This is a genomic window from Flavobacterium sp. ST-158, from assembly GCF_058309975.1.
In genome coordinates this window covers 634,388-692,058 of record NZ_JBZEEN010000001.1, presented here as the reverse complement: position 1 = coordinate 692,058, position 57,671 = coordinate 634,388, and the positions used below count along the sequence as shown (strand labels likewise).

Below are 57,671 nucleotides of genomic sequence, written 5' to 3'. Positions count from 1 at the left end.
TTCGAGTTCGATTTTTAAATCGTCTTCTGTATATTTACTCATTTTTTTTATTTAAAGATTACTTCGTCCTTTGCTTTTTAAGCTTAGGTAAAAATTTAAAGATGCAATTGTTCTTTAAATAGTTTTTTAATCGTTTACTTTCTTTCTAATTTTAGAATTTAATTTCTAAATTGATTTTGTTTAATCAAAGATTTATAGTGAGAAACTTTCTCCACAACCACAAGTTCTAGTTGCATTTGGGTTATTGAAAACAAATCCTTTTCCGTTTAACCCACCTGAAAACTCTAAAATTGTTCCGGCTAGATATAGGAATGATTTTTTTTCTACGGCAATAGTTATGTCGTTGTCTACGAAAATCTTATCGTCTTCCCCTTTGTTTTTGTCGAACTTTAAATCATAAGATAAGCCCGAGCATCCGCCGCTTTTAACACCTACTCTTACATAATCTGTGGCGGCATCAAAACCATCTTCTTTCATCAAGTCGATGATTTTCTTTTTGGCAGTATCAGAAACCTTTATCATTGTATATAGATTTTGTCTAAATTAACTGCAAAGATAAGGCATAAAAACGGTATTGCACAATAGATAACATTTTTATAACTAATAAGCGAATAGATATTACTTATTTAGTGTTGTTATTTAGAATAAATCTTATTTATTTTGTTTTTTGGCTTGAAAATCAGCTTTTAGTTGTTTATTGTTGTTTTCAATTTTTTATCCAATAAAGAGCATTTTTTTAAGAGAAATGCAGCTATTTTCCATAAATTGGCAGTCTAATTGTTTTTAGAAAATTTTAAATAAAAAAGATGAAGTTGTATCCTATAGAAACAGGAAATTTCAAATTAGATGGAGGTGCTATGTTTGGAGTAGTGCCAAAAACAATTTGGAACAAAACCAATCCCGCTGACGCCAATAATTTAATTGATATTGCTGCACGTTGTTTGCTCATTGAAGATGGTAATCGCTTAATTTTGATTGATACCGGAATGGGAAACAAACAATCGGAAAAGTTTTTTGGGTATTATTCGCTTTGGGGTACACACTCTATGGATGCATCTCTAGCTAAATATGGTTTTCATCGGGACGATATTACCGATGTATTTTTGACTCATTTGCATTTTGATCATTGTGGTGGAGCTATTCAGTGGAATAAAGATCATACAGGCTACGAACCAGCTTTTAAAAATGCTAAATTTTGGTCGAATGCTAATCATTGGCAATGGGCTACTGAACCGAATTCTCGTGAAAAAGCTTCTTTTTTGTCTGAAAATATTTTGCCGATGCAGGAAAGTGGTCAGCTGCATTTTATTGCCAGAAATGAAACCGATTTTTTAGATAAATCAGAGTTAGATTTCGGAATTTTCTTTGTCGATGGACATACTGAGAAGCAGATGATTCCGCATATTCAGTACCAAGGGAAAACCATCGTTTTTTGTGCTGATTTGTTACCAACAGCGGGACATATTCCCATTCCGTATGTAATGGGCTATGATACCAGACCACTATTGACAATGGACGAAAAAACAAAGTTCATGAACGCAGCAGCTGATAATAATTACTATTTATTTATGGAACATGATGCACATAACGAGATTATAACGGTGCAGCATACTGAAAAAGGAGTAAGACTTAAGGAAATCTTCAGTTGTTCCGAAATTTTATAAAAAAGTACATTAATACAAAAAACAGCCCATTTTGGATTTTCCAAAATGGGTTTTTAAGTTTTAAGTTTAAGAGATTGTTTAGTTGGTTTTAAATTTCCAGATTTGACCTGTTGTTTCTCCTCCTTTATTGTCTTTAACAACTACTTTCCAATAATATTCTTTTCCGGTATTTAAGTTTACATCAATGGTAGTTGTAGTGAGATTTTCACTTATTTTTTGTGTTGGAGTAGTCGTAGTACCAAAATAGACATCATAAACAAGAACATCAGTTGCATCAACATCAGTAGCTGTCCAACTCAATTTTGCAGTAGCAGTATTTAAAACTGAATTGGAAGCCGGAAACACTAATTCAGGTAAAAATGGTAAGTGATTCGTAACCGCTTCGCCAGCAGTATAGAATTTATATGTAGTTGAAAAACTGCTTAAAGAATTTTGACTGTCAGTAGCTTTAATTCTCCAGTAGTAAGCTGTGTTTTTTTCGAGTTGAATGGTTTGTAAATCGGAAACTGTAGTAACGGTTTTTACAATTTGAGTAAATAGATTGTCTTTGGCAATTTGAATTTGGTAGCTGGTTGTAATGTTTGCTTCAGCTACAATGTCCCATTCAAAATCAACAGCATTATCAAGACATAATTTATTATTTGCCGGAGCTACTAAAGTAGGAGCTATTGGTGCGGTGTCGTTAGTTTCCTCTCCACCACTGCTGCATGAAATGGATAAAAAACCAATGATGATAAAGTATATAAAATTCTTCATTTTTATTTTTTAATGATTTTTAAGTATTTAGGTGTGTTCAAATAGATTTTTACATAATAAACACCGGCAGGCTGGTTTTCAATGTTGAATTTGATTTGACCATTAGTTACACTTTTTGTTTCCGAAGAAATAATTTTAGAATCGGCAGTATATAAATCAATATTGATATTTTTAAGAGAAACAGGAACTTCAATTGTAAATTCTCCTTTGGTTGGGTTTGGGTGCGCTACAATTGAGGCTTGGGCATCTGCAATTTCTTTCAGATAAATTCCCTCACAGGCTTTAGCCGTCTTTACTTCTAAGAAATCACCATCGTTTACGGCAACAGAAAAAGTATCCGAAGTCGTTTCAAATTGTTCTTTACCATTAACAAAAACAGTGTAAGGTGCTGTACCTTCCGTTATTTCTACCGATGCCAAACGCGAAGAAATAGTTGATTTTCCAGTAATTGTTGCCGCTTTAGGAATCGTTACGGAGAAATTTTGTTCAAAATATTGTCCCGGAATCGTAATTCGGATTGCGTAAGTTGCCGGAGCCAAATTAGCGACCGTCAAAGTATTATTGGTCAAAGTATAATTGGTGCTGTTAATACTAGCAACATAATTATAATTGGCTTTAGCGGTAATAAATATAGCTCCGTTATTTTCATTCAAACAAGTTTCTCCTTTAGATTCGATGGTGAAGTTGTTTGAAGCTAAAGTAAGTGGAGCATTGCAGTCTTCAGCATATTGAGTTTTTGAATCTTTAGCAGTTGACCAATTGGTGTCAGCATATAAAACATTGTCTATTTGGATGCAATATAAGGAAGCATTGTTTTTAAAATTGACTGTAACTAAATTGGTGTTGAAACCATTTTTTAGATTTAAACTTTGTAAATCATTGTTCGAACAATTGATAAAAGTTAGAAGCTTATTTTTAGACAAATCAAGACTTACAATCTGATTGTTGGAACAACTTAGTTTTTTTAATTGCAAATTATTGGATAAATCCAATTCGGTAAGTTTGGTTGTTGTAGTATTTTTAGCAGTTATTGTTTTATTTGTAACAACAGTAGTGCCGTCAATATAAAGTTCTTCGAGTAGACTGTTTTTTGAAACATCTAGTGCACTTAATGGATTGTTTGAGCAGTCTAAATATTTCAAAAGTGTATTGTCGGATAAGTTTAGAGAAGTTAAGGAGTTTCCGCTACAGGTTAACTTTTCTAAATTTACAAAGTATTCAATACCTGATAAATCACGGATCCCTGAATTGGAAAGATCAAGAGTAGTTGTGTTTAAAATTGCAGCGGATAAAACGGAGCCGTTTTTTCCATCTTTATCAATACCCAAAGCAATTAATTTATCCTCAAATTCACTACTTATTTGAATGTTTTTAGGTGCACAATTTTCAGAATAAGAAGTTGTTGTGTCTTTTATATTCGACCAGTTTTGTTCAGAATAGGCTTTATTGTCGACTTGAATACAACTTAAATTTGGGTTATTTTTAAATGATGAAGCTAAGTTAGCGAGATCAAATTTTTGATTGTTTTCATTTTTTAAATTAAGACTTTCTAATTGATTATTTGAACAATCAACACGTATTAAATTAGTGTTTTTGGAAACATCTAAAATAGTGAGTTGATTTGAATCACATTTCAAATTGCTTAATGAAAGATTTTTAGAAACATCTAAATTGGTTAGTTGGTTTGAATTACAAAGTAAACTGCTTAAAGTAACATTTTCTGAAAGATTTAGATTAGTTAAGGTATTTGAATAGCAGGATAAACTACTCAGATTTATATTTTTCGAAAGATCTAAATTATTTAGTTTATTGTGAGCACAATTTAAAGATCTTAAAGCAATATTCTTGGAAAGATCTAAGCTACTTAAGTTGTTAAACATACAGACTAAATTTTTTAAAGCTGAGAAGTTTTCAATTCCGGTTAAATTAGAAATAGCAGCACTGGAAACATCCAAATTTACTACAGAAGAGATACTATCAGTTAGAACTTTGCCATCAGGTGTTCCTGAATCAATGCCTAGAGCAATTAATTTTTTTTCAAAATTGACGTCAGGAATTAATGTAGTTGGATTTCCACCTAATACTGTTACAATTTGTGTCGCAGTTGCAATATTATTGCTTCCATCTTTTACAGTCCAGATTACTGCGGTATTTCCGGAGAGAAAAGTAGTAGGGGCATTATTGGTTACTGAAGCTACGGAACAATTGTCGCTTGTTATTGGAGTGTCTAAATTAATTCCTGTCGCAACTCCGTTAGAATCTGCATTTACGGTTTTATTAGCGGGAGCTGCAATAATAGGTAAAATAGTATCGTTAACAGTTACCGATTGTGTAATTGTTGCAATATTATTACTGGCATCTTTTACAGTCCAGGTTACTTTTGTGTTTCCTAAAGGGAAAGCAGATGGAGCGTTATTAGTTACCGATACTACAGAGCAGTTATCTGAAGTTACCGGAGTGCCTAATGAAACATTAGTAGCTGTACAGTTTAAATTAGTATTTACCGATATGTTTGGCATATATGAAATGGTAGGGTTTTCAGTGTCAGCTTCTGTAGTTAAAGTAAAGTTTTTAGTTACTGATAATGAATCTGCATCTTTTATAGTACAGGAATAGTCTCCGGCTTTAATGTTGATAATGGTGCTTGTCGTTGCTCCGTTTGACCAAAGGTAAGAATAAGGTGTAGTTCCACCAGTAACAGAGGTTATTGATGCTGTACCTAGTCCTGAACAAGCTTCGTTAGTTTGGCTTGTAGTTACAGTAAGTGACTCTGGGCAATTAATAAGAGTTGGAGTGTTTTTATCAGTAGATGTGCCATCACCTAATTGGCCATAAGAATTACGACCCCATGTTAATAGAGTAAAATCTTTTTTTAAAGCGGCTGTATGTAAAGAGTGTGCAGATACTGTTTGCCAATTATTTGTTGTCCCAATTTGTTTTGGAGTATAGCTGTCACTATTTTTTCCATCTCCAAGTGTTCCTGTAATGTTACTCCCCCATGCCCATAAAGTTCCATCTGTTTTTACACCAAGTGTATAGCCTGATCCTGCGGTTATGGATTCCCAATTTGTAGATGTTCCTATCATTATAGGGGTATAATTGTTTGTAACTGTGCCGTTTCCTAATTGTCCAGAAATATTACTTCCCCATGTCCATAAAGTTCCATCTGTTTTTGTAGCAACTGTGTGGCTAGATCCAGCAGCTATTGTTTTCCAATCAGTTGCTGTTCCAATTTTTTTTGGAATACTACTGTTTATTTGTGTGCCATCTCCAAGTCGTCCATAAAAATTATTTCCCCATGCCCATAAACTACCATCGGTTTTCAAGGCAACAGTGTAATCATAACCAGCTGTTATCGTTTGCCAATCTTTGGCTGTTCCTATCTGTGTAGGTATATTTTTATTTACAGTGGTTTCATCACCGAGTTGACCATATTTATTATATCCCCATGCCCATAAACTACCATCTTTTTTTATGGCTATAATATGATATCCTCCAGCAGTTACCGTTTTCCAGTCAGTTGTTGTTCCTATTTGTGTAGGTGTATTTTTATTTATATTGGTTCCATCTCCTAATTCCCCAAAATAATTATTTCCCCATGCCCATAAAGTGCCATCTGTTTTTATAGCGATAGTGTTAGTCTCACCTGTCGCCACAGCTTGCCAATCTTTAGTAGTTCCTATTAGTGTTGGAATGTTTTTATTTATATTACTACTATCGCCGAGTTGACCAACTCCATTGTATCCCCAAGCCCATAAAGAACCATCATTTTTTATTGCAACAGTATGTGATCCTCCAACAGCTATAGTTTTCCAGCATTGTGCTTTTATATGTAAGTTTGAAAAAATGATAAGTAAAAGTAAAATTCTTCTCATATTTAAAAATTTGGATTTCGTTCTAACTAATTCAGGGTGTAATTTTTTTATTACACAAAACTACAATAAATATTATTTCTAAGTGATTATTTTGTAAGAATTCATTCTTTTTTAAGTTAATTAGGATGTTGTAATATACTTGTGTTATAGCTTTTACATAAAGTTTTTTTCCTGTACTGATATCTTAATCTAGTGTTAATCCTGAAAATTTTCGAATAGAAAAATTATTTTTAATCTATATTTGACTTTGATTTAATAAATAATGTACATGAATACAGTAAAATCCATTAGCCTTTCGCTGTTGTCTGCTTTAGTTTTAGCAGGATGTGGGGCTCAAAAATTGCCCAATTATAAATCAGTAACCGCCATTACAGCACCAGAAAATGTTACTAAAAAGAGGGCTTTAACGGATGACCAATTGAAGTTTTGGAATCAATACGATATTGTAAAAGATACCGTTCCTGGGATGAGTGTGGATAGAGCTTATGCTGAATTGCTGAAAAATAGAAAATCTCAAAAAGTAATCGTTGGAATTGTAGATTCGGGTGTGGATATCGAGCATGAGGATTTGAAATCAGTAATTTGGACTAACCCAAAAGAAATTCCAGACAACGGAATTGATGATGATAAAAACGGTTATGTAGATGATATTCATGGTTGGAATTTTCTGGGAGACATTACTAAAGAACATTTAGAATACGAAAGAATTGTAAAAGACAAGAGTTTAGTTGATGAAGCTACTTATCAAGAAGCTAAAAAACTATACGATAAAAAAATCTCTGACGCACAGAACGAGAAAAACTATCTAGGTACTTTATTAGCCCAAGCAACTAAAGCGGACGATATTATTAAAAAACAATTAAAAAAAGAAATCTATACCTTAGACGAGGTAAAAACTATTGATTCTAAAGATACTTTGGTTCAAAAAAGCACTATGATTATACAAAAGATGTTTTCTTTTGGGATGCCAATTGCCGATTTGAAGACAGAAATTCAAAAAGAATTAGATACTAAAGAGGAACTTTTAAATCCAGATAATCTCAATATTGATTACAGAAAAGTACTTGGTGATAATCCAAATGATATTACAGATACTAATTATGGTAACAATAATGTGATGGGACCAGATAAAGAAGAAATTCTTCATGGAACCCATGTAGCTGGAATTGTTGCTCAAGTAAGAAACAACAATATTGGAGGAAACGGAATTGCTAATAATGTAGAAATTCTTACTGTTCGTGCTGTTCCTGATGGCGATGAGTATGACAAAGATATTGCATTAGCGATTCGTTATGCAGTAGACAATGGTGCTAAAGTAATCAATGGAAGTTTCGGAAAATCATTTTCGCCACATAAAAATTGGGTTTTTGATGCCATTAAATATGCCGCTGAGAAAGATGTTTTAATTGTTCATGCCGCTGGAAATGATGCTAAAAACATTGATTTTTATGATAATTTTCCAAATGATTCAGAAGATAAAAAAACGGAGATTTCAGATAATTTAATCACAGTTGGCGCATTGAATTTTGAATATGGAGAGAATTTACCCGCACGTTTTTCTAACATTGGAAAAATCAATGTAGATGTATTTGCACCTGGTGTAAAAATATATGCTACAACTCCGGATAATACCTATAAGTTTTTACAAGGAACATCAATGGCTGCGCCAAATGTGGCTGGAGTAGCGGCCTTAATTCGTTCGTATTATCCAAAATTAACAGCTTCTCAAGTGAAACATATTTTGATGGATTCAGGGGTAACAATTGATAAGAAGGTTGTTGTAGGTGGAAATCCAAAAGACATTCGCCCTTTTAGTGAGTTGTCCAAAACTGGGAAAATAGTAAACGCCTACAATGCCATTTTGATGGCAAATAAAATGGCTAAAAAATAGATTCATACAATATTAATGTAATGGAAGGATGATATGTCCTTCCATTTTTTATTTAAATACCATGAAGAGAATTCTTTTACTTGCATTTATTTTGACAAATGTATTTTCTTTGGTTGCCCAAAATCCTCCTTATTGGCAGCAAGCCGTAGATTATAAAATGGAGGTGGTAATGGACGCTGAGCATTATCAGTACAAAGGCAAACAGGAATTAGTTTACAACAATAATTCCTCAGATACTTTAAAGAAAGTGTATTATCATTTGTATCCCAATGCTTTTCAGCCGGGAAGTGAAATGGCTGAAAGAGCCGATTACATTCCGGATCCCGATGCCCGAATGGTCAGAAAAACCAAAGTAGATGGAGTTGAAATTAAAGAAAACCGCATTCAGCAATTAAAACCTAATGAAATTGGATATTTGAAAATTTCTAATTTCAAACAAGACGGTGTTACTGCAACTACCAAAACCATTGGAACAATTTTAGAAGTAATTTTGGCAAAGCCCATTTTGCCTCATTCTAAAACTACGTTTACTTTGGATTTTGATGGGCAGGTTCCGGTGCAAATTCGTCGTTCCGGTAGAAATAATGCCGAAGGTATCGCTTTTTCGATGTCGCAATGGTATCCTAAAATCGCCGAATTTGATTTTGAAGGTTGGCATGCAGATCCCTACATCGCCAGAGAATTTCATGGCGTTTGGGGGAATTTTGATGTCAAAATTACCATTGATAAAGACTATGTTTTAGGAGGTTCTGGTTATTTGCAAAATCCAAACGAAATAGGGCATGGTTATCAGGACGAAGGTGTGGAAGTAAAATATTCGAAAAGAACTAAAAACCTAACTTGGCATTTTGTAGCGCCTATGGTACACGATTTTACTTGGGCAGCCGATAAAGAATACATTCATGATGTGGTAAAAGGGCCTAATAATGTAGATTTACATTTCTTATACAAAAACAATCCTAAAATCATAGACAACTGGAAAAATTTGCAGCCTTTAATGGTTAAGGTGATGGATTTTTACAATAAAAACATTGGTGATTATCCGTATAAACAATACTCTTTTATTCAGGGTGGCGATGGTGGAATGGAGTATGCTATGTGTACTTTGATTTTAGGAAATGGAACTTTGGAAGGTGTTTTTGGTACAGCAACGCATGAATTAGGACATAACTGGTTCCAACATGTTTTGGCCTCCAATGAGTCCAAACATCCTTGGATGGACGAAGGTTTTACCACCTACATAGAAGATATGGCGGTAAATGAAATCACTGGAAAAAAAGCAGCAAACCCATTTGAAGGAAATTATAAGGCTTATTATTCTTTGGTGAATTCGGGTAAAGAACAGCCACAAACCACTCATGGTGACCGTTATGATTGGAATCGTGCCTATAGTATTTCTTCTTATGTGAAAGGAAGTATTTTTCTTTCTCAATTGGGTTATTTAATTGGTCAGGATAATTTAGCCAAAACTATTAAAAGATATTATCAGGATTTTAAATTCAAGCATCCTACACCAAATGATATTAAACGAACTGCCGAACGTGTTTCGGGAGCGGAACTGGATTGGTATTTAACCGATTGGACGCAAACTACCAATACTATTGATTACGGAATTACCGCTGTTACTGAAAATGGAGCAAATACGCTAGTGAGTTTGGAACGAATGGGGCGCATGCCAATGCCTATAGATTTGCAGCTAGAATATACTGACGGAACAAAGGAAAGTTTTTACATTCCGTTGCGAATGATGTATTTTGAAAAAGAAAATCCGAATCCATCAATTAAAAGAACAGTGTTGAATGACTGGCCTTGGGCAAACCCAAAATATGAGTTGACCATTTCAAAGCCTAAAAGCAGCATCAAAAAAATTACCATTGACCCAAGCGGTTTAATGGCGGATGTAAAAGCACAAAATAATACTTATGAAGTGAAGTAATTTTTGCTTCTAATTTCTTAATATTAAAACCCGACAGTTTTCAAAAAGCTGTCGGGTTTGTTGTTTTGAAAACTATTTTTTTACATCCTTGAAAACTCTACAATTATCTCCATTAGTAAAAATAGAATAAGAAAAACGATGAAATAATAAAGTTCTACTTTTAATAGAATAAGAAATAAAGCAAAAGATAAAAGAGTGTATATATAGCCAATAACAATTAATTTTTTGTTGTTCTCTTTTTGGTTGAAAACATATTTTTTTCTCTTTATAATGATGAAATAATTTAATATTAAAATAATAGTAAATAATATATAGTTATATGCTTTGGTTTTTAAAAGAATAAACGAATCAGATAAATAATAAATAAAACAATTAATATTGAAAATTAATAGTATTGAGAAAAATATAGATGTTGTAATTACGGGTATGTCTTTGTTTATTTGAGAAATTCTTGCGTATAAAGACTTAAATAAAAAGATATAAATGTTCATCTTTGACTGGTTGTTGATTAATCCTAAATAATGCGGATTTACAATCCGTGCTTTCAAACAAATCTAATCAAAAAGTTCTTACAATCAATAGCTGTTATTCTTTACTTAAAGAAGTGTACGAAATAGCATTTACTTTGTAACTTTGCGGTTCAATGAAAAATTCGATGAAAAACAAACTAGTATATATTTTTGGTCTGCTGATTTTGCTGGCTTCCTGTAACCAGGAAAACAATCAAAAACGATTAGCTGAAAATGCCAAAGATGCCCAAAAGAAAAAAGTCATTTTTGAAAATATCAAGAAAGGCTGGGATTTTTATGACGAACCCATCAATGAGGCCACGGAAGAAACCGTAAAAAGCTGGAACGATTTGCGTTTGTTCATGCAGGAATTAGCTCAAAAACCAAAGAAAACCATTAGTGCTTACCAACAAAAATCGGCTGCCATTGCTAAAAAAGCAATGGCTTTGAATAATGCAATTCCAGAGTTGCTCAATAAACCACAAATTAAAAGCCGAATTTCGGTTTTGATTACTAAGGTTAGGCTTTTGGATATGTACATTCATTTGGATAATATTCCCGATAAAAAAGTGGTGCAATTAGTGGGCGAAGTCAATAAAGAATTGGCCACATTGCAACGTCAAATCGATATTTTGACCGAGAAAAGCAAGATTCCGGTTGAGGAAGGTGAGGACGAAATGAGACGAATGTTGTTGGATTCGGCAAGAGCGATTCCTAATAATCCAATGATGTCCAATCCATCTGTTCTTCCAGCTAGTACAAGAGCTATAATTAATCCAAACGACGCTAGAGTTGAGTAAATCTGCCTTATATACCATCTACGAAACCTCGCCTAAAATGCTGCAAATTGTTGCTGCACTACAGGAAAAAAAATCAGTAAAATTACATTTGAGCGGTTTATTGGGTTCGGCAATTTCGTTTGTCATTCGTTCGGCGTTTAAGAAAGTGGAATTGCCGTTTTTGGTCATTTTGAACAACAAAGAAGAAGCTGCTTATTATTTGAATGATTTGGAACAAATGATTGGCGAGGAAGATGTGTTGTTTTATCCCAGTTCTTACCGCCGTCCGTACCAAATAGAAGAAACTGATAATGCCAATGTTTTGCTTCGTGCCGAAGTATTAAACCGCATTAATTCCCGTAAAAAACCAGCGGTAATTGTGAGTTATCCTGAAGCACTTTTTGAAAAAGTGGTTACTCGTCGGGATTTGGATAAAAACACCTTGAAAGTAAGTGTGGGTGATAAAATTTCGATTGATTTTATCAACGAAGTGTTATTCGAATACGAATTTAAAAGAGTCGATTTTATCACCGAACCTGGTGAGTTTTCTGTTCGAGGTGGAATTGTGGATGTATTTTCTTTTTCAAATGATAATCCGTACCGAATTGAGTTTTTTGGGAATGAAGTGGATAGTATCCGAACTTTTGATGTCGCCACGCAATTGTCATTGGAACAACAAAAGAAAATTACGATTATTCCCAATGTGGAGAACAAACTTTTTCAGGAAAACAGAGAATCTTTCTTAGATTATATTTCGGAGCAAACGGTGCTGTTAATTCAGAATACCGAAGATTTATTATCACAATTAGATAAGCAATTTACCCGCGCCGAAGAAGCTTTTGAGAAATTGTCTAAGGATATCAAACACGCCACTCCAGAACAATTATTTTTGGATCAAAAGGCATTTATAAAGCGGGCGCTGGATTTTTCTATTGTAGAATTGAGTTCAAAAACCATTTTTAAAACCACTAAAAAAATTGAATTTCACATTCAGCCGCAGCCTTCGTTCAACAAGCAATTTGATTTGTTGTTGAATAATCTGAGTGAGAATCATTTTAACGGATACAAAAATTATTTGTTCTGCTCGAATGAGGCACAGGCCAAACGTTTTCATGATATTTTTGAAACCTTGGACGAAGCCAATTCAGAGAATATTCGCAAACAATACAACACCATTGTTTTGCCAATGTACCAGGGATTTATAGATGAGGAAAACCAAATTTCTTGCTATACCGATCATCAGATTTTTGAGCGTTATCATAAATTTAGTATCAAAAACGGTTATTCGAAAAAACAGAATATCACTTTAAAAGAATTGACTACTTTGTCTGTTGGCGATTATGTAACGCATATTGACCACGGAATTGGGAAATTTGGAGGATTGCAAAAAATTCAGGTCGAAGGCAAAACGCAGGAAGCGATTAAACTGGTTTATGCCGATAATGATATTGTGTACGTGAGTATACATTCGCTGCACAAAATTTCGAAATACAACGGCAAAGACGGAACACCTCCTAAAATATATAAATTAGGTTCGAATGCCTGGAAGGCTCTGAAACAAAAAACCAAAGCCAGAGTCAAACATATTGCGTTCAATTTGATTCAATTGTATGCTAAAAGGCGATTGGAAAAAGGTTTTCAATATGCGCCTGATAGTTATTTACAAAACGAATTGGAAAGTTCGTTTATTTACGAAGATACACCAGATCAAACAAAATCGACTCAGGAAGTAAAAGCCGATATGGAAAGCGATCGCCCGATGGATCGATTGGTTTGCGGAGATGTAGGTTTTGGAAAAACCGAAGTGGCTATTCGTGCAGCATTTAAAGCGGTGGACAATAGCAAACAGGTAGCGGTTTTGGTGCCAACCACTATTTTGGCGTACCAGCATTTTAGAACTTTTTCGGAGCGATTAAAAGACATGCCGGTTTCTATTGGGTATTTGAACCGTTTTAGAACAGCTAAACAAAAAGCAGAAACTTTAAAACAACTAGCTGAAGGAAAATTGGATATTGTTATTGGAACGCATCAGTTGGTGAACAAAAATGTAGTTTTTAAAGATTTAGGTTTGCTGATTGTGGATGAGGAACAAAAGTTTGGTGTGAACGTAAAAGACAAGTTGAAAACTATTGCTGCTAATGTGGATACGCTGACTTTGACTGCAACACCAATTCCTAGGACTTTACAGTTTTCGTTGATGGCTGCAAGAGATTTATCAGTTATTACAACGCCTCCACCTAATAGATATCCTATTGAAACTAATGTGGTAGGTTTTAGCGAAGAAGTAATCCGGGATGCGATTTCGTATGAAATTCAGCGTAACGGACAGGTTTATTTTATCAATAATCGCATTGAAAACATCAAAGAAGTGGCCGGAATGATTCAGCGTTTGGTACCAAATGCCAAAGTGGGAATCGGTCACGGACAAATGGACGGTAAGAAACTCGAAGAACTGATGCTGGCTTTCATGAATGGAGAATTTGATGTTTTAGTTGCTACAACTATTATCGAAAGTGGATTGGATGTACCCAATGCTAATACGATTTTTATCAATAATGCCAATAATTTTGGTTTGTCTGATTTGCACCAAATGCGGGGTCGTGTGGGTCGAAGTAATAAGAAAGCATTCTGTTATTTTATCTGCCCGCCTTATTCGTCCATGACCGAAGAAGCCAGAAAACGTATTCAGGCTTTGGAACAATTTAGCGAACTCGGCAGCGGATTTAATATCGCGATGAAAGATTTAGAGATTCGTGGTGCAGGAGATTTATTGGGTGGAGAACAATCCGGTTTCATTAACGAAATAGGTTTTGATACTTACCAAAAAATCATGAATGAGGCGATTGAAGAGTTGAAAGAAAACGAATTCAAAGATTTGTATCCGGCTGAAAATGATATTGAAACCAAGGAATATGTAAAAGACCTGCAAATTGACACCGATTTTGAATTACTGTTTTCGGATGAATACATCAATAATATTTCGGAGCGTATGAATTTGTATAACGAATTGGCAGCTATTAAAAACGAAGAAGAGTTGGTTGTTTTCCAAAATAAACTGATTGACCGTTTTGGTCCTTTACCTCCGCGTGCCAATGCCTTAATGAACAGTATTCGCATCAAATGGGTGGCAACCCGTGTCGGAATTGAGAAATTAGTGATGAAACAAGGCAAAATGATTGGCTATTTTGTGTCCGATCAACAATCCGATTTTTACCAATCGAATCGTTTTCATAAGGTGTTGCAGTTTGTGCAAAAGCATGCTTCACTTTGCAAAATGAAAGAAAAACAAACGCCGAATGGCTTACGTTTATTACTGACTTTTGACAACGTAAAATCGACTAGGAGAGCTTTGGAATTAATGGAGATGTTGGGTCAGGGATAGTTTTTTAACTTATTTGATTAGATAATCAAATTCTTTTAACGCCCCTGTTTTTCTGATTTCAAATAGATCTTCGACATAAAAGCCGTAATTCACCTGAATTTTTCCGTTAGCTATTGTGTTATAGGTTTCAGAGAAGTTTTCTTTGATTTGTTTTTCAAATCTTTCATCATAGACAAACTCAATAGGTGTAACAAAATCTATTTTTTTTAATCTAAAAGAATCAGGAGGAATTGAATTTCTTAATCCTTTAGGTTTTAAGGGAGTTGCCCATTTTCCTTCTGTTGTCATGTAAACATCATCAAATACATATCTGGTTTGAAGTAATTCTCCATTATATTCCAAAACATATAACAAGCAATATTCAAAATCAGCAAAAAAAGTTTTAAATGGTTTGTAATTTTGTTGAAATGCAGGAGAATGTGGCGGGTAAGTTGTAAATTGGATAGTATCTTTTTTGAAATCACCATAGATATTTTTAACTACCAAATATTTGGATAAAATTCTAGAATTTAAACGACCTATGTTACAATAACTTGACGAAGCCTTCCATACTTTGATTTTTTTACCAATGAATACATAAAGTTTTGTTGGTTTTTCAGGATGAGAAGGCCATACTTCACAAGGTTCTAATTCTAATCTAACATTTACTTTTTTCTTTTTTATTAAATCAGCAACTAAGAATTTTGTAGTTATATGCCAATAGCTTTCAAAAAATAAAGAATCCGTTAATTTAGCTTTTATTTCAAAATTACCTAAGCTGTCTGTGTGGGTTCTGTAATTTTTGTCTTGAAGTAGTCGAGTCAATATTTGATTGTTTTTAGTAACTTCTTGATAAGATGCCTCTTTTATGTCTTCAAACTTTGATTTCTTTTTCCATTCTTCAACTAAAAAATCACTGTGTTTTCTTAGTTTATTAATAGTGTCATTTTTAATAATATAAACATCTCTGTTATGAAATTTTCCTGAATTATATGCTTGTCCTTTTATGATTATTTCTTGAGATATAACCATTTGAAAAGTCAATAAAAACAATAAAGTATATCTTTTCATTTTACATAATTTACAATCGTAAATATAAGTTTTTTCTTTTAAATTTTAATATGGAGTAATCTATAGTTTACATTTGACAATGTAAAATCAACCCGAAGAGCTTTGGAACTGATGGAACTATTGGGTGGAAGAGAGAGTTAATGGTTGTTTTTGTAGTAATTTGGATAATTTTAGTGCAGATAAACGAATAATTTGTAAATGAATTTTGGAAGATTGTTTTTTTTATTAATTTAATGTTTTTTATTTAAAAACAATCAGGAACCAATTTATGACATTAAAAAAAACCTCCCCAAAAATTCTTTTTTTAATCGTTTCCTCCAGTGTGGTTTTTCTGATGCTTTATGCGGTTTTGTTTTATTATATCAATAAGACAGAGAAAGATGCCTATCAAAATTCGGTTGAATTATTTGAAAGTAAAATTAACGAGTTGTTATTATTAGAATCTAAACCAATTTTAACAGCTTTAAAGAATGATACCAATTGGGATGAATTTGTTGATTTTATTGCTACCAGAGATCAAAAATGGTATGATGAAACCATTGGGAATGAGTTAGGAATCTATGGCGCTGACTATTTAGGAGTCTATGATAAAAATAAAAAGTTTATTACTCGAACACCAACTCAGTTAATTAAAACACTTGATTTTATTCCGAAACAAACAATGGAAGTTTTGGACAAAGTAGGTGTAGGGAAATTTTATATTCATATTCCCGAAGGAATTGCCGAAGTAACAGGTGCAACCATACATCCATCAGACGATCCTTTTAAAAACAAAACAAAACCATCGGGTTATTTTTTTGCAGTACGTTTAGTTAACGTTAAATTTCTTCAAAATTTAGAGAGAATCACTTCTTCTAAAATTAGCTTTTTAAGTAAGAATGATACAGTTACTGAACAAAGACATGTGGTAAGCACCGTTTATTCTTTGAAAAATTCTAAGGGGACACTTATTGGTAAATTACTTTTTGAACGAAAATTTGAAGTCTATTTTGAGAACACTATTCGAATTTTATATATAATTATTGTTGTTTTTATTGTTTATTTAATTTTTAGTGTTTATTACACGCAAAAAATTGTATACAGACCTCTTTATTTAGTTCGAAAGGCATTAGAAAGAGGTAGTAATTCGGCAATAGCTGAGTTAAAAGAAACCACGGGTGAGTTTAGTTATATTGGGAATTTGTTTGAAGAGAACAACAATCAAAAGTTGGCATTAATCAAGGCAAAAATAAAAGCCGAAGAAGGTGATTTGCTAAAAGCGTCTTTTTTGGCCAATTTATCCCATGAAATAAGAACGCCAATGAACGCCATAAATGGGTTTACGGAGCTTATTTTGAATACAGAACTCAATGAAAAAGAACGGATTGAATATTTGAATGTAATTCAAAAAAATGGTAAAAATCTGGTTTCTATTATTGATGATTTAATAGAAATGTCTAAGATTGATGCAAATCAGATTTCGCCTAATTTTAGCGAAATTAATTTAGATTCCTGTATTGAAGAGTTGTACAAAACTGTCAAGGTAACTCTACCTCAAAGCAAGCCTTTGAAATTTAAATTGATAAAAAGTACATCTTTGGCTCAATATAACATCATCACCGACGAAATTAAATTAAAGCAGGTAATCATTAATTTATTGACCAATGCTATTAAATATACTGATGAGGGGCTTGTTGTTTTTAAATATGATATTGATGAAGACCAGCAAATGATTCATTTTACCATTCAAGATACGGGCTCCGGAATTGAGGAGGATCATCATCAGCATGTTTTTGATCGATTTAAGCGTGTTGAGAATGATAGATCTATAGTGGTGGGAGGTTTAGGTTTAGGGCTTTCTATTTCAAAGGCTTATATAGAAATTCTGGGAGGTACTATTAGATTAGAATCAACGGTAGGAGTAGGTTCTACTTTTTATTTTTCTATTCCTTTAAAATATGCAAAGTCAGAGCATATTGTAGTGAAATCTATTAAGGAAAATGATGTGGTAAAATCTGGAAACAAAATTATCTTGATTGCTGAAGATGATAATATTAATTTTTTATTGTTCCAAAAAATGATGAAAGACAAAGATTTTACAATTATTAGAGCTGTAAATGGTCAGGAAGCGGTTGATTATTGCATTAATAATTCCAATATTGATTTGGTTCTTATGGATATTAAAATGCCTATTATGAATGGTTTTGAAGCTATTGAACAAATAAGACCGATTCGTCCACATTTACCAATTATAGCACAAACTGCCTATTCTTCTTCGGAAGATAAGGCTAAGATTGAAAAAGCTGGCTTTGATGATTATATTACCAAACCTTTGAATAGAGAGCGTTTGTTTGAGTTGATAGATAAGTATTAAAATAAAATCATTTTGATGAAAAGTAGCAAAACATTTTCGGTTTTGATTTTAGTACTAGTTTCACTTGTTGGTTTTTCTCAAGAAAAACAACAATCAGAAGATACGTTAGCTGAGGAGAAAAAACTAACTTTTAATGTGGATGTTGTAAGCAGGTATCTCTGGCGTGGACAATGCTGGGGAGGTAATTATCTTGCTGTGCAGCCTTCTGTGGAGTATGCGGTAATTCCTAAATTAACTTTAGGTGTTTGGGCTACGACCAACTTTAAAAGGCAATATTTTTATTCGGATGGGGAGACTTCTTATAAAGGATATCAAGAAATTGATTTTTATGCGAGCTATCAAATTAATGATTTTTTACAATTCCAACTTTGGGATTATTATTGGCCTTCGGTTTCAAAAGTAGCAGGAGTAAGTAATCGATTTTCTGATTTTGGACCAACGAGTTCTCAAACTATTGATGCGATGCTTTATTTTGATTTTTCTGAAGGATACCGGTTTCCTTTTAACGCAACGATAAGTACGTTTATTGGAGGAAATGATTATCGTTATGATAAGAATGATAATCCAAAACACAATTATACCACGTATTTAGAATTGGGCTATACTTTTAATTTATTCGAAAATTCATCACGTGAAATACTTCAAAATATAACATTGGATGCTTCTTCTGGAGTGGTACTAAATAATCAGGCTGAATATTACACCTATGCTGATTATGACAAAGCTTCCTTGGTAAACCTAGCCTTAAAAGCCACGAAAGAGTTTGATTTAGGTAAAGGAATTAACATGCCGATTTCATTGAATTTTGTTCATAATGCGGCAACAAAAAATACTGAATTTTTTGGTAAAGATTTCTTGGTTGCTGGAATTAGTTTTGGGTATTAATTAGTTATTTGATTAGAATAACTATCTTGTTTTTTATTTATATATTTGATTTTTGCAAATATATATTTTATGAAATTAAAGTCAATAGACGAGTTTTATAACGAAATCACCGATTTTTCAAGTGCAGAACAAATTTCTTTATTACCAGATGGTATTCAAAAAGAGATTGGTCATTTCAATGTTTTTAATATCAAAGAACTATATGAAACGTTTAAAGAGAAACCTGTTATGCCTTATGATAGGAGGGCTTATTATAAAATAAGTTTGATAAAGGGTAAGAACAGAGCAGAATATGCAGATAAGGTAATTAATATTGAAAAACATGCCTTGTTATTTGCTACTCCAAAGATTCCATATCATTATGTCCCTCAGGATTTACAACAACAATCTGGACATTTTTGTGTTTTTACAACAGAGTTTTTTACAAAAGATAAAAGTGGAATTGATTTAGAGGGACTTCCGATTTTTCAACCAGATGGGTTTCCAGTTTTTGAAATATCAGATGAGGAAGCTGAAGTAATTGAGTTGATTTTTAAAAAGATACACGCTGAAATTAATTCAGATTATGTGTATAAATACGATTTGATTCGCAACTATGTTTCAGAGTTAATTCATTTTGGACAAAAATTACAACCTGCCACAGCATTGTATTCTAAGCATAATTCGGCAGCAAGAGTTGCTTCTCTTTTTGCAGAATTATTAGAAAGACAATTCCCTATTGAATCTCCACGTCAAAGGTTAGAACTACGAACGGCTAAAGATTATGCCAGTCGTTTGTCTATTCATGTCAATCATTTGAATAAGGTGTTGAAAGAAAATACAGGAAAAACAACAACAGAATTAATTAGTAAACGTTTAATTAATGAGGCAAAAATTTTATTGAAAGAAACCGATTGGAATGTTTCTGAAATTGCCTATTCACTAGGATTCGAGGAGTTGGCTCATTTTTCTAATTTTTTCAAAAAACAAACTACTTTGACGCCAATGTCTTTTAGAGTTTGAATTGTGTGATTTGAATTTTGCAAATTATCGATTGATATTTACAATTATTGCGCTTTCATTCATTCTTAATTTTGTCTTATTAATTTAAAACAAATTTTAAGATGGAATTTAAAGAAAATAAAATAGCTCTTGTTACTGGTGGAAGTCGCGGATTAGGAAAAGAAATGGCTTTGAGTCTTGCTAAAAAAGGACTTGATGTGTTATTAACCTATCACAGTAAAATTGATGAAGCACAATTAGTTGTAGCTGAAATTGAAAAAATAGGACAAAAAGCGGTGGCTATTCCCTTGAATGTAGCTGAATCAAGTAGTTTTGACTCGTTTTTCCAAAAAACAACAATCGCTTTGAAAGGAACTTTTGGTAAGGATAAATTTGATTTTTTAGTGAATAATGCAGGTGTTGGAGCTCATGAAAGTTTTATGACTACTACAGAGGCACAACTTGATAATATGTTTAATATTCATTTTAAGGGGGTCTTTATTTTAACTCAAAAAGCATTGATGTTAATGAATGATGGTGGTGGAATAGTGAACATTTCGTCCGGGCTTACTCGTTTTTCATTTCCTGGTTATGCAGCTTATGCGAGTATGAAAACAGCAATGGAAACTTTGACAAAATACCAAGCGAAGGAATTAGGAGAGAGAAAAATTAGAGTTAATATTGTTGCTCCAGGAGCTATAGAAACTGATTTTGGTGGAGGTGTTGTTCGTGATAATGAGCAGTTGAATCAGTATATTGCTTCTGTAACAGCTCTAGGAAGAGTTGGTTTGCCAGATGATATTGGCAGTGTAGTAGCATTTTTGTGTACTGATGATGCAAAGTGGGTCAATGCACAACGTATTGAAGTTTCAGGCGGAATGAATTTGTAATTATAGCTTGACAGATAAAATGAAAAGCTTCCAATCTTAATAGGTTGGAAGCTTTTTTTATTTTGTTGAAATTGGCTTAATTTTTCAAATCTTTAATTACTTTGAATGCCACATCTACTTGTTCTTCACTCACTAAAATGGTAAATTCGTTAGATGTTGAAATAACCTCGTTAATGATAATTCCTTCCCAAGCCAAACGTTGGAAAATAAAATAGTAAATTCCAGGAATCACGATGTTTTCTTTTGGCAATTTAACTGTAATAGAAGCAAGGTTATCTAATTTCTGAATTAGTTTTTCGTTAGAAAAATGTTTGTCAACTAGTTTGTTTACGGTATTGCTTACTACAATATTAATTTCATTTACTCCTCTTGAAGAAGTATAAAAAACATCTGGAAAACCGTTGATGTCCGAAATTAATTCAGCTTGTTTGTTTAAAACGGTTTCAGAAACAGCAAAAGTATAGTCTGTCAAAGCCGAACGAACCGTAATTTCGCCTATGTTTTTGATGACTTTGTTGATTTTATGATTCAATCTAAAATCCAATTCTTCGGTTAATCTTTTTAAAGACATTACAACCGCGCCCTGTTTTACTTCTTTACCAAATTCACTCTCTAATTCCGACATGATGTTTCTGGATAAAGAGGTTAAATTGATGATTCCAAGTGACAATGCATTCAATAAAAATGGTTTTGTTTTGATGTAATTCTCGACAATTGAAGAAACAGTTTTCATAATTATATAGGTGTTTTTACTTAGTTTTTAAATCGATTTACTTAGTTAAATCGTTAAAAATATGGGCAAATATAATAAAAAAAACAATTTGTTACAAAAATAACACTAGAAATTATAGTTAAAAGTGATAAAAAGAGTCTGTAAGGTGTTCAATTACAAAAGATTTATTCTCTTTGTGGATGGCAATTATGTCAAATCTGACGTTGATATCGAGATCTTTTTCAACTACGTAGTTGTCTACAGCTTTCGTAAGTAGTTTTATTTTTTTTGAATTTACAAAGTCTTGTGGTAGACCAAATTCAAGAGAAGATCGTGTTTTTACTTCTATAATTGCCAGTGTATCATCTATTTGAGCAATAATGTCTATTTCTGCTTTTTGGAATGTCCAGTTGGTTTCTAAAATGGTATAGCCGTTGTTTTTTAAAAAATCAACAGCTAATTCTTCGCCTAGTTTTCCTAATTCGTTATGCTCCGCCATTGCTGTCTTTGTTTAACATATAAGTCATATAAGTTTTTTTTCTCTTATATGTTCTTATATGATCTAATTAAAAAATACAAGTTATATAAGTTTATTAAGTTCCGTGATCATTTATTCTTGTATTGGCTTGTATGACTTATATGGTAAAAATTAATTAATCTTGAAATTTTAGCGTACTTTTTACAGGAGTAACTTCCATATAAACTGTACTGCCCAGAATCAATGCTCTATTGTCTTGAATGTGTCCAGCAGGAAAATTATAAATTACAGGAATGTGGTATTTTTTAGTAACATCTTCAATAATTTCAACGGCATTTTTCCCCCAAGGAATATCATTGTCTTTCATTTTAGTCATAGAACCCACTACGATTCCTTTGATGCTTTCCAGGCAGCCATTGCGTTTTAGGTTCATCATCATACGATCAATATGGTATAAATACTCATCTAAATCTTCAATGAATAAAATTTTACCCTGACAATCAATTGCTGATGGAGAACCAAACAGGCTGTATAAAATAGATAAGTTTCCGCCCACTAATTCGCCTTTGGCTGTTCCTATTCTATTCATTGGGTCAGAAGGAATTTCATAACTTAAAGCTTCTTTAAATAAAGCACGTCTTAAAGTTTCTTTGGCTTCAGCTGTTGCTCTTGGAGCGGTAACAGGCATGATGCCATGAATGGTTTTGTACCCTAAAGTGTTCAGATGATTGTGTAAAACAGTAATGTCACTAAAACCTACAATCCATTTTGGATTTAGTTTGAATTGTGTAAAATCTAAGGCATCAATAATTCGTACCGTTCCATAACCTCCTTTTACACACCAAATAGCTTTGATGTTTGGATTGTCCAGTTGGGCTTGAAAATCAGCAGTTCTTTGTTCATCGGTACCGGCCAGTTGGTTGTTGTCTAAGCCAATGCTATTACCAATAACCACTTCAAGTCCCCAGCTGTGCAATAAATCGATGGCGGGTTTTAAATTATTGTCTGTATATTTTCGGGCGGTAGCTACAATGGCAACGGTGTCTCCTTTTTGTAAAGCGGCTGGTGTAATCATTTGTTGTTGGGCTTGACTATTGAAAGTTTGAAAAATAAAAATCAGGAATACACAAAATGTTCGGTTTGTTTTTAAAAATCGAGGAGTAAGCATATTGTTGTTTTTCCTGAGTAAATATAAATTTAAAATGCCTTTGCGAAGCATCCAAACAAAGATAACTAAATTCAAAAAATAATATATTGCAAATTGTATGAAATAGATTAATTTTACTAAAGCACTTTAAATTGAGGTTGTTATGCGAATTTTAAGAGTGATTGTAATTGTTGCTTTTTTGTTTTTAGTTCAAATGGGATTTTCGCAGCAAAAAAGCTATCGAATCCATACCGTTGCATTTTATAATTTCGAGAATCTTTTTGACACTATCAATGATTTGCATACAAATGATGATGAATGGACGCCGCAGGGAAAACAGCGCTGGACATCTCAAAAATACCATCAAAAATTACAAAATCTAGCACGTGTTTTAGTTGAAATTGGAAAACCGGAAAACTTTAATTCGCCCACATTGATAGCTTGTTCCGAAATTGAAAACCGTGGCGTGCTGGAAGATTTAGTACTGCAGTCTAAAATGGCAATGCAGGATTATGGAATGATTCATTTTGATTCGCCAGACAAAAGGGGAATTGATGTAGCATTGTTGTTTCAAAAGAAATATTTCTTGCCCACTTCTTTTACCAATATCCCACTTTATATTTATAAAAAAAGAATCGAACATCTAGAAACAGTTGCGGTTACTGAAGATGACGACGATATTGTTGAAAATAATTATGAGAATCGCGTTTTTACCAGAGACCAACTTTTAGTGACAGGCTTTTTGGATGGTGAAGAAATTCATATCATTGTCAATCACTGGCCGTCGCGTTCGGGTGGAGAGAAAAAATCTAGTCCATTTCGAGAAGCTGCTGGAATGCTAAATCGAAAAATTATTGATTCACTGCAAAAGATAAATCCAAATGCCAAAGTAATTACCCTCGGCGATTTAAACGATGGTCCTTTTAATAACAGCATCAAAAAAGCTTTGGGAGCTAAAGCCTATAAAAAAGATGTTCCTGAATTGGGGATTTATAATCCTTTTGAAGAAATGGCTAAAAAAGGTTTGGGGACAATTGCTTACCGAGATTCCTGGGATATTTTTGACCAAATTATGGTTACGCAATCACTTATAAAAAACGATTTTTCAACTTATCAATATTGGAAAGCAGGCATTTTTAACAAAAGTTATTTGATTCAAAATTCAGGACAATACAAAGGCTATCCCAAACGGCATTCGGCAACAGAAGTCGGTTTTAGTGACCATTTTCCCGTGTATATTTATTTGATTAAAGAAGCAAAATGATGTTTTTTGCTTTTCAGCTAGTTACACAGAGATTCGCAAAGTAAACGCTAAGTTTCGCTAAGAATTTATTTCAACCTGTTTCTTTGCGTATCTCTGCGGTTTTCTTTGAGAATCTTCGTGAAACCAAAATTGAAACCAAAATTCTTTTTTTCGTACCTTAGCATTTCTCAAAAATAATATAAAATGGCAATTTCAAGACCTTTTAACCTGACTAAATGGATTGACGAAAACCGTCAATTGTTAAAACCTCCTGTTGGAAATAAAAACTTATACATGGATTCAGGCGATTATATCGTAATGATTGTTGCGGGTCCAAACGCCCGAAAAGATTTTCATTACAATGAAACCGAAGAATTGTTTTATCAGTTGGAAGGTTCTATAGAAGTTCACATTCAGGAAGATGGCGAGCGTCATGTTTTAGAACTCAATCCAGGCGATATGTATTTGCATCCCGCAACAATTCCGCATTCTCCCGTTCGTTCCGAAGGTTCTATCGGTTTGGTTATTGAGCGCAAAAGAGCCAAACAAGGTTTTGTAGATGGATTGTTGTGGTATTGTGATAATTGCAATCATAAATTGCACGAAGTCTATTTTGAACTCAATAATATCGAAAAAGATTTCTTGCCTCATTTTGAAAAGTATTATAATTCAGAAGAACTCCGTACTTGCGAAAAATGCGGAACAGTTATGGAAACCGATTCAAGATTTACAGCCAAAAAATAATTTTTTTCAGGAGCTATTTCCCGTTATCCGCTCTATCTTTTCCTGCTTAAAGAAAGCAGGAAAAGGATGCCGCTGCTACCGGGGCTAATAAAACGAAACGTATTAATATCATGTCAACAATCGCAACACAATTTGGAATAAAAGAAGCATTAACCCAATTAGGAATCCAAGAATTGAATGATGGAACATCAACTGGTGTCAACTGTTTTTCAAATGGGGAAATTCTGGAAAGTTATTCACCGGTAGATGGCCAATTGATTGCAAAAGTAAGAACGACTTCCGCAGCCGATTACGAAAAAGTAATGCAAACTGCTACTGAAGCTTTTAAAACTTTCCGATTGATGCCAGCACCGCAACGTGGTGAAATTGTACGTCAGTTTGGTGAAAAATTACGCCAGAATAAAGGAGCTTTAGGTAAATTGGTTTCTTACGAAATGGGGAAGTCACTCCAAGAAGGCTATGGAGAAGTTCAGGAAATGATTGATATTTGTGATTTTGCCGTTGGACTTTCCCGACAATTACACGGATTAACCATGCATTCAGAAAGACCCAATCATAGAATGTATGAACAATACCATTCTTTAGGTGTGGTGGGAATTATATCGGCATTCAATTTTCCAGTAGCCGTTTGGGCTTGGAACACTGCTTTGGCTTTAGTTTGTGGTGATGTTTGTGTTTGGAAACCCTCAGAGAAAACGCCGTTGTGTGGAATTGCTTGTCAAAATATTTTAACTCAGGTTTTACAAGAAAATAATTTGCCTGAAGGGATTTCATGCTTAATTAATGGTGATTTCAAGATAGGAGAATTATTGACTAACGATTCCAGGATTCCATTAATTTCTGCTACAGGATCTACACGTATGGGCAAAATTGTAGCGCAAACAGTAGCTGCTCGTTTAGGGAAAACTTTATTGGAATTAGGCGGAAACAATGCCATTATTGTTACTCCCGATGCCGATATTAAAATGACCATAATTGGGGCTGTTTTTGGGGCTGTCGGAACAGCAGGTCAGCGTTGTACTTCAACACGTCGTTTAATTGTTCACGAAAGTATTTATGATAAAGTGGCAGCTGCTTTGGTTGCGGCTTACCAACAATTGCGAATTGGGAATCCATTGGACGAAAACAATCATGTAGGACCATTAATTGACACTGATGCTGTAGAAAAATACAACAAAGCTTTAGAAAAAGCAGTGGCTGAAGGAGCCAAAATTCTTGTGAATGGTGCTGTGCTTTCTGGCGAAGGTTACGAAAGTGAGTGTTACGTAAAGCCTGCTATTGTAGAAGCCGAAAACACTTTTGAAATTGTACAATGCGAAACTTTTGCTCCTATTTTGTATTTGCTAAAATATTCTGGAGCAGTAGAAAATGCTATCGCTATTCAAAATAATGTTGCTCAAGGATTGTCATCAGCAATTATGACGAACAACTTGCGTGAAGCGGAACTTTTCTTGTCTACAGCAGGTTCTGATTGCGGAATTGCTAATGTAAATATTGGAACTTCTGGTGCCGAAATTGGTGGTGCTTTTGGTGGTGAAAAAGAAACAGGCGGTGGTCGGGAATCAGGTTCAGATGCCTGGAAAGTCTATATGCGAAGACAAACTAATACCATTAATTATGGAACTACTTTGCCTTTAGCTCAGGGAATAAGGTTTGATTTGTAATGTAATTTATTCCACTTCCTTTTTGTTCTAAATTTAGTTTATTAGTTAAATAACTAATTATTCTGTATTAATTTGTGTTTTCAATAGTGGTGTTTTTTTGTCTAGCTGTGTTATCCTCTATAGAAGCATCTTGAATTTTAATTTTAATATATTCAATCCCATTTTCACGAGCAGTTTTGTCTTTAAAAAGCTTACTTATTCCTAAAATTTGACCATTGGAGGATTTTAAGTTAAAATAACATTCGTCTTCGGGAGTTCTTTTTCTAAAAAACTTAGAATCATCTTGTGAGTTTCGTTTTATAGATTCTATTGCTTTCATACACAAAGTTTTATTTTTGTACCCTGATTTGCTCAAAATTGATTGTCTGTTTTTATCTATAAAATCATAATTGAATTCTCCTTTCTGATTTTTGCTTACTACAAATTTTTCCATTTTTATTTAATTTTCTTCTCTTATTTAGTCATTAAAAATAATTTTAAAAGTAGTTCCTTCTCCTAGTTTACTTTCTACACTAATTTGTCCATTCATAGATTCAATTTGATTTTTTGTTATATATAAACCAATACCATTTGCATTTTCGTGTTTATGGAATGTTTTATACATTCCAAATAACATATCACCATATTTATCTAAATCAATACCTAAACCATTATCATTAATAGTTAAAACCTTTTTTTGGTTTTCTTCAATAAGAAACTCAAAAGTTATTATTGGAAATCGTTCAGGATGAGCGTATTTAATAGCATTAGTGCTAAGGTTTAATAGCACACTTTCTAAGTAAGCTGGGTTAAAATTAACCATAGAATCTTTAGGAACTTTGTTTATAATTGTAGCTTTTTTTTCAAGGCTGTAACTGTTAATTATTTTATAGTTTTTTTCAAGATAAAAGTTTAGATCTAGAGGTTCTTTGATAATATCTATATTATTCTGAATGTTGATAATTTGCGAAATATGGGTAATAGTATCATTCAAGTCGTTAGAAACAGTTCGTAGATGACTTCTATACTCTTCTTTAATAAGGTTGCTTTCTTCTGAATCAATCAAGTCTAAAAGCATTTTGATATTTCCTGTATGTGTTTTTAAATTGTGTGAAACAATATGAGAAAAATTCATTAAGCGTCTATTTTGTTCACTGTATTGTTTAACTTTTTGTGTTAGCTCTAATTGTTTTTCATTTTGGCTACGAATATTAGTATTTACTCTTAAATTTTTCTTGTTGTTTTTTATAGATTTAGCTTTCAATAAAATCCATTTGTGTTTTTTACTTAACCTTAAAACACGATGTGAGTAACCATAAAAAGTCTTTTTTTTAAGATTTTGCTGAGTTTTTATATTGTTTTTGTCTGATGGACTAAAAAGGCTTTCATTCGTTTTATGTTCTTCAAGTGAATTTGAATTGAAAATAGTTACATAAAATACAACGTAACCTTTTGATTTCGTTTTTGTTTTTACAAAGACTTTAAAAGTACACAAACCTTTTTCAGGGAGTTCAAGTCTAAATTCAATTTCTCCTTTATTTTGATTTTTTTTGAGTTGTGTAAATAAGCGAAGCACTTTTATTTTATCTTCTCTACAAATTCTACTATAGATTAATGGTAAAATGGTTTCTGAGATAAAGTTATTTGGTATTTCAAAGAGTTTATAAGCTGATTCACTTATTAATATTTTTTGAAAATGATTATCAGAAGAAATTTTAAAAATGAACATTTCTTCTGATAAATCTTCAAATAATTTTTTATGAAAATCATTTAAATTTTTAGTTTCATAGACATTGTCAAAATGAGGTTTCATATATTATTTGTTTTAGAATAAGATTAGTGTAACAATCAAGAGATTGGTCTTTTTCTATTTGAATTTCCCTTTGAATTATCAGTTTTTAAGGGATAGTTATCTAAAATGAAATAAATTAGCCAACGGATTTCTTGAAAACAATTTGTTTTTTTAAGCTGCATTTTAATTGCTCTTTATGAATGTAATTGAGTTGAGTATCTTTTTGGGTTTAATTTTTTTTTGTTAAGATGATTGGCTTAGGTTTTATAAATTAAAATTTATAAGTAATTCCAATTTTACCACCGCTAGTTGCGTTTCCTCCTCCTAATTCTAGATTGATGCCTAGCTTATCATTAAAAAAGTACCTTCCACCAATTTGAGCACCCAAACCAATATCCGAATCGTTATTTGCTTTATAAGCATCATTTTCATAGTTCCAGATATAATAATTGAGACCAAGTCCTGCGTAAAAATCCCATTGGTTAGGAATTTCTAAAACGCGATTAAAATGGTAATTGCTATTAATGCCAACCCCTGTTACAGATGATTTGTATTTTGAGTTTCCATAATTTTGAGTTTTTGAACGATAGGATAGTTCTCCACCTATAGTAATGTCTTCATGAATACCATAATCTAGACCAATGTATACAGGAGTCCCCCAACTTGAGAATCCTACTCCTGCATTCAACTGCGTATGTCCTTTTTTTAATCTTCCTTGTGCAAATGTTCCAATAGTGATGAAGCTAAAAGCTAATAATAGAATGTTTTTTTTCATGTTTTACAAATTTTTGACTTTAGAGTACAATTAAAATTCACGTAATTTTTATTCATGAATCAATTGTTTTAGCATAATTACTTGTTAGGTTAGTACATTTAAATTCAAACTGTATTAGTTTGATTGTACAAATGTAATTGCTCTAAAACCTATAATTTGTAGTGGATTCAGTAAACATTGGTAGAATTATTTCTACAAGAAATGCAACAGAATTGTGTTGATGAAATAAATAATTAAGAGTAGTCAAATGGGCAAATGAATAGTAATCGAAAAATTATACTTTTTCATCATTATATAGGCGGAAAAGTTCAATCAATTCAGCTAGATTGTCGATCTCAAGTTTTTCTAATATTCTATTTTTAAATGTACTAACTGTTGTTTTTTTAATATTTAAAAGATCGGATATTTCTAGATTTCCATAACCTTTAATTAGCATTTTTGCTACTTCTAATTCTCTGTTTGATAATTGTTCTATCGGATTAATTGGTGATTTTGAGATATAAGAATCTAAAATTTTATCTTTTACATTTTGGGTTAGGTATTTTCCCGATATGGTCATACTGGTGATGGCTTGTTTCAATTCTTCTTCGGAACATCCTTTGTTTAAATATCCAGAAGCTCCCGAATTTAGATATCGTAAAGCATAAATATCTTCGTTATAGGCGGTGAAAATTAAAATTTTAATTTGTGGTCGTATATTTTTTATATCCTTAATGATATTAATGCTATTTCCTTCAGGGAAATTAATATCAAGGATTAATAAATCAACATTAGTTTCATTTAATATTTTTAAAGTGTCTTTAAAATTACCTGATACGTAAATTTTAGGATTTAAAAACAACTCATTTATCAATAGAGAAACACCTTGTCGAACGATACTATGATCGTCGGAAATTAAAAAGATATGATTATTTGGTAATTTCATATTTTGCTAAATAAATTATAAATAATGGCTTTAAATTTTGCTTAGTATTAGATTAAATTCTATTGTTGTGCCTTTGCCTTCTTCACTTTTAACTTTGATTTCTCCATCAAACAATTCAACTATTTCTTTACATAAATTTAGACCTAATCCAACACCTAAATTTTCTACTTTATTAGAGACTGTTCCTTGATAGTAGGATTCAAAAATGTTTTTCAAATCATTTGGGTTTATACCTACTCCATCATCAGTTACTTCAATATTAAGGTTCATTTCATAATCTGAAATATTTTGATTATTGATTTTTACTAATATATTTCCGTTTTCGGTAAACTTATTAGCATTTCCAATTATATTATAAAATAGTTGATGGATTTTTGTAACATCTGTGCATACTTCACAATCCGAATCTAGATTAGAAAGAATACTTATTTTATTTCCTTTAACTTCAGCTAAAGAAGTCAGAGAATTGATTATTTGATAGATTTCGGTTTTTAAATAAAGGTTTTTGTTTTTTAGTTTTAGTTTTTTGTTTTCGTCCTTAGAATATTCTAAAATTTGATTTGATAACAGAAGTAGCGAATTTGTAGTGAATTCAATCGATTTGAAAGTGTCTTTTAATTCTTTTTCTTTAATTATTGAACTAACTTTTCTACTATACATTGATATTATACTCAAAGGAGATCGAATTTCATGACTAATCATCCCCATAATTCGGTTTTTAAAAATTAAATTTTGGTGTATTTGATTTTGGGCATTTATCAGTCTTTTTTCATATTCAAAAGCTACGTGAGTAAAACTTAAGAGAATAATAGATACAATAAACATTACTATAATCAAGAATATTATAGAATAATTTCTAATTGCTTTGTTTGACTTGTATTGCTTAACGATGTTTGTTTCATTCGCATTTTGTAGTAAATTGGCTGAATTTCTATAATTAGAAATAATATTTTGACTGATATTTAATAGTTCATTGTTAAGTTTTATTAATTGAGAATCTTTGTTTCTTAAGTCTAAAAGTGTTTTTTTTAGATTAATAAATTCATTTTGATAATAGTTGTTTGTTTTATTAAAAACATTTTTTAGTTGATCTTCAATGCCGCCAGTTATCACTCCATCTTTATATTTCATAGTAACAACGGTATTGAGTTGTTCTTTCTGAATATTAAGCCTTCCTGCAAAAGCATCTCCAAGTCGGGCTAATAATCCCTTTCTAGAAACACTATCTACTTTGATATAGGAGTTTGTTTTTACGCTATCTAAAATTTTTTTTGATTCAAAACGGGTAAATTTAAATAGCTTAGATGTGTCATCACGACTTTTGTAAATTTGACCATTGATAATCGAATCAATGGAAGCTTTTAAAATTAAAATTTCAGCTTCAGTTTGATTTTTTTTTACAATTATATTTTTATAGGCTCGATTTCCATTGGTAAAAATACGTATGCTGTCTAATAGATGACTAATTTCATTTATGGATGCAGAATACTTTTTGTACGAAATATCATCTTTATTGCCAAGGTAATCGTTAAAGTACACTTGCGATTGAATTAAAGAAGCATTTACAAAATGTGTATAATTAATTACTTTATTTGAAGATGAAATGTCATCAAGAGCCTTTGTTAATTTTGTTTCATTTTTGTTTTCGTTATACCAAATTATTACAGCTATAATTTGTAGTAAAATAACACTAGTTAATAATGTGTAATGTATTACTTTTCGATGCTCAAATTTTAATTTTTTTAAATAAAAAGCATTAGATAGTTTGAGTTTTTTTGTCAAAATTTTTTTAATTTAAGATATAGCTTTATGAAATGAATTGATATTTAAAATCATATCGAAAATTCTCTACTCGATAATTATATTGCTTACAAAAAATGATAGCAAAGTCTACATAATCTTATATAGAATGAGTTAAAGTAGATCTGGGCAAATCTCTTAAATGGTTAAAAAGGCTTATTATATGTGATAAATGAGCCTATATAACTATAATGCAAATTTAGATATATTAACGTTTTTAGTTGTAAAATATCCCATGATTTCATGTAGAATTTGTTCTACACGATTGTTTTAAGTGGTAAAAAAGTTGTGTCTTATTACTGTTGATTTTTTGTTTTTTATAGATTAAACGAAGCGCCAATATTAAGCACAAACTGATTGTTTAAACGTTCAAAACCAACTGCTTCTGGTTTGTATTTTGCAATAGGGAATCCTATTTCGCTCATGATTCCAAAACCATCTGTGAAGAAATAACGAATTCCTAAATGAGCACCAAAGTTTCTCAGTCCTAAATCGAGTCCAGGATAGATGTCTACTTTTTCGTCCACATTAAAAACGTTTCCTAAATTAGCATTAAAACGAACTTTAATATCGGCTCTGTCACCAAAATCAGGTTTATTTCCTTGTGCGTCTTTGTCGATAGACAATAAATAGGAAGTAAGAACTCCAACAGAAATGTTTTCTCCTAATCCAAAATCAGTAGATAGACGAATTCCGGAGCCGTGTTCCTGGATATTGGCGGCAATATCAAATTTAGTATCTCCTTTTCCTTTAAAAGCTTGTGCATTAATAAAACATACAGAAAGCAATACAATGAGTGTGACTATTCTTTTCATAATAATTTTTATTGCAAATGTACTTAATTTCTTCCTTTTTCGTCAAAATATAACTGATGTAGCGGTTCACTTTGCCAAAATTCTTTGGTATCAATATCCATAATCGTTAATGGACCTTTGAAAGCTGCTCCCGTGTCGATGTTCCAAATACAGGCTTTATTTGTGGGAATGGTTTTCCCGATTCGGGTTACGGGTGTATGTCCAATGTAAATTTCGTTATATAAAGTTAGTCTTTTAGGATATAATAAATCGCTTGTTTTTAAATTTTGGTCTAATGCCAAAGCTGTTTCCCATAAAGTTCGGTCCCAATAGAATAATTTAGGAAAATATTCATAGTTTACTCCGTTCATGTTGGTAAAACCCGCATGGATAAAGAGTCGTTGATTATCGTCCAAATAATAATCCTGTAAAGATTGAAGAAATTCAATATGTCTTTGTTTGTGGCCGTTGTTTACTTTTTCATAGGCAATTACCGTTGCTTCGCCACCGTGGTTGTACCATAAAAGATTATCCTTGCTGTCTTTTAGCCAATGCAATAGCAGTTCATCATGATTTCCTCTTATAAAAACACAGTTGTTAGTGGTGTTCAATTCAATTAAATAATCCAGTACCTGTGGTGATTGGCTCCAGCCATCGACATAATCTCCCAAAAAAATGAGTTTATCTTTTTCGGTAACCTGAGCTCTTTCCATAATTTGATGTAAGGCGCGTAAACCACCGTGAATATCTCCTATAACTAATGTCCTCATTTTTGTAAAATCTGCTTTTGTATTCTAATATACTAAAAATAGCTAAAAATGTTATAGCAAAAGAATCGATTTTTTTAATTTTTGCTAAAAATTAAAAAACGTTTAATTTGGTTATTGCACATCGTATTTCATTTTTCGTAAAATACGCATGGCTTCTTTAAATGATAAGTAAACAGAAGGAAAGGCTTTTAGGTAGGTTTTAGCGTCAATTAATTTTCTTTTGGCATCTTCAAAACCATTCAGGTAGCAAATCATAAAAGTAGAAGGTAGGTTTTCAAGATCTTTTTGTTCTCTTGGATTCAGTTGCAATCCTTTTTTTAGTTTGTTTACTAATGTTTCGTTATTGTTATAAATGTGAAAAAGCATTTTTTTATTGAAAGCTGGCGGTTCAAACAGCATTTTACTTTCAATTTTATAATAGCCATTTTCGTAGAAGTAAATTGTTTGTTGTTCTAATGGATAGTAACTGGTTTTGTCATTTAATCCCAATGGAACATATTCTATAATGGTAAAAGTGTCTTCGTTGAATGAAATTGTAACGACGTCCTGATCAGAGTAAAATAATTTAATGTGTTCGTTAATTAATTCAATATCTACGCGGGATAAGAAGGTTTTTTCTCGAACATTTTTTGGAATTCCTGCCCAGCAAATCACAAATAGTTCTTTAAAAACCTTGTATTTTGGAGCCATGTCTTTGTGTCGGAAATTCATAAAATCAAATACGCCGTCCAATGTGTATTTGATGTTGTTTCTTGAATTGTTTTCAAGGTCAATTACTGTTTCGGTATTTGGGTAGTTTTTGTCTATTTTGTCTTCAACTGGTGTGGTGTTGCTTCCCCGCCTTATAAAAACACTATGAGCAGGAATGGTGTAGATTCCTTTTTTAAAAGATGAAATTTTATTCTTTGGTTTTATGGTTACTAAACCAATTACTTTGTCTTTGGGAAGGTTGGGAAAAGGGACGTTTTCATATTGAATTTTAGGAGGATTTTCTAAATAAGCGTTGACTAAATTCTGAATATGACTGTCGTCAAAAAAATCGGCTCCTATAATTTCATTGTCTTGATCTTCAACTCCAACAACTATATAAGAATTATTGGCTGGGTTAGAATTAGATAAAGCGCAAATATGTTTTAAGAATTTTGCTTTCCCTTCCTTAGTATGTAGGTTTAGTTGGCGTTTTTTGTCGTAAAAACTATTTTCGTCGTTGTGAGCAAGTAAATTCTTTATTAATAGACGCTTGTTTATCATATTTTAAAGCTCTCTTATTTTTTAAAAAACAACAATATTTCGTAAATTTAATCGTTAATATAGTTAACCTGATTTAAATAACGGAAAGATATGAAAAAGATTAAATTTTATGTGTTAACTTTTTGTTTAATAGCATTTGTGTGTTTTTCATTAGTAGGATGTAATTCTAATGATGGTGGGGCACAAACATCTAAAGTTGCTATTCGAATGACAGATGCGCCTGGAGATTATGATGCAGTATATATTGATGTACAAGACGTGATGATTAAAGCAGGTACAGGTGATGATGATAGTAAGGGGTGGATAAGTTTAGGAGGTGTAACTCCTAAAGTTTATAATTTATTAGATTTAACAGGTGGAGTAGATGTGCTGTTAGCAGATGATATTGTTCCTGCTGGATTTTTAGGACAAGTTCGATTGGTTTTAGGTGATAATAATACTGTTGTTAAAGACGGAGAAACTTATGATTTAAAAACGCCTAGTGCACAACAATCAGGATTAAAAATTAAGGTTAACCAAACTTTAGTGGGAGGTGTAATCTATGAATTCTTGTTAGATTTTGATGTAGAGCATTCTATTGTGGTTCAAGCAGGAAATTCAGGAATATTTAATTTGCATCCCGTAATACGAGTTTCAAGTACAGCTACATCAGGCGTTATTAAAGGAAATATAAGTCCTGCACTGGATGGTTTTCAAGTATTAGCTTCTGTTCAAGTGGGCGATGAAACCGTTTCTGCTTATGCAGATGAATCAGGATTTTTTCAAATTAACGGAGTACCAGCTGGGACTTATGATGTTACATTAACTCCAGAAGAAGGATCTGGAAAAGCTGAAAAAATAATTACCGATGTGGTAGTTGTAAATGGCGAAATAAATAATTTAGGAGCCATTACTTTGGATGCTATTCCTTGATTTTTGTCATATTTAAATAAAAAAAAACAGCTCAAAAGAGCTGTTTTTTTATGTCTTATTCTTTGTGTATAATAGTTGCTGAACCTTGAGCCGTACACATAACTATCAAATCAGAGATGTTAACATGGTAAGGTCTTGAGATGACAAAATGAATGATATCAGCAATATCTTCGGGTTTTAAGGGGGTGAATCCTTTGTAAACATTAGCCGCTTTTTCCGTATCCCCTTTAAAACGGACTTGGCTAAATTCGGTTTCAACTAGTCCAGGATGGATAGCTCCTACGCGGATTCCATAAGGATTCAAATCCATTTTCATCCCTTTGTTTATAGCGTCTACAGCATGTTTGGTAGCGCAATACACATTTCCATTAGGATAAACCTGTTTGGCTGCTGTAGAACCAATGTTGATAATGTGTCCTGATTTGTGCTCAATCATTTTTGGAATTATCGCTTTGGAAACATACAAAAGACCTTTTAGATTAATGTCAATCATGTTTTCCCAATCTTCAATAGAGCCATCTTGAATAGGATCTAATCCATGTGCATTTCCAGCATTATTAATAAGAACATCAATTTTAGAAAAAGATTCCGGTAGCGAATTAATGGCTTCAAAAACAGCTTTTTTATCACTAACATCAAATGAAAGACTTTGAACTTTAGTAAATAAACTGAGTTCTTTTTCGAGTTCTTTCAAGCGCTCCTGACGTCTTCCGCAAAGGATAATGTTATAATTGTTTTGAGCCAAAATTTGTGCAGTTGCTTTCCCTATACCGCTAGTGGCACCTGTTATTAATGCTGTTTTGTTCATGATTTATTGGTCTGCTTTGTTCTTTAATTTAAAATGAGTCAAAATATGGACAAATTTGGGTGAAAATAAAATAAAAAGAACCTCTTATTTTTTTTGAAATAAAAGAATTGTCGATTTTATTGGACTGTTTCTAACGTCTTTAATTTCTGTTATTTAGGTTTGTTTTTAAAGCTTACGTTTTTGGAATAAAATGGATTTATCAAACTTTTAAAAGTATAATTCTTAAAGTTCTTAAAATTATGGAAATTGTATCATAATTCGTCCTTAAAATTGCGGTATTTGTAGAAGTTTTAACCATTTTTTAACATCTTACCTGTAAAAAAAAATTCAATTTGCACTCTCAAAACTAAGGCATTAAATTCAAGGGATTAAAAATAATTTTATGGAAGAGAATACAGCGACTTTAGACATTAGAGCAATCAATGAAAAGATAGAAAGAGAGAGTGCTTTTATAGACCTTCTTACTATGGAAATGAATAAGGTGATTGTGGGTCAAAAGCACATGATTGAACGATTATTGATTGGATTGTTAGGACAAGGGCACATTTTACTTGAAGGAGTTCCAGGATTGGCAAAAACTTTGGCTATTAATACGCTTTCGCAAGCAGTTCACGGATCTTTTAGTAGAATCCAGTTTACACCAGATTTATTACCTGCCGATGTTGTAGGAACAATGATTTACAACATCAAAGCAAATGAATTCTCAATTAAAAAAGGACCTATTTTTGCTAATTTTGTTCTTGCTGATGAGATTAACCGTGCGCCTGCTAAGGTTCAATCAGCTTTGTTAGAGGCTATGCAGGAAAAGCAAGTAACCATTGGTGATACTACTTTTAAATTAGAAAAACCATTTTTGGTTTTAGCTACGCAAAACCCAATTGAACAAGAAGGAACCTACCAATTGCCAGAAGCGCAAGTGGATCGTTTTATGTTGAAAACGGTGATTGATTATCCTAAAATGGATGAAGAGCGTTTGGTTATTCGTCAAAATTTAACTGGTAGTTACGAAAAAGTAAATCAAGTAGTTTCTATCGAACAAATTTTGCGTGCGCAACAAGCTGTTCGCGAAGTTTACATGGATGAAAAAATCGAAAAATACATTCTAGATATTATTTTTGCCACTCGTTATCCTGAGAAATATAAATTGGCAGACTTAAAACCTTTAATCAGTTTTGGTTCATCACCACGTGGAAGTATCAACTTAGCTAATGCGGCTAAATGTTACGCTTTTATCAAACGTAGAGGTTACGTAATTCCAGAGGATGTTCGTGCTGTAGTTCATGATGTATTACGCCACAGAGTTGGTGTAACGTATGAAGCTGAGGCCGAAAATATCACTTCAATGGATATTATCAATAAAATTATAAACGAAGTAGAAGTACCCTAAAAAGTGAATAGTAATAAGTGAATAGTAATTAGCCTTGGTTGGTTACTATTCACTATTCACTAATTACTAATTACTAAAGAAATGGATACAAAAGAGCTTTTAAAAAAAGTACGAAAAATAGAAATCAAAACCCGAAGATTGAGTGATCATATCTTCTCAGGGGAATACCACACTTCATTCAAAGGGCGTGGAATGACTTTTAGTGAAGTACGTCAATACCAGTATGGAGATGATATTCGAAATATTGATTGGAATGTTACTGCTCGTTATAATGAGGCTCACGTAAAAGTTTTTGAAGAAGAACGTGAGTTAACCATGATGTTGATGGTTGATATTTCCGGTTCGGAGAGTTTTGGTTCCAAAAATCAATTTAAAAAAGACATCGTAACAGAAATAGCTGCCACGATGGCTTTTTCGGCTACACAAAACAATGATAAAATTGGATTGATTTTATTTTCGGACCAAATCGAATTGTACATTCCACCTAAAAAAGGGAGGTCTCACGTATTGCGTATTATACGTGAATTGATTGAATTTGAACCTAAAAGTCATAAAACTGATATTGCACAGGCATTGAAATTTTTGTCTAGTACACAAAAAAAGAAAGCGATTGTTTTTATGATTTCCGATTTTATGTCGGATGATTATGAGCAAACCTTAAAAATTGCGGCTAAAAAACATGATGTAACTGGAATTAGAGTATATGATATTCGAGAACAAAAAATGCCAAATCTGGGAATGGTTCCTATGTTAGACGCCGAAACTGGCGAGATGCAATTGGTAGATACAGGTTCTAAAGCAGTTCGAATGAATTATGAGAAATATTATCATGATCAATTAAATTATTTCAAAGAAACCTTTAGTAAATCGGGTTCTGGTGTGGTTAATACTAGAGTTGACGAAAGTTACGTAACTAAATTATTGGGTTATTTCAAATCGAGGTAAGAATCCCCACCCAGCCTCCCCGAAGGGAAGGAGTTGAAAAACAAATGTTTCAAAAAACATGAAAAAACAGATATTCTTCTTATTATTACTTGTTAGTACTTCCATTTTTGCACAACAAAAAAGAGTAGAAACAAGTATCGATACTACAAAAAATAAAATTGGTGCTGAGTTTAAGTTAACGCTAAAAACCTCAGTAGATACTTTGTCTAAGGTTGTTTTTCCAAAGTTAAAGAACATCGGTAAATTAGAAGTAATTCAATCGTATCCTATCGATACCGTAAAAAATAACGACCGTTATGAATTGATTAAAAAATACGGATTAACGCAATTTGATTCCGGACGTTATGTTATTCCTAGTATCAAGATACTTATCAATAATAAAGCGTATCAAACCGATTCGATTGCTGTAGAAGTAGCCAATGTTCAGGTGGATACTTTAAAACAAAAAATGTATGACATTAAGGATATTCAGTCTGCAAATGAAAGCATTGGCGACTGGTGGAAATACCTTTTAGGATTTATTTTAATTTTGGCTATTGGTGCCGGAATCTATTGGTTCATTAGAAACAAGCAAAAGAAAAAAATAGAAGAAGAAGTTTATAAAACTCCTATTGAAAAAGCCACTAGTTTATTGAATAATCTAGAAAAGAAAGAGCTTTGGCAAAAAGGAGAAATCAAAGAATATTATAGTGAGTTGACCGATATTGCCCGAAACTATATCGAAGAAGCTATAGAAATTCCAGCAATGGAAAGTACTACTTCTGAATTGATTGCAGGCTTAAAAGCAGCTTCTGTCAAAAAGAAAATGACAGTTACTCCTGAGACTATCGAAAATTTAGAAAGAGTTTTAAAACAAGCCGATTTAGTAAAATTTGCCAAGTCAAAACCTTTAGAATATGAAATTACTGAGGATAAAAATAAAATCCAAAAAGCAATTTTAACGCTAGATAGCTCTATTCCGGTTGAAATTCCTGCGGAAGAAGATGTTTTATTGAATGAAGTTCAAAGACAAAAACAAATTGCACTTCAATTAAAGAAAAAAAGAAACAATCGCATTGCTATAAGTGTAGCTTCTGTTCTTTTTTTATTGTTAGCCACTACTTTTTATTTAATGGCAACTAAAGGATTTGACTATGTAAAAGACAATATTCTTGGGCATCCTTCAAAAGAATTATTAGAAGGAGAATGGGTAAAAAGTGAATATGGAAATCCAGCTGTTATTATTGAAACCCCTAAGGTATTGGTACGTACCGATATGACAAAATCAATACCTAAAGAAGGAGCCGCATTGGTAAAGGAGATGCAATCTTTTACCTATGGAAGTTTGATTGATCCGTTCTATTTGATGGTTTCAACCTTAAAATACAAACAAGAGGGACAGATAGATTTGAAAAAATCAATGGAAGCTTATTTGAATTATATGGAATCTCAAGGCGCACAAAACATGATTGTGAAGCAAGAAGATTACGAAACAAAAGAAGGGATTACAGGTTTAAAAGCATACGGAACTTTTGCTAAAGTAAACACTCTAACGAATGAAAAAGACAGGATGTATTATGAAGTTTTGCTGTTTAGTCAAGATGGTGGATTGCAAGAAATATTGATTTTACATCAAGAAGGAGACAAGTATGCAAATGAAATTTCAGAGCGAGTATTAAGCTCAGTCGAATTAAAACACGAAAGTAAATAATGGCAAAAATAACTTTTTTAAATCCAGAGTTTTTTTGGTTGTTTCTTTTAATTCCGTTAGCCATAGTTTGGTTGGTTTTAAAAAGAAACCAGCAATCAGCAACCTTAAAAGTCAGTTCTATTAAGGGTTTTAAATCGTCACCATCACTATTGGCAAAGTTAAAACCGTATTTAAGTGTGCTGCGATTATTAGCGTTAAGCTCTTTAATTGTAGCAATGGCTAGACCTAGAACCGTTGATATTAGCAATAAAACCAAAACTACTAAAGGAATTGATATTGTAATGGCGGTAGACGTTTCAGGAAGTATGCTTGCTAAAGATTTAAAGCCTAACCGTATGGAAGCTTTAAAAAGAGTGGCTACTGATTTTGTGGAACAACGACCTAATGACCGTATAGGATTAGTAGTTTATGCTTCTGAAGCCTACACTAAAACCCCAGTTACAAGTGATAAAGCTATTGTAGAACAAGCGATACAAAGTATTAAATACGATAATGTATTGCAAGATGGAACAGGAATCGGAATGGGATTAGCAACAGCTGTAAATCGTTTGAAAGACAGTAAAGCTAAGAGCAAAATCATTATTTTGTTGACTGATGGAGTAAATAATGCTGGTTTTATTGAACCTGAAACTGCGGCTGATATTGCTAAACAATACGGAATAAAAGTATATACTATCGGTATTGGAACTAATGGAATGGCCGAGTTCCCTTATGCGGTAGCTCCAAATGGTCAGTTTTTATTCCAAATGATGAAAGTGGAAATTGACGAGCGATTGATGAAAAGCATTGCTCAAAAAACAGATGGAAAATATTTTAGAGCCACTAGTAACAATAAATTGGCCGAGATTTATGGAGAAATCAATAAACTGGAAACAACAGAAATTCAGGAATTAAAATTTTATGATTACGACGAAAAATTCCGCCCTTTTGTATGGTTGGCTGGATTTTTAGTATTACTTGAAATTGGATTAAGAAATACTGTTTATAGAAGTTTTATTTAGTGCCCTTTGTGGTTAAAAAGATATGGAATTAGACGAGAAAAAATATTTATACTTACTCTTTATACTGCCTCTTGTAGTGTTGCTTTTTTTATTCAATATGTATTGGAAAAGAAGAAAACAAAAGGAATTTGGCGATTTAGACATTATAAAAAGATTGAGTCCGGAACGTTCGGTTTTTAAACCTGTTTTTAAATTGGTGGTACTTTTGTTGGCTTTGCTGGGTTTAATTATTGGATTAGTAAATCCTAAAATAGGAACCAAATTAGAAACGGTAAAACGTGAAGGAATTGATATCGTTTTTGCTATGGACGTTTCTAAAAGTATGCTATGCGAAGACGTAGCGCCTAGTAGATTAGAAAAAAGCAAGCAACTCGTTTCGCAAATTATCAATCAATTAGGAAATGACCGCATAGGAATTGTGGCTTATGCAGGAAGTGCGTTTCCAGTTTTGCCAATTACTACGGACTATAGTGTAGCTAAAATGTTTTTGCAAAGTATGAATACTGACATAGTTTCCTCGCAAGGAACATCTTTGGATGAAGCAATTAGATTGTCAGGAACCTATTTTGATGATAAGAGTAAAACGTCTAAGTTGGTAATTATGCTTTCTGACGGTGAAGATCATTCCGAGGGAGCTCAGGCTGCGGCTGCAGAAGCAAACAAACAAGGCATGCGCATTATTACTGTTGGAATAGGAACCGAAAAAGGAGGAACCATTCCGTTAAAAGTCAATGGTGTAGTTCAAAGTTATAAAAGAGACCGAAATGATGAGGTTGTAGTAACTAAATTGAATCAAGCTGGTTTAGAAGAGATTGCTAAAGCTACAAAAGGAGGTTATGTAAGCGGAAATAATACTAAAGAGGTAATTGATTATATCAAGAAAACCTTAGATAATATTCAAAAAACCGAATTCGAATCGACGCAAATGGCCGATTTTCAATCGCAATTTCAATGGTTTTTAGGATTTGCATTTGTGCTTTTATTCCTGGATTTATTCCTTTTGGAAAAGAAGACCAAATGGGTTAAGAAGTTAGACTTGTTTAACGACGAAAAATAAATGGAAATTCCTTTTAAAAAACATTGCTTTTTTAAGGAAGAACAGAAAGAAATGAAAATGAAGAATTTTATAAAATACGGACTTACTTTTTTTGCACTCCTGTGGATGGGACTGGGAGTGGCATTGGCACAGGAAAAAGATAAAACTTTGCCTAAAGCAAATGAAGCATACAACCAAAGTAAGTATGCTGAAGCTGAAGCCGATTATAGAATTTCAAATTCAAAATTCCCAAACAGATCGGTTTCTCCATATAATTTGGGTAATGCTATTTACAAGCAAAATCAAGCTTCGGAGGCAAAATATGCTTACGAAAAAGCATTAAAAAATGCTAAATCTAGAGTTCAAAAACACAAAGCTTATCACAATTTAGGTAATGTGTTTATGAAAGAGAAAAACTATACTCAGGCAGTCGAGGCTTATAAAAATGCTTTGCGAAACGGTCCTGATGACGAGCAAAGCAGATATAATTTTGCATTAGCAAAAAAAATGTTGAAAGACAATCCGCCAAAAGATAACAAGGATAAAAAAGATAAAAATAAGGACAAGAATAAGGATAAAGATAAAAACAAAGACAAGAAGGATCAGGATAAAAAAGATCAAGATAAAAAGGATCAAGACAAGAAAAATCAAGACAAAAAGGATCAAGATAAAAAAGACGGAAAAGATAAGCAAGATCAAAATCAGCAGCCTAAACCACAACCAGGAGGGATCTCTCAAGATCGTCTAAAAAATCTTTTGGATGCGGTAAACAACGAAGAAAAGAAAGTTCAGGACAAGGTAAAAGCTAATAAAGTAAAAGGAAAACCAGTTCAAACAGATAAAGATTGGTAAAATTTAGTTGATTTGTTTAATCGTTAATTTGTTTTATGGAAACAGTTAAGCGATTAGACGAATAAACAGTTAAACTATTTAAACAATTTAATGAAAAGATATTTAATTCTATTACTATTATGTTTTCAGGGACTTTGGGCTCAAGTACAGTTTGAGGCTAAAGTGAGCAAGAACACATTGGGGTTAAATGAAAGACTTCGTGTGGATTTTGTGATGAATATTGATGGAGATAATTTTGACGAGCCTAGCTTTGAAGGTTTTAGAGTTGTTGCAGGTCCAAGTCAGCAGGTGAGTCAATCTTGGGTTAATGGGAAAAGTTCTTTTGAGAAAATCTATTCGTATTATTTGATGCCCGAACGTAAAGGAAGTCTGCTAATTAAACAGGCTACGATAGAGTATAATGGACAAGTGTATAAAACTACGCCTGTAAAAATTAATGTTACAGCTGCAGTTGAACAACCTAAAGACCCAAATGATACTAGTATTTCAGCAGATGACAATATCTATTTAGTTGCTGATATTTCTAAAACAAATCCTTATGTAAATGAACCCATTACGGTGGTTTACAAACTGTATTTTAGTTACAATATTGGAATTGACCGTTGGCAAGAAGTAAATAAACCAAAATACAATGATTTTTGGAGTCAAAATATTGATATTAAGCAATTAGTTGCCGAAGAAGGAATGTTTAAAGGCGAAAAGTACCGCTATGTGGTTTTAAGAAAAACCGTTTTATATCCTCAAAAATCAGGGAAATTAACTATTGAGCCACTTTCGATGGACATTGATGTGCAATTGCCAACGAATCGTAGAACTATGTTTGGGCAAATAGTAGTAAAAGAAGGTAATAAAAGAGTTTCGGCCGGTGCCAAGATAATCAATGTTAAACCATTGCCTGAAGCAGGAAAACCAGAAGATTTTACTGGTGCTGTGGGAAGCTTTGATTTTAAAGTGACACCAACTAAAACCGTACTTAAAAATGGAGAAAGTTTAGATTTAGTGGTAAGTGCAGCAGGAAAAGGGAATTTAAAATTGTTTACTTTACCAAAACCGGTAGTACCTAATGCTTTAGAAATGTATGATGCAGTACATAAAGAGCAAGTCAATACGCCACTTTCTGGGATGGCCGGAAAAATATCCGACAGTTATACCATTATTCCACAATACAAAGGGGAATATCCAATCAAATCGATGCAGTTTTCTTATTTTGATTTAACTTCAGGGAAATACAAAACTATTAATTCTCCTGAGATTATTGTCAAAGTTCTTGATGGCCCAACACCTACGGTTGCGGCTACTCCAAATTCAGGAGTTGCTAAAAATAAGGTGGTCGCTAATGAGCAGTTTCAATATATTAAGCTAACTACTAATTTACAGCCTATTGCTTCTAATGATTTCTTAGGGTCTAATTTATTTTATAGTTTATTATTGATTCCTTTTGGTTTAGTACCAATTATTGTATTGGCAAAAAAGAAAAAAGAAGCTATTGATGGCGATGTGGTTGGAAATAGAATCAAGCGAAACAATCGTTTGGCTAAGAAATATTTATCAGAAGCCAAAAAGCAAATCAACAACAAAGAACCATTTTATGTGGCATTGGAAAAAGCCATGCATAATTTCTTGAAAGCTAAATTGCATATTGAAACCTCAGAAATGAGTAAGGATAATATCAAAGAAATTTTGTTGTCTAAAAATGCAAATCCTGATTCGGTAAATGAATTTATTGCCCTTACTGAAAACTGCGAAATTGCTAGATACGCGCCATCATCGAGTGCCAGTATTCAAAAAGATTTTGATAAAGCCGTTATGATAATTTCTGATTTAGAAAAGCAACTTTCTTAATGTTTCTAGTGTTTAAAAAAATATGAAAAATATACTTTATATATTATTGTTAGTAAGTCAGGCTTTCTTTGCTCAAGAAGGCTTTGATAAAGGAAATGATTTGTATAAAAATGGCAAATATGAACAAGCAATTGATGCTTATAATTCGGTTTTAGGAGCTAAAAAGCAATCGGCTGAATTGTATTATAATTTAGGAAATTGCTATTATAAATTGAATAGGGTAGCGCCAGCCATTTACAATTATGAAAAAGCTTTGGTGTTAAGTCCTAATGATAGTGATGTACAGAATAATCTAAAATTTGCTCAAAAACGTACCGTGGATGAGATAAAAGTAGTGCCAAAAGTTGGGTTTGCTAAACTGCTTCGTGATTTTACAGCTAATTATCATTACAATACTTGGGCGTGGATTTCGGTGGCTTTTTCAGTGCTGTTTTTAGTTTGTTTTTTAGGTTACTATTTCTCTGCATTGGCACTCAATAAAAGGCTGTTTTTCTTTGGAATGTTTGTTATGTTAGTGCTGTTAGTAATTAGTGTTTCTTCGGCAATTTTTGAAAAAAGTCATTTTATTAATGAAAAACCAGCTATTGTTTTTGCCGAAATGACCGAGGTCAAAAGCGAACCACAAAAAATGGGAGCTGCGGTTGTGGTACTACATGAGGGTACAAAGGTTTTTGTAAAAGAAAAAGTAGATAACTGGAAAAAAGTTCAATTGACTGATGGAATCGAAGGTTGGATTGACAGTGATGCTATTCGTGAGGTAAAATAAGATTTTAGATTTCAGCATGCAGGTGCCTCAAGGGTCTGAAATCTAATTATTTCAAATCATCATACCATTTTGCAATGGAGGGATAGATAAAAGCGGCCGTTTTCTGAATTGGGTTGTAAAAAATAGATTTATCAAGAGTTTCCTGTTTAGCAAAAAAATGATTGTGATTGATTTTTTCGAAAACAGAAAAAATCATACCCACAATTAAAACGGTTTTTAATACGCGAAATAATCCGCCTCCTAATTTGTTGATCCATCCTAAAAAAGCAAAATCTACAATTCCAGTAAGTATTTTAGCAAGAAAATGAATCCCAATTACTACTAAAAGAAAAGTAAGGATAAAAGCAAGAATTTGAATGGTATTTGGGTTCCAATGTACGTGTTCTGAAAGGATATCTTTTGTAATAACGGAGAATTTAACGGCAAAATAAATCCCAACCATTAAAGAAAGAAAAGAAGCCAGCTCTATAAAAAGACCGTTTATAATTCCTTTGTACAAAGCAAAGGCTAATAAAGCGCCTAAAATAATATCCAAAAAACTCATAGTAAAATAGAAAAGTATAAAGAGCAAAGATAAAAGAATTATGTTGGTATCTTTGTCGAAATAATTTTATGTTTTGTGAACTCATAACTCATAACTCATAACTCATAACAAAGAGAATGTCAAGAGATACACAACTTAAAGAGCGTTGGGAAAGGCTCGTAGATATACTTTCTAATCAGTTTTCGCAAGGCGAGGATTTAGATTTAGATGCCATTATTTTTCTAATTGGAGTTCAGGAATTGGGTAAATTCCACCGTGAATACAAGAAAGATGAGAAATTAAACCTGATGCACATTGCCATTTGTCGTTTGTTAGAGCCTTATGGTTTTTATGAATTTGACTTTTATGACGAAGACGGTTGGCCACATTACAAAGTAAAAGAACAATTACCGCCATTAAAGGCGGGCGAACAATCGGTTTTAATGAAAGAAGCGATTGTGACCTATTTTATAGAAAAAGAACTAATTGATTAATTAGTGAAGAGAAATTAGTGATTAGCTTTGATAATTCTTTTAACTAATCACTAATTACTTTTTTCTACTCACTAAAAAAAAACTAAATTTGCACTCTCAATTATTGAATCAAAATGATAGATAAGATTAAAGAATATATTGGTGAAGCTCAAGCTTTTTCAACACAAGATACGGCAGAATTAGAAGCGTTTAGAATTAAGTTTTTAGGAAGTAAAGGAATTTTAAAAGACTTTTTTGCCGAGTTTAAAAATGTACCGAACGAACAAAAAAAGGAATTTGGTCAAGTGATTAATTTGCTTAAAACTTCTGCGGAGGAAAAAGTAAAAACAATCCAAGAAAGTTTAGAAAGCAAGGAAGAGTCTAAAGGGATTTATGGCGATTTGACTCGTGCGGCTGAGCCTGTAATCATAGGTTCCCGTCATCCGATTTCGATTGTAAAAAACCAAATTATCGATATCTTTTCAACTATTGGATTCAATGTTTCTGAAGGTCCAGAAATTGAAGACGATTGGCATAACTTTACTGCCTTGAACTTGCCAGAATACCATCCGGCGCGTGATATGCAGGATACCTTTTTTATCCAAACCAATCCTGATACTTTATTGCGTACCCATACATCATCCGTTCAGGTGCGATATATGGAAAATAATAAACCGCCTATTAGAACGATTTCTCCGGGACGTGTTTTCCGTAACGAAGCTGTTTCATCGCGTTCGCATTGTATTTTCCACCAAGTCGAAGGATTGTACATTGACAAAGAAGTTTCTTTTGCTGATTTGAAACAAACCTTATTGTATTTTACCAAAGAAATGTTCGGGAAATCTAAAATCCGTTTGCGTCCTTCTTATTTTCCATTTACGGAGCCAAGTGCAGAAATTGACATTTACTGGGGATTAAAAACTGAAACCGATTACAGAATTACTAAAGGAACTGGTTGGTTAGAAATTGGCGGTTGCGGAATGGTAGATCCTAATGTTTTGAAAAACTGTGGTATCAATCCTGAGGAATTCAACGGATTTGCTTTTGGAATGGGAGTAGAGCGTATTGCGATGTTGTTGTATCAAATTGGAGACATCCGTATGTTTTATGAAAATGATGTGCGTTTCTTAGAGCAATTTAAATCGATAATATAATTTATAAGTCCTTAGTTGGTAGTCCTTAGTCCTTAGTTTAAAATATTGCTAAGGACTGAGTACTAAGTACTAGGGACTCTTTTTTAAAAATGAAAAAAGACATCACAATCCCCGAAGTAGAAAACGTATTTATTGCTGCCGTTCAGGAATGGAGCGATGATTTTATGGAGAAAGTTTGGTATGCTTATTTAGTAAACGACAGCGATTTTAACATCGAAAGTGCTATGGTAGTTTCTAAAGCTTTCGGGACTATTGATGGCGAAATGAAGAAAACTTCAATTTTGCGTCATGCTTTTGTGCAGGTCCCTGCTGTTTCAGTTATTAAAATTGAAATGGTCGAAAAAAGTCTTTTAGTGTTGAATAATGAATTCATGCTGACTTATTTTATTGGAAACACTTTATACGACAAGAAATTTATCTTTAAAGCCAATTCCATTAACGAAAACAATACCGAAGAAGTGCCAATTCTATTTGTAGATGGTGTGATTGTGAGGTAAAATGTCATTGCGAGGAACGAAGCAATCTCAATAGTTGCTCATTGCAATTGCTCCCGTCATGTGATTGCTTCGTTCCTCGCAATGACATTAATCCAGTTTATCCACCAATTTTTTAAATACGGCCTTGGCATTTTTACCTTCGTACAAAATTTCGTGAACGGCATCTATAATAGGTGTTTTAGCACCATAGCCTTGGTTGAGTTTGTAAGCACTTTTAGCAGCATAATAACCTTCAGCAACCATACTCATCTCCATCATGGCACTTTTTACGGTGTAGCCTTTTCCAATCATGTTTCCGAACATTCTGTTTCTTGAAAAAACCGAATATCCAGTAACCAACAAATCACCTAAATAAGCCGAATCATTGATGTTGCGTTTCATTTTGTGTACTTTTCGAATGAATTTCTTCATCTCGCGAATGGCATTACTCATCAATACGGATTGAAAGTTATCACCATAACCTAAACCATGGGCAATTCCGGCTGCAATAGCATAAATGTTTTTAAGCATCGCAGCATATTCCGTTCCAATAATGTCATCGGTAATTTTGGTTTTGATGTAGTTGCTACTAAGATTTTGAGCAACTGTTTTAGCTTTTTCGGAATCACCACAAGCAATAGTCAAATAAGACAAACGCTCTAAAGCTACTTCTTCGGCGTGGCAAGGGCCTGTAATAACTCCAATATTGTAATAGGGAATGTCGTATTGAAAATGAAAATGTTCACCCACAATTAAACTGGTTTCCGGAACAATTCCTTTTATGGCCGAGAATATGATTTTGTCATTGAGAGAAACGGTTAGTTTTTGCAATTCGGCATCTAAAAAAGCAGAAGGAATGGCAAAAATAACGTAGTCTGCGTAAGCTACAGCTTCGTTGATATCGCTGGTTAATTTCAGCTTTTTGGTGTCAAATTCAACAGAACTAATGTAGTTTGGGTTGTGTTTGTATTTGTTTATGTGTTCAATGGCCGATTCATTACGCATATACCAGGAAACTTCATCAAGATTTGCGCAGAGCATTTTTGTAATAGCCGTTGCCCAACTTCCACCACCAATTACTGCAAACTTTTTATTTTGAACCATCTTTTTTTAGAATTTATTCAAAAATAATTAAAAATCTAGTAATGAAACAAGATTAATCGTTTGGAATTGGATTTTAGTCTTTTAAAAAAAATATTTTTTAACTTTTTTTATGTTCTCATACAATATAAAGTATTTTGTTTTCGTTATAATATTCTATAAATGAGTAATTTGTGTTTTTTAGTATTATTAGAATTAGTTAATTTAGTTTTGGTGTTATTAAAAAGGCGTCTAAGAATAGTATCCTGACGCCTTTTTTGTTGTTTTGTAAAAGAGTGTTTAGTAGCTCATTTCTACAATTGATTTTACTTTATCTAAAGTAATATTTTGTCTTTCTCCCATCGCTTTCCAGCCTCTTTCATCAAATCTGTTTACAATAAAATCGGCAGTTTTGCTGTAATCTTCTGTGTATTGAGACAGTTTGGTGTCTATTCCCATTGTGTGGAAAAATTCAACCGTTTTGTTGATGGCTTCATTTGCAATCTCATCATCAGTTCCAGATAAATTAAAGATACGCTTTCCGTATTGCGCCAGTTTTTCTTTTTTAGTTTCAAATAAAACTCGGTAAAGATTTGGACCAATGATTGCCAATGTTCTAGCATGATCGATTCCGTACAGGGCCGTTAATTCATGGCCAATCATGTGTGTTGCCCAATCATTAGGAACGCCTTTTTGGATTAATCCGTTTAAAGCCATGGTACAACTCCACATAAAGTTAGAAGCCAATGCATAATCGGCTGGATTTTCTACTACTTTTGGCCCTACTTCGATTAAGGTTTGCAAAATTCCTTCGGAAAATCGATCTTGTAAATAACCTTCGTGCGGATAGGTTAAATATTGTTCCATGACATGTGTAAAAGCATCGACTACTCCATTTTGCAATTGCCTTTTTGGTAAAGATTGAATGACAGTTGGATCGCAAATTGAGAATTGAGGAAACAACGCGCTTCCGCCGGAAGCCAATTTTTCCTGAGTAGCTTGGATGGTAACCACATATCCAGAATTCATTTCGCTTCCAGTTGCGGGAAGTGTTAGAATGGTTCCAAAAGGCATTGCATTTTCTTTTATTAAAATATGTTTTTGCAAAATATCAATTGGATTTCCATCAAAGTTAACCGCTGCCGAAATAAATTTTACCCCATCAATTACTGATCCGCCACCTACAGCCAGAATGAAATTGATTTTTTCTTTTTTTATTACTTCAACGGCTTTCATCAATGTTTCAAAATGCGGATTGGGTTCAATTCCACCAAATTCTACAATTTCAAATCCTTTAAGATTGTCAATTACTTGTTGGTGAATTCCGTTTTTAAAAATGCTTCCACCTCCATAAGCCAATAAAATTTTAGCGCCTTGAGGAATTAATTCTGATAATTTTTCTATTTGTCCTTTTCCAAAAACCAGTTTGGTTGGATTATATAATTCGAAGTTTAACATGTTTTTTAAGTTTATGAGATATTAAGATTTTAAGTAGCTAAGTTATTTAAATCTGAACTTCTTAGCTATTTAGAGATTTAGCATCTTATTTATTTAATTGTTCTAATAATTTTTGAGCTACCAGTTTTGACGAAGCCGGATTTTGACCAGTGATTAGTAGGCCATCTTCAACGGCGTAAGGATGCCAATTTTCGGTTTTGGAATAAATTCCGCCATTAGCTTGGAGTACTTCTTCTAATAAAAATGGGACTACATTCGTCAATCCTACCGCTGCTTCTTCTGAGTTCGAAAATCCAGTTACTTTTTTATCTTTTACTAAATACTCGCCTTTTATCTTCACATCTTTAAGAACAGCTGGAGCATGACAAACAAAAGCTACGGGCTTGTTGTGGGTATAAAAAGACTCGATTAAATCGATGGAATGTTGGTCTTTAGTTAAATCCCATAATGGTCCGTGTCCGCCTGGATAAAAAACAGCATCATAATCGTCTTGTTTTACATCGGCGAGTTTTAAGGTGTGTTTTAGTTTGGCTAACAATTCAGTGTCGGCATCAAATCGTTTGGTGTCTTCGGTTGCCGATGCCGGATCGGAACTTCTAGGGTCTATTGGCGGTTGTCCGCCTAGTGGAGTGGCAATATCAATTTGAACACCTTTATCGACTAATTCATAATAGGGCGCAGCCAGTTCTTCGGTCCAAAAGCCTGTTTTTTCTCCTGTGTTTCCTAGTTTAGAATGACTAGTAACAACAAATAATACTTTTTTCATCTGTTCTTTATTTTGTGCTGTTGTAGCAATACAACTAGCAGTTAAAATTATAAGGGTCAATAATGCTGTTCTTTTCATATTTGATTTTTCGTTGTTACAAATTTAGGCTGTATATGTTATCAGTAAAAATAATTTAAATTATGTTTGTGATAAATTTATTTATATCATGGTGAATTTAGAATGGTACCGAACTTTTAAATCGGTATATAAAAACGGAAATTTTTCTTTGGCTGCCAAAGAGTTGTTTATTAGCCAGCCAGCAGTGAGTCAACAAATTTCAATGTTGGAAGCGCATGTGGGGTATAAATTGTTCAACAGAAAATCAAAAGGAGTTGAACCCACAGAATATGCTAAGTTACTCAATAACCTTATCATTGAAGCCTTAGACCGATTAGAAAATGTAGAAAATGGTTTTCGTTCTAAAGCATTTGATGCTAATCGTTTGATTACGGTGGGAATTTCTAAACATTTGTTTAGCAGTATTGGTAGTTTTTTGATTGCTAAATTCGATTATATTGATTTTAGTTTTCAAGAGAATGACTCGCTTTTTGAATTGGTAAATGCTAAAAAACTCGATTTTGCTATTGTGACTAAAAAGTATGACACCTTTGATACTTTACAAAAAGAATTAGGAGTTATTCGTCAAGTTATTGTTGGTTCCACTAATATTGATGCTAGTCTATTGCAAACTGCCATTAGGAAAAACGATTATGAAACAACTGAAAATTGGTTGAATGATCAAAAATGGTACAGTCATGATTCCGGAATTCCGCATATTAAATTATTCTGGTTGCACGTTTTTAATAAAAAAAGACCGTCCATGGTTCCCAATTATATAATTCCTTCAGAATATGAAATGCTGGAAGTGCTTTCTAAAAATTCTGGTGTTGCTGTAACCTGGAATTGTAATGCAAAATCATTTATCCAAGAAAATAAATTGCAATTACTTTGGGAAACGAATCAAATGCCGGCTACGGCGGTGTATCTTTTGTCGGCAAAGAATACAGGAATTAATTCGGCTGCTCAGGATATTGAAGTTTGTTTGAAAGAGCTGTTGGCCTGATTTATTTCTTGTAAAACAAATTATGATCGATATATTCCCAAACTTTTGGAGGTAATAATGGACGTATGTTTTTACCTAATTTGATATTTTTTCGGATAGTAGTCGAAGATATTTCAACAACCGGAGCATCAATCAGGTGAATTTTAGCATGATTTTTTAGTTCCAAATTTTCGGTTTCAGAAGAAATACGCGGGTACACATAAATATCATGATGTGCCAGAATGGCTTCGTAATTTTTCCATTTGTGCAAGGATTTCAGATTGTCTTCGCCCATGATCAATGAGAATTCATGATTTGGATATTTTTCTTCCAGATGAACTAAGGTGTTTACTGTATAATTGGGCTGTGAAAGTTTGAATTCAATATCCGAAGGTTTGAGTTTTGGATAGTCTTCGGTAGCTAAATAAACCATTTGTAAACGGTGGTAATCATCAAGCAAAGTGCTTTTTTTCTTCAACGGATTGTGCGGAGTAACCACCATCCACACCTGATCCAAATCGGCATGCTCCGCCATGTGATTGGCAATGATGAGATGCCCAACATGAATGGGGTTGAAGGTGCCGAAATACAGTCCGATTTTCATTTTCTAGTCCTTAGTAGTTAGTCCCTAGTCCTAAGTTTTTAGTCTTTTAAGTTTTTAGAGAAGGCATTGATCATTTTACTTTCTTCCTCTATTAAAAACAGAATCTCATTAAATAAATTATCATCAATTACAAAATCTAATTCTTTTGCAATAATGAGTTGTGTTTCTATTTCATTTAATGAACCTCTGGCAATATTTAAAAAATGATTAAATGATTTATCTGTTTGTCGTCCAAATCCTTCTGCAATATTTGAAGGGATTGATACACTAGCTCTTTTTAATTGACTCGTTAAAGCATAAATTTCTTCTTTTGGAAAATCTTTTGTGAGTTTGTAAATCAAAACTACAATTTTGATGCCCTTTTGCCAAATTAATAATTCTTTGTATGATTTAACCCCACTCATAATTTATTGTTTTTAATGCTAAGGACTATTTACTAACTACTAAGGACTATTTATTAACAAAATCCCTAACTAGTTCAGTCGCTTCTTTCAGAGCTACTTCTAAATCATAATTTTTAATAATTACATCAAATTGCGGAGCGGTAGCCAGTTCAACATGTGCTTTGGCAATACGCATATTGATTTTATCTTCACTTTCGGTGGAGCGTTCTTTTAGTCGGCGTTTTAGTTCGTCCACACTTGGTGGTTTTACAAAAACGGCCAAAGTTTCTTCCGGAAATTTATGCTTGATACGCAATCCTCCTGCAACATCAATATCAAAAATCACGTTTTTTCCCAAAGCCCAAATGCGTTCTACTTCGCTTTTTAAAGTGCCGTAAAAGTTATCTCTGTAAACTTCTTCCCATTCAACGAAATCTTCGTTTTTGATGTGGTTTTTAAATTCGTCTAAAGAGATAAAATAATAATCCTTGCCATTTACTTCTTCGCCTCTGGGTTGGCGAGTAGCGGCCGAAATTGAAAATTCCAGATTTAATTCTGGTTGCTTCAATAAATGCCTAACTATAGTTGTTTTTCCAGAACCTGATGGCGCCGAGAATACGATTAATTTTCCTTTTTTCATTTTTTTAGTGATTAGTCCAAAGTCCTTAGTGCCTAGTCCTTTTTCACTCAAAGACTAAGGACTAGGGACTATTTACTCTTATAATACATTAAGCACTTGCTCTTTAATTTTCTCTAATTCGTCTTTCATCATCACGACTAATTTTTGCATTTGCGCGTGATTGGATTTAGAGCCCATAGTGTTGATTTCGCGTCCCATTTCTTGGGTGATGAAACCTAATTTTCTACCATTGGCTTCTGTTCCTTTGATGGTTTCTAAGAAATAATCCAAATGATTGGTTAAACGCACTTTTTCCTCAGTGATGTCTAATTTTTCCAAATAATAGATTAATTCCTGTTCAAAACGGTTTTCGTCAACATTTACTTTTAACTCATCAATGGCAGTTTGCAAGCGGTCTTTGATGGCTTGAACGCGTTCTGGATCTAAAGCTAAAGCATCATTCATGAATTGACGGATATTGCTGATGCGTAATTGGAATTCTTTTTCTAATGACTCACCTTCGTCTTTTCTAAAAGAAAGAATATTATTTAAACTTTCGTTGATAACGTTTTTTATCTGTACCCACTCGTTTTCATCGATTTCCTCTCTTTCCACTTTCATGGTGTCCGGCATACGAACAGCCATTTTCATCAATTCAGTTTCGTCGGCATCTGCATAGACTTCTCTTAATTGACTGATATAAGCTTTTACGATAGGTACATTTACTTTTGTCGAAGTTTGCTCAGCAGTACTTTCGATATAAATAGAAAAATCTACTTTTCCACGTTCTAGTGCAGCAGCTATTTGCGTACGCAAACCCAATTCCATTTCGCGATAAAGCGAAGGCATTCGGACATTTAAATCAAGTCCTTTACTATTTAAGGATTTTACTTCGACTGTTATTTTTTTGGTTGGTAATTGCAAAGTGGCTTTACCAAAACCGGTCATGGATTGTATCATATCATTTTCTAAAAAGTGGTCAAAGATACTAAAAAAGTATTCAGTAGTCTGTGTTCAGTCAGCAGTGTAAGACATTCGCTTTAAAAGTTTTCGCCACGAATTACACAAAACACACTAATTATTACTATTTTTTATTTACACGAATCATTAAAAATAATAGAATTGGTGAAATTCGATTTAAATTCTGGTAAAAACAAATGATAATTGGTGTATTTGTGGCTAACTTTTTTTTAAGCAAAACTGTGTCGGCAGTGCTTAAAAGGATTATTTTTCCAATGCTTTCATTACTTGCAGTATGTTTTGCTGGCTGTTGCCAATGTAAATTTTGCCATCAATAATAAAAACGGGGCGGCTCAGGAAGGTGTAATGTTCTAAGATGTATTTTTTAAAATCAGCTTCGGTTAAGTTTTTGTCTTTTAATCCCATCGATTTGTACAACTGTGCTTTTTTGCTAAAAAGCGCTTCATAACTTCCCGAAAGTTGGTACATTTCTTCTAATTCTGCCTCGGTAATTGGGTCTTGCTTGATGTCATGAAAAACCAAATTGTTGTCTTTAGGTAATGATTTGATGATTTTTCTACAAGTGTCACAAGAAGCGAGATAGTATATTTTATTAGTCATAATTATAATTTCTTTATGCAAAGAAAAATCATTTAAGACGTTAAATCCTTAATTTTATGCAAAATTTTTAAATTCTGTTTGTCATGCAGCAAGTATTTGAAACTACAATAAAGTCCAGAAATATGATTTTAGAAATGATTCAAAATTATAGTTTGGAACAATTAAATAAAATTCCGACTGGATTTAATAATAATTTGATTTGGAATTTTGGACACATTATTGTGGCGCAACAAGTTTTAGTGTATAAGTTATCAGGATTGCCAATGCTAATTTCTGATGAAATGGTGGAGCAATATAAGAACGGATCTAGGCCAGAAAGCGATGCAACTCAAGAAGAAGTAGATGAAATTAAAAAGTTACTTTTGAATACCATCCATAAAACCACTGCTGATTATGATAAGAAGATTTTCGAAAGTTATAATGAATACACTACATCGATAGGTTTTAATTTGAAAAATGTTGAAGAAGCTATAGTGTATAATAATTTTCATGAAGGGCTTCATATTGGGATTATGATGACAATTAGAAAGTTTATTTAGTTTAAAAAACAGTATTTTTACGCCAAATTTTATAAATTCAATGCAATGAAAGAACTTTTAGAGATTACTAAAACCAGTAGAAACATGGTTTCTAAATTGATTCAAGGATATACTTTAGAGCAACTGAACAAAGTTCCTGAAGGATTTAATAATAATTTGATTTGGAACGTTGCTCATATTATAGTTACGCAACAATTATTGGTTTATAAATTAGCAGGTTTGCCTATGATGATTTCCGATGATTTAGTTGAAAAATATAGGAAAGGAACTAAAACTGAACATCAGGCAACTCAAGAAGAAGTAGATGAGATTTTGTCTTTATTGCATAAAACGTTGGAACAAACCGAAAAAGATATTGATGCTAATTTGTTTCAAAATTTTAATGAGTATCCAACATCTACAGGATTTGTGTTAAAGAACAATCATGATTCGATGCAGTTTAATAATTTCCATGAAGGACTTCATATTGGAGTTATTATGGCCATTAGAAAACTGGTGTAATTTAGTAAAGATAAATTTATAGTTACAAAAAGAGCTTCTGTACAGAAGCTCTTTTTTTATTTTAATTTTAAAAAATCATTGATTTCTTTATAAGGTATTAATAATTCTTTTGGACCTTCTACATAAGCGGCAATTTCATAAGGATTGTAGTGAAGTAGAATACCATCGTTGGTAAAAAATAGGTTTTGGGCAACTTGAAACACATCGT

Annotated in this window: 54 protein-coding genes (2 of these 54 running past the window's edge); 27 read left to right on the top strand and 27 right to left on the bottom strand. The window is 32.8% G+C overall.

Features of this window, described 5'->3' with window-relative positions; translation table 11 throughout:
* Together sufB and AC4FRF_RS02925 are read right to left on the bottom strand one after the other, a co-directional pair.
* A protein-coding gene (gene sufB, locus AC4FRF_RS02930) for a Fe-S cluster assembly protein SufB (protein WP_491157956.1) crosses the window boundary here: on the bottom strand, window positions 1-42 show its 5' portion. 1,407 nt of this gene lie to the left of the window's left edge; 42 of the gene's 1,449 nt are visible here — the first part of the coding sequence; the start codon lies at window positions 40-42; the stop codon falls past the left edge of the window.
* Window positions 43-192: 150 nt separating this feature from the next.
* Entirely contained in the window at window positions 193-522 is a 330-nt protein-coding gene (locus tag AC4FRF_RS02925) for a HesB/IscA family protein (protein ID WP_491157955.1), read from the bottom strand.
* 284 nt (window positions 523-806) lie between these two features.
* On the opposite strand from AC4FRF_RS02925, the gene AC4FRF_RS02920 reads away from it, so the two are divergent.
* Entirely contained in the window at window positions 807-1,664 is an 858-nt protein-coding gene (locus AC4FRF_RS02920; RefSeq protein WP_491157954.1) for an MBL fold metallo-hydrolase, read from the top strand.
* Between the two features lie 78 nt (window positions 1,665-1,742).
* Here AC4FRF_RS02920 and AC4FRF_RS02915 read toward each other — a convergent pair whose 3' ends face one another.
* Both AC4FRF_RS02915 and AC4FRF_RS02910 read right to left on the bottom strand, forming a co-directional pair.
* A complete protein-coding gene (locus AC4FRF_RS02915; RefSeq protein ID WP_491157953.1) occupies window positions 1,743-2,420 on the bottom strand; it encodes a glycoside hydrolase family 78 protein in 678 nt (225 codons plus the stop codon).
* A gap of 2 nt (window positions 2,421-2,422) precedes the next feature.
* Window positions 2,423-6,295, bottom strand: coding sequence for an RCC1 domain-containing protein (locus AC4FRF_RS02910; RefSeq protein ID WP_491157952.1), 3,873 nt, complete (start codon window positions 6,293-6,295; stop codon window positions 2,423-2,425).
* Between the two features lie 268 nt (window positions 6,296-6,563).
* On the opposite strand from AC4FRF_RS02910, the gene AC4FRF_RS02905 reads away from it, so the two are divergent.
* The 4 genes from AC4FRF_RS02905 to mfd all read left to right on the top strand — a co-directional run bounded on the left by AC4FRF_RS02905 (window position 6,564) and on the right by mfd (window position 14,792).
* Window positions 6,564-8,186, top strand: coding sequence for a S8 family peptidase (locus tag AC4FRF_RS02905; RefSeq protein WP_491157951.1), 1,623 nt, complete (start codon window positions 6,564-6,566; stop codon window positions 8,184-8,186).
* A 61-nt stretch (window positions 8,187-8,247) separates the two neighbouring features.
* Window positions 8,248-10,122 carry a M1 family metallopeptidase gene (locus AC4FRF_RS02900; RefSeq protein ID WP_491157950.1) on the top strand — a complete coding sequence of 625 codons (1,875 nt, stop codon included), beginning with the start codon at window positions 8,248-8,250 and terminating at the stop codon, window positions 10,120-10,122.
* 655 nt (window positions 10,123-10,777) lie between these two features.
* Entirely contained in the window at window positions 10,778-11,431 is a 654-nt protein-coding gene (locus AC4FRF_RS02895) for a hypothetical protein (RefSeq protein ID WP_491157949.1), read from the top strand.
* Between the two features lie 37 nt (window positions 11,432-11,468).
* Complete coding sequence (gene mfd, locus AC4FRF_RS02890; RefSeq protein WP_491158293.1) at window positions 11,469-14,792, top strand: transcription-repair coupling factor; 3,324 nt, start codon at window positions 11,469-11,471, stop codon at window positions 14,790-14,792.
* Between the two features lie 9 nt (window positions 14,793-14,801).
* Here the strand turns inward: mfd and AC4FRF_RS02885 are convergent, their stop codons facing one another.
* Window positions 14,802-15,842 carry a hypothetical protein gene (locus AC4FRF_RS02885; protein ID WP_491157948.1) on the bottom strand — a complete coding sequence of 347 codons (1,041 nt, stop codon included), beginning with the start codon at window positions 15,840-15,842 and terminating at the stop codon, window positions 14,802-14,804.
* Between the two features lie 268 nt (window positions 15,843-16,110).
* On the opposite strand from AC4FRF_RS02885, the gene AC4FRF_RS02880 reads away from it, so the two are divergent.
* The 4 genes from AC4FRF_RS02880 (at window position 16,111) to AC4FRF_RS02865 (ending at window position 20,951) form a co-directional block, all read left to right on the top strand.
* Window positions 16,111-18,195, top strand: coding sequence for an ATP-binding protein (locus AC4FRF_RS02880; protein WP_491157947.1), 2,085 nt, complete (start codon window positions 16,111-16,113; stop codon window positions 18,193-18,195).
* A gap of 15 nt (window positions 18,196-18,210) precedes the next feature.
* A complete protein-coding gene (locus AC4FRF_RS02875) occupies window positions 18,211-19,080 on the top strand; it encodes a TorF family putative porin (protein WP_491157946.1) in 870 nt (289 codons plus the stop codon).
* A 69-nt stretch (window positions 19,081-19,149) separates the two neighbouring features.
* Window positions 19,150-20,082, top strand: a complete 933-nt coding sequence (locus tag AC4FRF_RS02870; protein ID WP_491157945.1) for a helix-turn-helix domain-containing protein — start codon at window positions 19,150-19,152, stop codon at window positions 20,080-20,082.
* A 101-nt stretch (window positions 20,083-20,183) separates the two neighbouring features.
* The gene (locus tag AC4FRF_RS02865; RefSeq protein ID WP_491157944.1) at window positions 20,184-20,951 is read left to right on the top strand and encodes an SDR family NAD(P)-dependent oxidoreductase; all 768 of its coding nucleotides are present in this window, start codon (window positions 20,184-20,186) and stop codon (window positions 20,949-20,951) included.
* A 76-nt stretch (window positions 20,952-21,027) separates the two neighbouring features.
* Here the strand turns inward: AC4FRF_RS02865 and AC4FRF_RS02860 are convergent, their stop codons facing one another.
* From AC4FRF_RS02860 to AC4FRF_RS02850, 3 genes are all read right to left on the bottom strand, one after another.
* Window positions 21,028-21,684, bottom strand: a complete 657-nt coding sequence (locus tag AC4FRF_RS02860; RefSeq protein WP_071184243.1) for an aspartate kinase — start codon at window positions 21,682-21,684, stop codon at window positions 21,028-21,030.
* A gap of 118 nt (window positions 21,685-21,802) precedes the next feature.
* The gene (locus AC4FRF_RS02855) at window positions 21,803-22,162 is read right to left on the bottom strand and encodes a YraN family protein (protein ID WP_491157943.1); all 360 of its coding nucleotides are present in this window, start codon (window positions 22,160-22,162) and stop codon (window positions 21,803-21,805) included.
* 154 nt (window positions 22,163-22,316) lie between these two features.
* Complete coding sequence (locus tag AC4FRF_RS02850) at window positions 22,317-23,216, bottom strand: S66 peptidase family protein (protein ID WP_491157942.1); 900 nt, start codon at window positions 23,214-23,216, stop codon at window positions 22,317-22,319.
* A gap of 235 nt (window positions 23,217-23,451) precedes the next feature.
* Here AC4FRF_RS02850 and AC4FRF_RS02845 point away from each other — a divergent pair, with 235 nt between their 5' ends.
* From AC4FRF_RS02845 to amaB, 3 genes are all read left to right on the top strand, one after another.
* Window positions 23,452-24,552, top strand: coding sequence for an endonuclease/exonuclease/phosphatase family protein (locus tag AC4FRF_RS02845; protein ID WP_491157941.1), 1,101 nt, complete (start codon window positions 23,452-23,454; stop codon window positions 24,550-24,552).
* Between the two features lie 183 nt (window positions 24,553-24,735).
* On the top strand, window positions 24,736-25,275 hold the full coding sequence (locus AC4FRF_RS02840; RefSeq protein WP_491157940.1) for a 3-hydroxyanthranilate 3,4-dioxygenase: 540 nt from the start codon (window positions 24,736-24,738) through the stop codon (window positions 25,273-25,275).
* A 110-nt stretch (window positions 25,276-25,385) separates the two neighbouring features.
* Window positions 25,386-26,939, top strand: a complete 1,554-nt coding sequence (gene amaB / locus AC4FRF_RS02835; RefSeq protein WP_491157939.1) for an L-piperidine-6-carboxylate dehydrogenase — start codon at window positions 25,386-25,388, stop codon at window positions 26,937-26,939.
* 67 nt (window positions 26,940-27,006) lie between these two features.
* On the opposite strand, the gene AC4FRF_RS02830 is transcribed toward amaB, so the two are convergent.
* The 8 genes from AC4FRF_RS02830 to AC4FRF_RS02795 form a co-directional block, all read right to left on the bottom strand.
* Window positions 27,007-27,372, bottom strand: a complete 366-nt coding sequence (locus AC4FRF_RS02830; protein ID WP_491157938.1) for a YegP family protein — start codon at window positions 27,370-27,372, stop codon at window positions 27,007-27,009.
* Between the two features lie 24 nt (window positions 27,373-27,396).
* A complete protein-coding gene (locus AC4FRF_RS02825; RefSeq protein WP_491157937.1) occupies window positions 27,397-28,731 on the bottom strand; it encodes a sensor histidine kinase in 1,335 nt (444 codons plus the stop codon).
* A gap of 250 nt (window positions 28,732-28,981) precedes the next feature.
* On the bottom strand, window positions 28,982-29,485 hold the full coding sequence (locus tag AC4FRF_RS02820) for an outer membrane beta-barrel protein (RefSeq protein WP_491157936.1): 504 nt from the start codon (window positions 29,483-29,485) through the stop codon (window positions 28,982-28,984).
* Window positions 29,486-29,759: 274 nt separating this feature from the next.
* Entirely contained in the window at window positions 29,760-30,410 is a 651-nt protein-coding gene (locus tag AC4FRF_RS02815) for a response regulator (protein WP_491157935.1), read from the bottom strand.
* Between the two features lie 30 nt (window positions 30,411-30,440).
* Window positions 30,441-32,192: a sensor histidine kinase gene (locus AC4FRF_RS02810; protein ID WP_491157934.1), complete on the bottom strand. Its 1,752-nt coding sequence runs from the start codon at window positions 32,190-32,192 to the stop codon at window positions 30,441-30,443.
* Window positions 32,193-32,527: 335 nt separating this feature from the next.
* Window positions 32,528-33,025 carry a DUF6646 family protein gene (locus AC4FRF_RS02805; protein ID WP_491157933.1) on the bottom strand — a complete coding sequence of 166 codons (498 nt, stop codon included), beginning with the start codon at window positions 33,023-33,025 and terminating at the stop codon, window positions 32,528-32,530.
* A 23-nt stretch (window positions 33,026-33,048) separates the two neighbouring features.
* Window positions 33,049-33,774, bottom strand: a complete 726-nt coding sequence (locus tag AC4FRF_RS02800) for a metallophosphoesterase (RefSeq protein WP_491157932.1) — start codon at window positions 33,772-33,774, stop codon at window positions 33,049-33,051.
* Between the two features lie 111 nt (window positions 33,775-33,885).
* On the bottom strand, window positions 33,886-35,025 hold the full coding sequence (locus tag AC4FRF_RS02795; RefSeq protein WP_491157931.1) for an ATP-binding protein: 1,140 nt from the start codon (window positions 35,023-35,025) through the stop codon (window positions 33,886-33,888).
* Between the two features lie 90 nt (window positions 35,026-35,115).
* Between AC4FRF_RS02795 and AC4FRF_RS02790 the strand changes: the two genes are divergently transcribed.
* The gene (locus AC4FRF_RS02790) at window positions 35,116-35,937 is read left to right on the top strand and encodes a DUF4382 domain-containing protein (RefSeq protein ID WP_491157930.1); all 822 of its coding nucleotides are present in this window, start codon (window positions 35,116-35,118) and stop codon (window positions 35,935-35,937) included.
* A 55-nt stretch (window positions 35,938-35,992) separates the two neighbouring features.
* Here AC4FRF_RS02790 and AC4FRF_RS02785 read toward each other — a convergent pair whose 3' ends face one another.
* Window positions 35,993-36,745, bottom strand: a complete 753-nt coding sequence (locus AC4FRF_RS02785) for an SDR family NAD(P)-dependent oxidoreductase (protein WP_491157929.1) — start codon at window positions 36,743-36,745, stop codon at window positions 35,993-35,995.
* Window positions 36,746-37,127: 382 nt separating this feature from the next.
* Here AC4FRF_RS02785 and AC4FRF_RS02780 point away from each other — a divergent pair, with 382 nt between their 5' ends.
* The 8 genes from AC4FRF_RS02780 to AC4FRF_RS02745 all read left to right on the top strand — a co-directional run bounded on the left by AC4FRF_RS02780 (window position 37,128) and on the right by AC4FRF_RS02745 (window position 46,264).
* Window positions 37,128-38,132, top strand: a complete 1,005-nt coding sequence (locus AC4FRF_RS02780; RefSeq protein ID WP_491157928.1) for an AAA family ATPase — start codon at window positions 37,128-37,130, stop codon at window positions 38,130-38,132.
* Window positions 38,133-38,213: 81 nt separating this feature from the next.
* Window positions 38,214-39,077: a DUF58 domain-containing protein gene (locus AC4FRF_RS02775; RefSeq protein WP_491157927.1), complete on the top strand. Its 864-nt coding sequence runs from the start codon at window positions 38,214-38,216 to the stop codon at window positions 39,075-39,077.
* A 58-nt stretch (window positions 39,078-39,135) separates the two neighbouring features.
* Window positions 39,136-40,767: a hypothetical protein gene (locus tag AC4FRF_RS02770; RefSeq protein ID WP_491157926.1), complete on the top strand. Its 1,632-nt coding sequence runs from the start codon at window positions 39,136-39,138 to the stop codon at window positions 40,765-40,767.
* Window positions 40,767-41,768: a vWA domain-containing protein gene (locus AC4FRF_RS02765; protein WP_491157925.1), complete on the top strand. Its 1,002-nt coding sequence runs from the start codon at window positions 40,767-40,769 to the stop codon at window positions 41,766-41,768. Before AC4FRF_RS02770 ends, AC4FRF_RS02765 begins: the two co-directional genes overlap by 1 nt.
* A gap of 22 nt (window positions 41,769-41,790) precedes the next feature.
* Window positions 41,791-42,825, top strand: coding sequence for a VWA domain-containing protein (locus AC4FRF_RS02760; RefSeq protein WP_491157924.1), 1,035 nt, complete (start codon window positions 41,791-41,793; stop codon window positions 42,823-42,825).
* A 57-nt stretch (window positions 42,826-42,882) separates the two neighbouring features.
* On the top strand, window positions 42,883-43,656 hold the full coding sequence (locus tag AC4FRF_RS02755; protein ID WP_491157923.1) for a tetratricopeptide repeat protein: 774 nt from the start codon (window positions 42,883-42,885) through the stop codon (window positions 43,654-43,656).
* Between the two features lie 90 nt (window positions 43,657-43,746).
* Window positions 43,747-45,498, top strand: coding sequence for a BatD family protein (locus AC4FRF_RS02750; protein ID WP_491157922.1), 1,752 nt, complete (start codon window positions 43,747-43,749; stop codon window positions 45,496-45,498).
* 22 nt (window positions 45,499-45,520) lie between these two features.
* Window positions 45,521-46,264 carry a tetratricopeptide repeat protein gene (locus AC4FRF_RS02745; RefSeq protein ID WP_491157921.1) on the top strand — a complete coding sequence of 248 codons (744 nt, stop codon included), beginning with the start codon at window positions 45,521-45,523 and terminating at the stop codon, window positions 46,262-46,264.
* Window positions 46,265-46,310: 46 nt separating this feature from the next.
* Here AC4FRF_RS02745 and AC4FRF_RS02740 read toward each other — a convergent pair whose 3' ends face one another.
* Window positions 46,311-46,808, bottom strand: a complete 498-nt coding sequence (locus AC4FRF_RS02740) for a CvpA family protein (RefSeq protein WP_491157920.1) — start codon at window positions 46,806-46,808, stop codon at window positions 46,311-46,313.
* A gap of 116 nt (window positions 46,809-46,924) precedes the next feature.
* Here AC4FRF_RS02740 and AC4FRF_RS02735 point away from each other — a divergent pair, with 116 nt between their 5' ends.
* The 3 genes from AC4FRF_RS02735 (at window position 46,925) to AC4FRF_RS02725 (ending at window position 48,911) form a co-directional block, all read left to right on the top strand.
* Window positions 46,925-47,281: a hypothetical protein gene (locus tag AC4FRF_RS02735; RefSeq protein WP_491157919.1), complete on the top strand. Its 357-nt coding sequence runs from the start codon at window positions 46,925-46,927 to the stop codon at window positions 47,279-47,281.
* A 113-nt stretch (window positions 47,282-47,394) separates the two neighbouring features.
* Window positions 47,395-48,414 carry a phenylalanine--tRNA ligase subunit alpha gene (gene pheS, locus AC4FRF_RS02730; protein ID WP_491157918.1) on the top strand — a complete coding sequence of 340 codons (1,020 nt, stop codon included), beginning with the start codon at window positions 47,395-47,397 and terminating at the stop codon, window positions 48,412-48,414.
* Between the two features lie 89 nt (window positions 48,415-48,503).
* The gene (locus tag AC4FRF_RS02725) at window positions 48,504-48,911 is read left to right on the top strand and encodes a hypothetical protein (RefSeq protein ID WP_491157917.1); all 408 of its coding nucleotides are present in this window, start codon (window positions 48,504-48,506) and stop codon (window positions 48,909-48,911) included.
* 87 nt (window positions 48,912-48,998) lie between these two features.
* Here AC4FRF_RS02725 and AC4FRF_RS02720 read toward each other — a convergent pair whose 3' ends face one another.
* From AC4FRF_RS02720 to AC4FRF_RS02710, 3 genes are all read right to left on the bottom strand, one after another.
* Window positions 48,999-49,994: an NAD(P)H-dependent glycerol-3-phosphate dehydrogenase gene (locus AC4FRF_RS02720; RefSeq protein ID WP_491157916.1), complete on the bottom strand. Its 996-nt coding sequence runs from the start codon at window positions 49,992-49,994 to the stop codon at window positions 48,999-49,001.
* Window positions 49,995-50,270: 276 nt separating this feature from the next.
* A complete protein-coding gene (locus AC4FRF_RS02715; RefSeq protein WP_491157914.1) occupies window positions 50,271-51,428 on the bottom strand; it encodes an iron-containing alcohol dehydrogenase in 1,158 nt (385 codons plus the stop codon).
* A gap of 85 nt (window positions 51,429-51,513) precedes the next feature.
* Window positions 51,514-52,272 (bottom strand): type 1 glutamine amidotransferase domain-containing protein, encoded by a 759-nt coding sequence (locus AC4FRF_RS02710; RefSeq protein ID WP_491157913.1) that lies wholly within the window; start codon window positions 52,270-52,272, stop codon window positions 51,514-51,516.
* Between the two features lie 88 nt (window positions 52,273-52,360).
* Here AC4FRF_RS02710 and AC4FRF_RS02705 point away from each other — a divergent pair, with 88 nt between their 5' ends.
* Window positions 52,361-53,257, top strand: a complete 897-nt coding sequence (locus AC4FRF_RS02705) for a LysR family transcriptional regulator (RefSeq protein ID WP_491157912.1) — start codon at window positions 52,361-52,363, stop codon at window positions 53,255-53,257.
* 1 nt (window position 53,258) lies between these two features.
* Here AC4FRF_RS02705 and nadD read toward each other — a convergent pair whose 3' ends face one another.
* From nadD to AC4FRF_RS02680, 5 genes are all read right to left on the bottom strand, one after another.
* Complete coding sequence (nadD, locus tag AC4FRF_RS02700; RefSeq protein ID WP_491157911.1) at window positions 53,259-53,840, bottom strand: nicotinate (nicotinamide) nucleotide adenylyltransferase; 582 nt, start codon at window positions 53,838-53,840, stop codon at window positions 53,259-53,261.
* Window positions 53,841-53,878: 38 nt separating this feature from the next.
* Window positions 53,879-54,244 (bottom strand): four helix bundle protein, encoded by a 366-nt coding sequence (locus AC4FRF_RS02695; RefSeq protein WP_491157910.1) that lies wholly within the window; start codon window positions 54,242-54,244, stop codon window positions 53,879-53,881.
* Between the two features lie 46 nt (window positions 54,245-54,290).
* A complete protein-coding gene (gene gmk / locus AC4FRF_RS02690) occupies window positions 54,291-54,863 on the bottom strand; it encodes a guanylate kinase (RefSeq protein ID WP_491157909.1) in 573 nt (190 codons plus the stop codon).
* Window positions 54,864-54,941: 78 nt separating this feature from the next.
* Window positions 54,942-55,802 (bottom strand): YicC/YloC family endoribonuclease, encoded by an 861-nt coding sequence (locus AC4FRF_RS02685; RefSeq protein ID WP_491157907.1) that lies wholly within the window; start codon window positions 55,800-55,802, stop codon window positions 54,942-54,944.
* A 264-nt stretch (window positions 55,803-56,066) separates the two neighbouring features.
* Window positions 56,067-56,423 (bottom strand): arsenate reductase family protein, encoded by a 357-nt coding sequence (locus tag AC4FRF_RS02680; RefSeq protein WP_491157905.1) that lies wholly within the window; start codon window positions 56,421-56,423, stop codon window positions 56,067-56,069.
* 83 nt (window positions 56,424-56,506) lie between these two features.
* Between AC4FRF_RS02680 and AC4FRF_RS02675 the strand changes: the two genes are divergently transcribed.
* Together AC4FRF_RS02675 and AC4FRF_RS02670 are read left to right on the top strand one after the other, a co-directional pair.
* Complete coding sequence (locus AC4FRF_RS02675) at window positions 56,507-56,962, top strand: DinB family protein (protein ID WP_491157904.1); 456 nt, start codon at window positions 56,507-56,509, stop codon at window positions 56,960-56,962.
* 45 nt (window positions 56,963-57,007) lie between these two features.
* Window positions 57,008-57,463 (top strand): DinB family protein, encoded by a 456-nt coding sequence (locus AC4FRF_RS02670; RefSeq protein WP_491157903.1) that lies wholly within the window; start codon window positions 57,008-57,010, stop codon window positions 57,461-57,463.
* A 56-nt stretch (window positions 57,464-57,519) separates the two neighbouring features.
* Here the strand turns inward: AC4FRF_RS02670 and AC4FRF_RS02665 are convergent, their stop codons facing one another.
* Window positions 57,520-57,671: the 3' portion of a DUF3298 and DUF4163 domain-containing protein gene (locus tag AC4FRF_RS02665; RefSeq protein ID WP_491157902.1), read on the bottom strand. Its footprint extends 589 nt past the window's final position; the window shows 152 of its 741 coding nt (coding positions 590-741); its start codon lies off the right edge, out of view — the gene reads right to left on this strand; its stop codon occupies window positions 57,520-57,522.

What these genes read in the sequence shown, in the direction of transcription:
- nadD (WP_491157911.1), bottom strand. Translation starts at nt 53,840, where the DNA reads ATGAAAATCGGACTGTATTTCGGCACCTTCAACCCCATTCATGTTGGG.
- AC4FRF_RS02880 (WP_491157947.1), top strand. Translation starts at nt 16,111, where the DNA reads ATGACATTAAAAAAAACCTCCCCAAAAATTCTTTTTTTAATCGTTTCC.
- AC4FRF_RS02705 (WP_491157912.1), top strand. Translation starts at nt 52,361, where the DNA reads ATGGTGAATTTAGAATGGTACCGAACTTTTAAATCGGTATATAAAAAC.
- AC4FRF_RS02875 (WP_491157946.1), top strand. Translation starts at nt 18,211, where the DNA reads ATGAAAAGTAGCAAAACATTTTCGGTTTTGATTTTAGTACTAGTTTCA.
- mfd (WP_491158293.1), top strand. Translation starts at nt 11,469, where the DNA reads ATGCTGCAAATTGTTGCTGCACTACAGGAAAAAAAATCAGTAAAATTA.
- AC4FRF_RS02805 (WP_491157933.1), bottom strand. Translation starts at nt 33,025, where the DNA reads ATGAAAAGAATAGTCACACTCATTGTATTGCTTTCTGTATGTTTTATT.
- AC4FRF_RS02745 (WP_491157921.1), top strand. Translation starts at nt 45,521, where the DNA reads ATGAAAAATATACTTTATATATTATTGTTAGTAAGTCAGGCTTTCTTT.
- AC4FRF_RS02775 (WP_491157927.1), top strand. Translation starts at nt 38,214, where the DNA reads ATGGATACAAAAGAGCTTTTAAAAAAAGTACGAAAAATAGAAATCAAA.
- pheS (WP_491157918.1), top strand. Translation starts at nt 47,395, where the DNA reads ATGATAGATAAGATTAAAGAATATATTGGTGAAGCTCAAGCTTTTTCA.
- AC4FRF_RS02910 (WP_491157952.1), bottom strand. Translation starts at nt 6,295, where the DNA reads ATGAGAAGAATTTTACTTTTACTTATCATTTTTTCAAACTTACATATA.
- AC4FRF_RS02790 (WP_491157930.1), top strand. Translation starts at nt 35,116, where the DNA reads ATGAAAAAGATTAAATTTTATGTGTTAACTTTTTGTTTAATAGCATTT.
- AC4FRF_RS02680 (WP_491157905.1), bottom strand. Translation starts at nt 56,423, where the DNA reads ATGACTAATAAAATATACTATCTCGCTTCTTGTGACACTTGTAGAAAA.
- gmk (WP_491157909.1), bottom strand. Translation starts at nt 54,863, where the DNA reads ATGAAAAAAGGAAAATTAATCGTATTCTCGGCGCCATCAGGTTCTGGA.
- AC4FRF_RS02815 (WP_491157935.1), bottom strand. Translation starts at nt 30,410, where the DNA reads ATGAAATTACCAAATAATCATATCTTTTTAATTTCCGACGATCATAGT.
- AC4FRF_RS02870 (WP_491157945.1), top strand. Translation starts at nt 19,150, where the DNA reads ATGAAATTAAAGTCAATAGACGAGTTTTATAACGAAATCACCGATTTT.
- AC4FRF_RS02860 (WP_071184243.1), bottom strand. Translation starts at nt 21,684, where the DNA reads ATGAAAACTGTTTCTTCAATTGTCGAGAATTACATCAAAACAAAACCA.
- AC4FRF_RS02905 (WP_491157951.1), top strand. Translation starts at nt 6,564, where the DNA reads ATGAATACAGTAAAATCCATTAGCCTTTCGCTGTTGTCTGCTTTAGTT.
- AC4FRF_RS02920 (WP_491157954.1), top strand. Translation starts at nt 807, where the DNA reads ATGAAGTTGTATCCTATAGAAACAGGAAATTTCAAATTAGATGGAGGT.
- AC4FRF_RS02845 (WP_491157941.1), top strand. Translation starts at nt 23,452, where the DNA reads ATGCGAATTTTAAGAGTGATTGTAATTGTTGCTTTTTTGTTTTTAGTT.
- AC4FRF_RS02855 (WP_491157943.1), bottom strand. Translation starts at nt 22,162, where the DNA reads ATGGCGGAGCATAACGAATTAGGAAAACTAGGCGAAGAATTAGCTGTT.
- AC4FRF_RS02825 (WP_491157937.1), bottom strand. Translation starts at nt 28,731, where the DNA reads ATGAAACCTCATTTTGACAATGTCTATGAAACTAAAAATTTAAATGAT.
- AC4FRF_RS02895 (WP_491157949.1), top strand. Translation starts at nt 10,778, where the DNA reads ATGAAAAACAAACTAGTATATATTTTTGGTCTGCTGATTTTGCTGGCT.
- AC4FRF_RS02715 (WP_491157914.1), bottom strand. Translation starts at nt 51,428, where the DNA reads ATGTTAAACTTCGAATTATATAATCCAACCAAACTGGTTTTTGGAAAA.
- AC4FRF_RS02785 (WP_491157929.1), bottom strand. Translation starts at nt 36,745, where the DNA reads ATGAACAAAACAGCATTAATAACAGGTGCCACTAGCGGTATAGGGAAA.
- AC4FRF_RS02760 (WP_491157924.1), top strand. Translation starts at nt 41,791, where the DNA reads ATGGAATTAGACGAGAAAAAATATTTATACTTACTCTTTATACTGCCT.
- AC4FRF_RS02780 (WP_491157928.1), top strand. Translation starts at nt 37,128, where the DNA reads ATGGAAGAGAATACAGCGACTTTAGACATTAGAGCAATCAATGAAAAG.
- AC4FRF_RS02685 (WP_491157907.1), bottom strand. Translation starts at nt 55,802, where the DNA reads ATGATACAATCCATGACCGGTTTTGGTAAAGCCACTTTGCAATTACCA.
- AC4FRF_RS02710 (WP_491157913.1), bottom strand. Translation starts at nt 52,272, where the DNA reads ATGAAAAGAACAGCATTATTGACCCTTATAATTTTAACTGCTAGTTGT.
- AC4FRF_RS02750 (WP_491157922.1), top strand. Translation starts at nt 43,747, where the DNA reads ATGAAAAGATATTTAATTCTATTACTATTATGTTTTCAGGGACTTTGG.
- AC4FRF_RS02925 (WP_491157955.1), bottom strand. Translation starts at nt 522, where the DNA reads ATGATAAAGGTTTCTGATACTGCCAAAAAGAAAATCATCGACTTGATG.
- AC4FRF_RS02840 (WP_491157940.1), top strand. Translation starts at nt 24,736, where the DNA reads ATGGCAATTTCAAGACCTTTTAACCTGACTAAATGGATTGACGAAAAC.
- AC4FRF_RS02820 (WP_491157936.1), bottom strand. Translation starts at nt 29,485, where the DNA reads ATGAAAAAAAACATTCTATTATTAGCTTTTAGCTTCATCACTATTGGA.
- AC4FRF_RS02740 (WP_491157920.1), bottom strand. Translation starts at nt 46,808, where the DNA reads ATGAGTTTTTTGGATATTATTTTAGGCGCTTTATTAGCCTTTGCTTTG.
- AC4FRF_RS02735 (WP_491157919.1), top strand. Translation starts at nt 46,925, where the DNA reads ATGTCAAGAGATACACAACTTAAAGAGCGTTGGGAAAGGCTCGTAGAT.
- AC4FRF_RS02720 (WP_491157916.1), bottom strand. Translation starts at nt 49,994, where the DNA reads ATGGTTCAAAATAAAAAGTTTGCAGTAATTGGTGGTGGAAGTTGGGCA.
- AC4FRF_RS02830 (WP_491157938.1), bottom strand. Translation starts at nt 27,372, where the DNA reads ATGGAAAAATTTGTAGTAAGCAAAAATCAGAAAGGAGAATTCAATTAT.
- AC4FRF_RS02800 (WP_491157932.1), bottom strand. Translation starts at nt 33,774, where the DNA reads ATGAGGACATTAGTTATAGGAGATATTCACGGTGGTTTACGCGCCTTA.
- AC4FRF_RS02725 (WP_491157917.1), top strand. Translation starts at nt 48,504, where the DNA reads ATGAAAAAAGACATCACAATCCCCGAAGTAGAAAACGTATTTATTGCT.
- AC4FRF_RS02885 (WP_491157948.1), bottom strand. Translation starts at nt 15,842, where the DNA reads ATGAAAAGATATACTTTATTGTTTTTATTGACTTTTCAAATGGTTATA.
- AC4FRF_RS02695 (WP_491157910.1), bottom strand. Translation starts at nt 54,244, where the DNA reads ATGAGTGGGGTTAAATCATACAAAGAATTATTAATTTGGCAAAAGGGC.
- AC4FRF_RS02795 (WP_491157931.1), bottom strand. Translation starts at nt 35,025, where the DNA reads ATGATAAACAAGCGTCTATTAATAAAGAATTTACTTGCTCACAACGAC.
- AC4FRF_RS02755 (WP_491157923.1), top strand. Translation starts at nt 42,883, where the DNA reads ATGAAGAATTTTATAAAATACGGACTTACTTTTTTTGCACTCCTGTGG.
- AC4FRF_RS02670 (WP_491157903.1), top strand. Translation starts at nt 57,008, where the DNA reads ATGAAAGAACTTTTAGAGATTACTAAAACCAGTAGAAACATGGTTTCT.
- AC4FRF_RS02765 (WP_491157925.1), top strand. Translation starts at nt 40,767, where the DNA reads ATGGCAAAAATAACTTTTTTAAATCCAGAGTTTTTTTGGTTGTTTCTT.
- AC4FRF_RS02850 (WP_491157942.1), bottom strand. Translation starts at nt 23,216, where the DNA reads ATGATTACACCAGCCGCTTTACAAAAAGGAGACACCGTTGCCATTGTA.
- AC4FRF_RS02900 (WP_491157950.1), top strand. Translation starts at nt 8,248, where the DNA reads ATGAAGAGAATTCTTTTACTTGCATTTATTTTGACAAATGTATTTTCT.
- AC4FRF_RS02770 (WP_491157926.1), top strand. Translation starts at nt 39,136, where the DNA reads ATGAAAAAACAGATATTCTTCTTATTATTACTTGTTAGTACTTCCATT.
- AC4FRF_RS02915 (WP_491157953.1), bottom strand. Translation starts at nt 2,420, where the DNA reads ATGAAGAATTTTATATACTTTATCATCATTGGTTTTTTATCCATTTCA.
- AC4FRF_RS02675 (WP_491157904.1), top strand. Translation starts at nt 56,507, where the DNA reads ATGCAGCAAGTATTTGAAACTACAATAAAGTCCAGAAATATGATTTTA.
- amaB (WP_491157939.1), top strand. Translation starts at nt 25,386, where the DNA reads ATGTCAACAATCGCAACACAATTTGGAATAAAAGAAGCATTAACCCAA.
- AC4FRF_RS02865 (WP_491157944.1), top strand. Translation starts at nt 20,184, where the DNA reads ATGGAATTTAAAGAAAATAAAATAGCTCTTGTTACTGGTGGAAGTCGC.